53 protein-coding genes and 1 tRNA gene (2 of these 54 cut by a window edge) are annotated in these 55,596 nt (G+C 69.3%); 18 read left to right on the top strand and 36 right to left on the bottom strand.

Annotation, left to right across the window (positions count from 1 at the left end; all coding sequences use genetic code 11):
- From ACFO6Q_RS09350 to tpiA, 17 genes are all read right to left on the bottom strand, one after another.
- Positions 1-293: the beginning of an NADH-quinone oxidoreductase subunit M gene (locus ACFO6Q_RS09350; protein WP_380020389.1), read on the bottom strand. 1,213 nt of this gene lie to the left of the window's left edge; the window shows 293 of its 1,506 coding nt (coding positions 1-293); its start codon is at positions 291-293; the stop codon falls past the left edge of the window.
- Between the two features lie 20 nt (positions 294-313).
- Positions 314-2,356: an NADH-quinone oxidoreductase subunit L gene (gene nuoL / locus ACFO6Q_RS09355; protein WP_380020390.1), complete on the bottom strand. Its 2,043-nt coding sequence runs from the start codon at positions 2,354-2,356 to the stop codon at positions 314-316.
- A gap of 4 nt (positions 2,357-2,360) precedes the next feature.
- Positions 2,361-2,666 carry an NADH-quinone oxidoreductase subunit NuoK gene (gene nuoK / locus ACFO6Q_RS09360; RefSeq protein WP_291185416.1) on the bottom strand — a complete coding sequence of 102 codons (306 nt, stop codon included), beginning with the start codon at positions 2,664-2,666 and terminating at the stop codon, positions 2,361-2,363.
- A complete protein-coding gene (locus tag ACFO6Q_RS09365) occupies positions 2,663-3,292 on the bottom strand; it encodes an NADH-quinone oxidoreductase subunit J (protein ID WP_380020391.1) in 630 nt (209 codons plus the stop codon). The genes nuoK and ACFO6Q_RS09365 overlap by 4 nt, the downstream gene beginning before the upstream one ends.
- A gap of 187 nt (positions 3,293-3,479) precedes the next feature.
- On the bottom strand, positions 3,480-3,968 hold the full coding sequence (gene nuoI, locus ACFO6Q_RS09370) for an NADH-quinone oxidoreductase subunit NuoI (protein WP_380020392.1): 489 nt from the start codon (positions 3,966-3,968) through the stop codon (positions 3,480-3,482).
- 10 nt (positions 3,969-3,978) lie between these two features.
- Positions 3,979-5,028, bottom strand: coding sequence for an NADH-quinone oxidoreductase subunit NuoH (gene nuoH / locus ACFO6Q_RS09375; RefSeq protein ID WP_380020393.1), 1,050 nt, complete (start codon positions 5,026-5,028; stop codon positions 3,979-3,981).
- A 7-nt stretch (positions 5,029-5,035) separates the two neighbouring features.
- Complete coding sequence (gene nuoG / locus ACFO6Q_RS09380; RefSeq protein WP_380020394.1) at positions 5,036-7,378, bottom strand: NADH-quinone oxidoreductase subunit NuoG; 2,343 nt, start codon at positions 7,376-7,378, stop codon at positions 5,036-5,038.
- Entirely contained in the window at positions 7,375-8,688 is a 1,314-nt protein-coding gene (nuoF, locus tag ACFO6Q_RS09385) for an NADH-quinone oxidoreductase subunit NuoF (RefSeq protein WP_380020396.1), read from the bottom strand. Before nuoF ends, nuoG begins: the two co-directional genes overlap by 4 nt.
- A 12-nt stretch (positions 8,689-8,700) precedes the next feature.
- Complete coding sequence (locus ACFO6Q_RS09390; RefSeq protein ID WP_380020397.1) at positions 8,701-9,180, bottom strand: hypothetical protein; 480 nt, start codon at positions 9,178-9,180, stop codon at positions 8,701-8,703.
- Positions 9,181-9,184: 4 nt separating this feature from the next.
- Complete coding sequence (nuoE, locus tag ACFO6Q_RS09395; RefSeq protein WP_380020398.1) at positions 9,185-9,712, bottom strand: NADH-quinone oxidoreductase subunit NuoE; 528 nt, start codon at positions 9,710-9,712, stop codon at positions 9,185-9,187.
- On the bottom strand, positions 9,709-10,962 hold the full coding sequence (locus tag ACFO6Q_RS09400; protein ID WP_380020399.1) for an NADH-quinone oxidoreductase subunit D: 1,254 nt from the start codon (positions 10,960-10,962) through the stop codon (positions 9,709-9,711). The genes nuoE and ACFO6Q_RS09400 overlap by 4 nt, the downstream gene beginning before the upstream one ends.
- A gap of 5 nt (positions 10,963-10,967) precedes the next feature.
- On the bottom strand, positions 10,968-11,690 hold the full coding sequence (locus ACFO6Q_RS09405; protein WP_380020400.1) for an NADH-quinone oxidoreductase subunit C: 723 nt from the start codon (positions 11,688-11,690) through the stop codon (positions 10,968-10,970).
- Positions 11,691-11,811: 121 nt separating this feature from the next.
- Entirely contained in the window at positions 11,812-12,366 is a 555-nt protein-coding gene (locus ACFO6Q_RS09410) for a NuoB/complex I 20 kDa subunit family protein (protein ID WP_380020401.1), read from the bottom strand.
- Between the two features lie 127 nt (positions 12,367-12,493).
- On the bottom strand, positions 12,494-12,850 hold the full coding sequence (locus ACFO6Q_RS09415; protein ID WP_380020403.1) for an NADH-quinone oxidoreductase subunit A: 357 nt from the start codon (positions 12,848-12,850) through the stop codon (positions 12,494-12,496).
- 120 nt (positions 12,851-12,970) lie between these two features.
- Positions 12,971-13,055 (bottom strand) — tRNA-Leu (locus tag ACFO6Q_RS09420).
- A 5-nt stretch (positions 13,056-13,060) separates the two neighbouring features.
- Positions 13,061-13,546: a preprotein translocase subunit SecG gene (gene secG / locus ACFO6Q_RS09425; protein WP_380020404.1), complete on the bottom strand. Its 486-nt coding sequence runs from the start codon at positions 13,544-13,546 to the stop codon at positions 13,061-13,063.
- Between the two features lie 20 nt (positions 13,547-13,566).
- On the bottom strand, positions 13,567-14,316 hold the full coding sequence (gene tpiA / locus ACFO6Q_RS09430) for a triose-phosphate isomerase (RefSeq protein ID WP_380020405.1): 750 nt from the start codon (positions 14,314-14,316) through the stop codon (positions 13,567-13,569).
- 120 nt (positions 14,317-14,436) lie between these two features.
- On the opposite strand from tpiA, the gene ACFO6Q_RS09435 reads away from it, so the two are divergent.
- The 6 genes from ACFO6Q_RS09435 (at position 14,437) to ACFO6Q_RS09460 (ending at position 20,271) form a co-directional block, all read left to right on the top strand.
- Positions 14,437-15,258, top strand: a complete 822-nt coding sequence (locus ACFO6Q_RS09435; protein ID WP_380020406.1) for an SDR family NAD(P)-dependent oxidoreductase — start codon at positions 14,437-14,439, stop codon at positions 15,256-15,258.
- A gap of 52 nt (positions 15,259-15,310) precedes the next feature.
- Positions 15,311-15,514: a DUF6116 family protein gene (locus ACFO6Q_RS09440; protein WP_380020407.1), complete on the top strand. Its 204-nt coding sequence runs from the start codon at positions 15,311-15,313 to the stop codon at positions 15,512-15,514.
- Between the two features lie 2 nt (positions 15,515-15,516).
- Positions 15,517-15,909, top strand: coding sequence for a hypothetical protein (locus ACFO6Q_RS09445; protein ID WP_380020408.1), 393 nt, complete (start codon positions 15,517-15,519; stop codon positions 15,907-15,909).
- Between the two features lie 127 nt (positions 15,910-16,036).
- Positions 16,037-17,533, top strand: coding sequence for an efflux transporter outer membrane subunit (locus tag ACFO6Q_RS09450; protein ID WP_380020409.1), 1,497 nt, complete (start codon positions 16,037-16,039; stop codon positions 17,531-17,533).
- Positions 17,530-18,705 carry an HlyD family secretion protein gene (locus tag ACFO6Q_RS09455; protein ID WP_380020410.1) on the top strand — a complete coding sequence of 392 codons (1,176 nt, stop codon included), beginning with the start codon at positions 17,530-17,532 and terminating at the stop codon, positions 18,703-18,705. The genes ACFO6Q_RS09450 and ACFO6Q_RS09455 overlap by 4 nt, the downstream gene beginning before the upstream one ends.
- A gap of 12 nt (positions 18,706-18,717) precedes the next feature.
- Positions 18,718-20,271, top strand: coding sequence for a DHA2 family efflux MFS transporter permease subunit (locus ACFO6Q_RS09460; protein WP_380020411.1), 1,554 nt, complete (start codon positions 18,718-18,720; stop codon positions 20,269-20,271).
- Positions 20,272-20,305: 34 nt separating this feature from the next.
- On the opposite strand, the gene ACFO6Q_RS09465 is transcribed toward ACFO6Q_RS09460, so the two are convergent.
- Both ACFO6Q_RS09465 and ACFO6Q_RS09470 read right to left on the bottom strand, forming a co-directional pair.
- Positions 20,306-21,067: an ABC transporter permease gene (locus ACFO6Q_RS09465; RefSeq protein WP_380020412.1), complete on the bottom strand. Its 762-nt coding sequence runs from the start codon at positions 21,065-21,067 to the stop codon at positions 20,306-20,308.
- Positions 21,064-22,041, bottom strand: coding sequence for an ABC transporter ATP-binding protein (locus tag ACFO6Q_RS09470; protein ID WP_380020413.1), 978 nt, complete (start codon positions 22,039-22,041; stop codon positions 21,064-21,066). The genes ACFO6Q_RS09465 and ACFO6Q_RS09470 overlap by 4 nt, the downstream gene beginning before the upstream one ends.
- A gap of 217 nt (positions 22,042-22,258) precedes the next feature.
- Between ACFO6Q_RS09470 and ACFO6Q_RS09475 the strand changes: the two genes are divergently transcribed.
- On the top strand, positions 22,259-23,719 hold the full coding sequence (locus tag ACFO6Q_RS09475) for a DHA2 family efflux MFS transporter permease subunit (protein WP_380020414.1): 1,461 nt from the start codon (positions 22,259-22,261) through the stop codon (positions 23,717-23,719).
- 7 nt (positions 23,720-23,726) lie between these two features.
- Here ACFO6Q_RS09475 and ACFO6Q_RS09480 read toward each other — a convergent pair whose 3' ends face one another.
- From ACFO6Q_RS09480 to ACFO6Q_RS09495, 4 genes are all read right to left on the bottom strand, one after another.
- Positions 23,727-24,998: an RNA polymerase sigma factor gene (locus tag ACFO6Q_RS09480; RefSeq protein ID WP_380020415.1), complete on the bottom strand. Its 1,272-nt coding sequence runs from the start codon at positions 24,996-24,998 to the stop codon at positions 23,727-23,729.
- Between the two features lie 96 nt (positions 24,999-25,094).
- On the bottom strand, positions 25,095-26,297 hold the full coding sequence (locus tag ACFO6Q_RS09485; protein WP_380020417.1) for an acyltransferase family protein: 1,203 nt from the start codon (positions 26,295-26,297) through the stop codon (positions 25,095-25,097).
- 10 nt (positions 26,298-26,307) lie between these two features.
- Positions 26,308-26,610 (bottom strand): Mpo1-like protein, encoded by a 303-nt coding sequence (locus ACFO6Q_RS09490; RefSeq protein ID WP_380020418.1) that lies wholly within the window; start codon positions 26,608-26,610, stop codon positions 26,308-26,310.
- Positions 26,611-26,619: 9 nt separating this feature from the next.
- Positions 26,620-27,498 carry a pirin family protein gene (locus ACFO6Q_RS09495; protein ID WP_380020419.1) on the bottom strand — a complete coding sequence of 293 codons (879 nt, stop codon included), beginning with the start codon at positions 27,496-27,498 and terminating at the stop codon, positions 26,620-26,622.
- A gap of 83 nt (positions 27,499-27,581) precedes the next feature.
- Between ACFO6Q_RS09495 and ACFO6Q_RS09500 the strand changes: the two genes are divergently transcribed.
- Positions 27,582-28,541: an MBL fold metallo-hydrolase gene (locus ACFO6Q_RS09500; protein ID WP_380020420.1), complete on the top strand. Its 960-nt coding sequence runs from the start codon at positions 27,582-27,584 to the stop codon at positions 28,539-28,541.
- 38 nt (positions 28,542-28,579) lie between these two features.
- Here ACFO6Q_RS09500 and ACFO6Q_RS09505 read toward each other — a convergent pair whose 3' ends face one another.
- From ACFO6Q_RS09505 to ACFO6Q_RS09515, 3 genes are all read right to left on the bottom strand, one after another.
- Positions 28,580-28,789, bottom strand: coding sequence for a cold-shock protein (locus ACFO6Q_RS09505; RefSeq protein WP_380020421.1), 210 nt, complete (start codon positions 28,787-28,789; stop codon positions 28,580-28,582).
- 312 nt (positions 28,790-29,101) lie between these two features.
- Positions 29,102-30,208, bottom strand: coding sequence for a DUF4124 domain-containing protein (locus ACFO6Q_RS09510; protein WP_380020422.1), 1,107 nt, complete (start codon positions 30,206-30,208; stop codon positions 29,102-29,104).
- On the bottom strand, positions 30,205-30,687 hold the full coding sequence (locus ACFO6Q_RS09515) for a DUF2127 domain-containing protein (protein ID WP_380020423.1): 483 nt from the start codon (positions 30,685-30,687) through the stop codon (positions 30,205-30,207). Before ACFO6Q_RS09515 ends, ACFO6Q_RS09510 begins: the two co-directional genes overlap by 4 nt.
- Before the next feature lie 171 nt (positions 30,688-30,858).
- Between ACFO6Q_RS09515 and ACFO6Q_RS09520 the strand changes: the two genes are divergently transcribed.
- Together ACFO6Q_RS09520 and ACFO6Q_RS09525 are read left to right on the top strand one after the other, a co-directional pair.
- Complete coding sequence (locus tag ACFO6Q_RS09520; RefSeq protein ID WP_380020424.1) at positions 30,859-31,176, top strand: EF-hand domain-containing protein; 318 nt, start codon at positions 30,859-30,861, stop codon at positions 31,174-31,176.
- Between the two features lie 68 nt (positions 31,177-31,244).
- Positions 31,245-32,333, top strand: coding sequence for a phospholipase A (locus tag ACFO6Q_RS09525; protein WP_380020425.1), 1,089 nt, complete (start codon positions 31,245-31,247; stop codon positions 32,331-32,333).
- A gap of 34 nt (positions 32,334-32,367) precedes the next feature.
- Here the strand turns inward: ACFO6Q_RS09525 and ACFO6Q_RS09530 are convergent, their stop codons facing one another.
- From ACFO6Q_RS09530 to ACFO6Q_RS09550, 5 genes are all read right to left on the bottom strand, one after another.
- Positions 32,368-32,889 carry a hypothetical protein gene (locus ACFO6Q_RS09530; protein ID WP_380020426.1) on the bottom strand — a complete coding sequence of 174 codons (522 nt, stop codon included), beginning with the start codon at positions 32,887-32,889 and terminating at the stop codon, positions 32,368-32,370.
- 96 nt (positions 32,890-32,985) lie between these two features.
- On the bottom strand, positions 32,986-34,029 hold the full coding sequence (locus ACFO6Q_RS09535; protein WP_380020427.1) for an aminopeptidase: 1,044 nt from the start codon (positions 34,027-34,029) through the stop codon (positions 32,986-32,988).
- A gap of 9 nt (positions 34,030-34,038) precedes the next feature.
- Complete coding sequence (locus tag ACFO6Q_RS09540; protein WP_380020428.1) at positions 34,039-34,806, bottom strand: NAD kinase; 768 nt, start codon at positions 34,804-34,806, stop codon at positions 34,039-34,041.
- A gap of 43 nt (positions 34,807-34,849) precedes the next feature.
- Complete coding sequence (locus tag ACFO6Q_RS09545; RefSeq protein WP_380020429.1) at positions 34,850-35,533, bottom strand: hypothetical protein; 684 nt, start codon at positions 35,531-35,533, stop codon at positions 34,850-34,852.
- A gap of 79 nt (positions 35,534-35,612) precedes the next feature.
- On the bottom strand, positions 35,613-40,562 hold the full coding sequence (locus ACFO6Q_RS09550; protein WP_380020430.1) for an NAD-glutamate dehydrogenase: 4,950 nt from the start codon (positions 40,560-40,562) through the stop codon (positions 35,613-35,615).
- A gap of 512 nt (positions 40,563-41,074) precedes the next feature.
- Here ACFO6Q_RS09550 and ACFO6Q_RS09555 point away from each other — a divergent pair.
- The 6 genes from ACFO6Q_RS09555 to ACFO6Q_RS09580 all read left to right on the top strand — a co-directional run bounded on the left by ACFO6Q_RS09555 (position 41,075) and on the right by ACFO6Q_RS09580 (position 48,658).
- Complete coding sequence (locus ACFO6Q_RS09555; RefSeq protein ID WP_380020431.1) at positions 41,075-42,253, top strand: efflux RND transporter periplasmic adaptor subunit; 1,179 nt, start codon at positions 41,075-41,077, stop codon at positions 42,251-42,253.
- Between the two features lie 34 nt (positions 42,254-42,287).
- Positions 42,288-45,473: an efflux RND transporter permease subunit gene (locus ACFO6Q_RS09560; protein WP_380020432.1), complete on the top strand. Its 3,186-nt coding sequence runs from the start codon at positions 42,288-42,290 to the stop codon at positions 45,471-45,473.
- A 114-nt stretch (positions 45,474-45,587) separates the two neighbouring features.
- Entirely contained in the window at positions 45,588-45,878 is a 291-nt protein-coding gene (locus ACFO6Q_RS09565) for an ArsR/SmtB family transcription factor (protein ID WP_380020433.1), read from the top strand.
- Between the two features lie 127 nt (positions 45,879-46,005).
- Positions 46,006-46,758 carry a glucose 1-dehydrogenase gene (locus tag ACFO6Q_RS09570; protein WP_380020434.1) on the top strand — a complete coding sequence of 251 codons (753 nt, stop codon included), beginning with the start codon at positions 46,006-46,008 and terminating at the stop codon, positions 46,756-46,758.
- A gap of 57 nt (positions 46,759-46,815) precedes the next feature.
- The gene (locus tag ACFO6Q_RS09575) at positions 46,816-47,862 is read left to right on the top strand and encodes a DUF3187 family protein (RefSeq protein WP_380020436.1); all 1,047 of its coding nucleotides are present in this window, start codon (positions 46,816-46,818) and stop codon (positions 47,860-47,862) included.
- 40 nt (positions 47,863-47,902) lie between these two features.
- Positions 47,903-48,658 (top strand): class I SAM-dependent methyltransferase, encoded by a 756-nt coding sequence (locus ACFO6Q_RS09580; RefSeq protein WP_380020437.1) that lies wholly within the window; start codon positions 47,903-47,905, stop codon positions 48,656-48,658.
- 127 nt (positions 48,659-48,785) lie between these two features.
- On the opposite strand, the gene ACFO6Q_RS09585 is transcribed toward ACFO6Q_RS09580, so the two are convergent.
- Complete coding sequence (locus tag ACFO6Q_RS09585; protein ID WP_380020438.1) at positions 48,786-49,571, bottom strand: lytic transglycosylase domain-containing protein; 786 nt, start codon at positions 49,569-49,571, stop codon at positions 48,786-48,788.
- 137 nt (positions 49,572-49,708) lie between these two features.
- Between ACFO6Q_RS09585 and ACFO6Q_RS09590 the strand changes: the two genes are divergently transcribed.
- Positions 49,709-51,478: a heparinase II/III family protein gene (locus ACFO6Q_RS09590; RefSeq protein ID WP_380020439.1), complete on the top strand. Its 1,770-nt coding sequence runs from the start codon at positions 49,709-49,711 to the stop codon at positions 51,476-51,478.
- Here ACFO6Q_RS09590 and ACFO6Q_RS09595 read toward each other — a convergent pair.
- The 4 genes from ACFO6Q_RS09595 to ACFO6Q_RS09610 form a co-directional block, all read right to left on the bottom strand.
- Complete coding sequence (locus tag ACFO6Q_RS09595; RefSeq protein ID WP_380020440.1) at positions 51,438-52,412, bottom strand: hypothetical protein; 975 nt, start codon at positions 52,410-52,412, stop codon at positions 51,438-51,440. The two genes, ACFO6Q_RS09590 and ACFO6Q_RS09595, sit on opposite strands and share 41 nt — an antisense overlap.
- A gap of 410 nt (positions 52,413-52,822) precedes the next feature.
- Complete coding sequence (locus tag ACFO6Q_RS09600) at positions 52,823-53,983, bottom strand: acyl-CoA dehydrogenase family protein (protein WP_380020441.1); 1,161 nt, start codon at positions 53,981-53,983, stop codon at positions 52,823-52,825.
- Positions 53,984-54,077: 94 nt separating this feature from the next.
- On the bottom strand, positions 54,078-54,860 hold the full coding sequence (locus tag ACFO6Q_RS09605) for an SDR family oxidoreductase (protein ID WP_380020442.1): 783 nt from the start codon (positions 54,858-54,860) through the stop codon (positions 54,078-54,080).
- Complete coding sequence (locus tag ACFO6Q_RS09610) at positions 54,857-55,255, bottom strand: nuclear transport factor 2 family protein (protein WP_380020443.1); 399 nt, start codon at positions 55,253-55,255, stop codon at positions 54,857-54,859. Before ACFO6Q_RS09610 ends, ACFO6Q_RS09605 begins: the two co-directional genes overlap by 4 nt.
- Before the next feature lie 21 nt (positions 55,256-55,276).
- On the opposite strand from ACFO6Q_RS09610, the gene ACFO6Q_RS09615 reads away from it, so the two are divergent.
- Positions 55,277-55,596 carry the 5' portion of a winged helix-turn-helix transcriptional regulator gene (locus ACFO6Q_RS09615; RefSeq protein WP_380020444.1) on the top strand. Its footprint extends 34 nt past the window's final position, so only the first 320 of its 354 coding nucleotides appear in the window; the start codon lies at positions 55,277-55,279; its stop codon lies beyond the right edge, outside the window.

The raw sequence follows: 55,596 nt of genomic DNA on the forward strand, positions 1-55,596 counted from the left end.
ATCACCAGCACGCTGGTGAACGTGGTCAGCACGATCAGCGCGACCGAGATGCCGTCGACGCCGAGCGCGTAGTTGACCTTCAGCGCCGGGATCCACGGCAACAGCTCGACGAACTGCATGCCCGGCAGCGACGGCTGGTAGCCGGTCCACAGCGGGATCGACAGCACGAAGGTCGCCAGCGCGACCAGCAGCGAGAGCCAGCGCGCGACGCGCGCCTCGCGACCGAACGCGAGCACGGCGACCGCGCCGAGGATCGGCAGCCAGATCAGGAGACTCAACAGATGCGAAGACATGTCCTATGCAATCCCCTGGATCAAGGTGCGGCGTGCGCGAACCACCACAGGCCGCCGAGCAGCGCGATCAGGCCGAGGATCATCGCGAACGCGTAGTGGTAGAGGTAACCCGACTGCAGCCAGCGCACCGTCGCTGAGACGCGACCGATCACCGCCGCCGAGCCGTTGACGACGACGCCGTCGATGACGCCGACGTCGCCGCCCTTCCACAGGCCGCGGCCGAGCGCGACGCCGCCGCGCGCGAACACCGCCTGGTAGATCTCGTCGATCCAGTACTTGTTGGCGAGCACGTTGTAGAGCGGCCGCAGCGCGTTCCTGGCCTTGTCGGCGATGCCGGGGTTGAGCAGCCAGATGTAGGTGGCGACGGCGAAGCCGGCGAAGGCGATCCAGAACGGCGCCTGCGTGAAGCCGTGCAGCACCATCGCCCAGGCGCCGTGGAACTCGTGGCCGAGTTCCTTCAGCACGTCGTTGTGCTCGGTGACGCGGATCGCCGCGCCGAACCAGCCCTCGAACAGCATCGGCCCGATCGTGAACCAGCCGATCACGACGGACGGGATCGCCAGCAGCACCAGCGGCAGCGTGATGACCCACGGCGACTCGTGCGGGGCGTGCGCCAGGTGGCCCGGCTCGTGATGGCCGTGGTCGGCATGATCGTCGTGACCGTGGCCGTGGTGCGCGTCGACGACGAAGCGCTCCTTGCCGTGGAAGGTCATGTAGAGCAGGCGGAAGCTGTACAGCGCGGTGACGAACACGCCGGCCATGACGCAGAAGTAGGCGTAGCCGGCGCCCCAGCGGTGCGATTCACCGACCGCCTCGATGATCGCGTCCTTGGAGAAGAAGCCGGCGAAACCCGGCGCGCCGGCCAGCGCCAGCGAGCCCAGCCACATCGTGATCCAGGTGATCGGCATGTACTTGCGCAGGCCGCCCATGTGGCGCATGTCCTGCTCGTGGTGCATGGCGACGATGACCGAGCCGGCGCCGAGGAACAGCAGCGCCTTGAAGAACGCGTGCGTCATCAGGTGGTAGACGCCGCCGGCGTAGGCCGACACGCCGAGCGCGACGGTCATGTAGCCCAGCTGCGACAGCGTCGAGTACGCGACGACGCGCTTGATGTCGTTCTGGACGATGCCGATCAATCCGGTGAACAGCGCGGTGGTGGCGCCGATGACCAGCACGAACGACAACGCGGTCTCGGACAGCTCGAACAGCGGCGACATGCGCGCGACCATGAAGATGCCGGCGGTCACCATCGTGGCGGCGTGGATCAGCGCCGAGATCGGCGTCGGGCCTTCCATCGAGTCCGGCAGCCAGACGTGCAGCGGCACCTGCGCCGACTTGCCCATCGCGCCGATGAACAGGCAGATGCACACGATCGTCGCGACCGACCACGGATGGCCGGCGAAGATCTCGACCGTCTTCACGCCGGCCGGGCCGTTGAGCGTGTTCTGGAACACCTGCGCGTAGTCGAGCGAGCCGAACCACAGCAGCACGCCGGCGATGCCGAGCAGGAAGCCGAAGTCGCCGACGCGGTTGACCAGGAACGCCTTCATATTGGCGAAGATCGCGCTCGGCCGCTTGAACCAGAAACCGATCAGCAGGTACGAGACGAGGCCCACCGCTTCCCAGCCGAAGAACAGCTGCAGGAAGTTGTTGCTCATCACCAGCATCAGCATCGAGAACGTGAACAGCGCGATGTAGCTGAAGAAGCGCTGGAAGCCGTCGTCCTCGGCCATGTAGCCGATCGTGTAGACGTGCACCATCAGCGAGACGAAGGTGACCACCACCATCATCATCGCGGTGAGGCGGTCGACCAGGAAGCCGACGTTGGCGCTCAGGCGGCCGACCTCGAACCAGGTGTACAGGTTCTGGTTGAACACCGGCGCGCCGCCCCAGACCAGCTGGTACAGCACGTAGAACGACAGCCCGCAGGCCAGCGCGACGCCGGCGATGGTGATCGCAGCCGCGCCGGCGCGGCCGACCTGGCGGCGGAACAGGCCGGCGACCACGGCGCCGAACAGCGGCGCGAGAACGATGGTCAGCAGCAGGGTCTTCGACAGAGGCATCGGTTCAACCCTTCAGCGAATCGATTTCGGTGACGTTGATCGTCGCGCGGTTGCGGAACAGCACGACCAGGATCGCGAGCCCGATCGCGGCCTCGGCCGCGGCGACGGTCAGGATGAAGAACACGAACACCTGCCCGGACGGGTCGCCGAGGTAGCGCGAGAACGCGACGAAGTTCGTGTTCACCGCGAGCAGCATCAGCTCGATCGCCATCAGCAGCACGATCACGTTCTTGCGATTGATGAAGATGCCGGCCACGGCGATGCAGAACAGGATCGCCCCGAGCGTGAGGTAGTGCGACAGCGGAATCATGGCGCGGGAGTCTCCTGGTTCGCGGCGGCCGGCTTCTCGGCCTGCATCTTGACGATGCGGATGCGCTCGCGGGCCTCGACGCGCACCTGGCGCGAGGGGTTCTGCGCCTTGATGCCGGTGCGGTGGCGCAGGGTCAGCGGGATGGCGGCGATGATGCCGACGGTCAGGATCAGCGCGGCGACCTCGAACGGCAGCAGGAACTCGCTGAACAGCGCCGTCGCCAGCCACACCGTGTTCGACATGCCGGCGGCCGCGGCCGGATCGGCCGGCGCCTGGATGTCCATCGCGCGCACGCCGATCAGGGCGAGCATCTCGGCCAGCATGACCACCGCGACCAGCAGGCCGAACGGCAGCGCCCGCACGAAGCCCTCGCGCAGCGGATCCAGGTCGAGGTCGAGCATCATCACGACGAACAGGAACAGCACCATGACCGCGCCGACGTAGACCAGCACCAGCACGATGGCGAGGAACTCGGCATCGGCCAGCAGCCACAGGCAGGCGGTCGAGAAGAACGTCAGCACCAGACTGAGCGCGGCGTGCACCGGGCTCTTCAGCGTGACCACGGCCAGTGCGGCGCCGACGGCGACCGCGGCGAAGGCGTAGAAGCAGATCAGTTGGAAGCTCATGCCTCTGTTCCCGTTGCGAGAAAAGCCCGACGCATCGCGTCGTTCCCTTCTCCCGCTTGCGGGAGAAGGTGCCCCGGAGGGGCGGATGAGGGGAACCCTTGCAGGGTTTTCGCAGGACCGCTCCCCACCCCGCCCCTCTCCCGCAAGCGGGAGAGGGGGGAAAGCACAAGCATCGTCGACATCGCGTTCATCGGTACGCCGCATCCTGTGCACGGGCGGCCGCGATGTCCTTCTCGAAGCGGTCGCCGATCGCCAGCAGCTTCGGCTTGGTCACGATGTTCTCGCCGCGCTGCTCGAAGTGGTACTCGTGGATCGACGTCTCGACGATCGAATCGACTGGGCAGCTCTCCTCGCAGAAGCCGCAGTAGATGCACTTGAACAGGTCGATGTCGTAGCGCGTGGTGCGGCGCGTGCCGTCCTCGCGCGGCGCCGAGTCGATGGTGATCGCCAGCGCCGGGCATACCGCCTCGCACAGCTTGCAGGCGATGCAGCGTTCCTCGCCGTTCGGATAGCGGCGCAGCGCGTGCAGGCCGCGGAAGCGGTTCGACTTGGGGATGTGTTCCATCGGATAGCGCACCGTGTACTTCGGGCGCCACAGGTATTTGAACGTGAGCCAAAGGCCAGCGCGCAATTCGCTCAGCATCAGGCTCTTGAAATAGGAGGTCACTCGATTCATTGCTCTGGCCTCAGGCGCCCGTCGTGACCCAGCCGAAATACTTCAGGCAGCCGGCCACGAACACCCACACGATCGTGATCGGGATGAAGACCTTCCAGCCGAGCCGCATGATCTGGTCGTAGCGATAGCGCGGGAAGCTCGCGCGGAACCAGATGAACGCGGTCGCGAAGAAGAACGCCTTGGCCGCCAGCCACCACCAGCCGGGCGCGCCGAGGAAGCCCCACGCAGCCGGAAACGGCGACAGCCAGCCGCCGAAGAACAGGATCGGCGCCAGGAACGACACCAGGATCATGTTCGCGTATTCGGTCAGGAAGAACACCGCGAACGGCGCGCCGGAATACTCGACGTGGAAGCCGGCGACGATTTCCGACTCGCCTTCGGCGACGTCGAACGGTGCGCGGTTGGTCTCGGCCACGCCGGAGACGAAGTAGATCACCGCCATCGGCAGCAGCGGCACCACGAACCAGTCGAGGATGCCCTTCGCGCCGGCCTGCGCATTGACGATGTCGGACAGGTTCAGGCTGCCGGCGAGCACCAGCACGCTGACCAGCGAGAAGCCCATCGCGATCTCGTAGGAGATCGTCTGCGCCGCCGCGCGCATCGCACCGAGCATGGCGTAGCGCGAGTTCGAGGCCCAGCCGGCGAGGATGATGCCGTACACGCCCATCGAGGTCATCGCGAGCAGGAACAAAAGGCCCGCATTGGCGTCCGACCAGGCCACGTGCGGACCGATCGGCACCACCGCCCAGGCCGCGAAGGCCGGGATCAGCGCCCACAGCGGCGCGAGCAGGAACAGCTTCTTGTTCGCGTTGGCCGGGTAGATGACTTCCTTCAGCAGCAGCTTGAACACGTCGGCGAAGGTCTGCGCCAGGCCCAGCGGACCGACCTTGTTCGGTCCCATGCGCACGTGCATCCAGCCGATGACCTTGCGCTCCCACCACACGTACAGCGCGACCGCGATGATCAACGGCAGCATCGGGAACAGGAACAGCCCGATCGCCATCGAGAGCGTCGGGAAGGTCGTGACGAACCAGGTGTAGGCGTCGATGATCCAGTTCATGTCGTCGTCACGCCTTCACGATGTCCAGGGTGGCGCCGTACGGCGGCAGCGCGGCCGTGGCGACGTGCCCGGCCTCGATCCAGGCCGCTCCGCGCGGCACGCGCGTGGAGACCTCGACCGGCAGCACCACCGACGAGGACACCTTCGCGTTCGCGCCTGCGCCCAGGCCGAGCGCGAGCGCGTCCTCCGGGTGCAGCACCACGCCGGCCGGGCGCGACAGCGGATGCGCCTGCAGAGCCGGCGAGCGGCGCAGCACGGCGTCGGCGCGATACACGGCGGTGGTGGCGATGCGCACGAAGCGGCCGGCGGCCGGCTCCTTGCGCGGTGCCGGCGCCGCCGTGTCCGCGTGCGGCGCGGCCTCGCGCATCTGCGCGCGGACTTCGTCGATCTCGGTGAAGCCGAAGCCGTCCAGCGACAGCGCCGATCCGAGCGCGCGCAGCACCTTCCAGCCCGGACGCGCGTCGCCCGGCAGCTTGGTCGCGGCGGAGACGACCTGCGTGATGCCGTCGAGATTGGTGTAGCTGCCGTCGATCTCCGGCGGCAGGCCGATCGGCAGCACCGCGTGCGCGGTGCGCTTGACGCCCTCGCAGGCGTAGGCGCCGACGTAGACGTAGAAGTCCGCTCCGCTGCGCGCCTGGTCGAATGCGGCGGGCGCGCCGGTGTCCTGCGAACCGGCCTGGTAGACGATCAGCTGCTTGGGCGGCTTCACCAGCATGGCGGCGGCGTCGCGGCCGGACGCCTGCGGCTGCGCGCCGGCGCGCGCCAGGCCGACGGCGTTCGCGCCGTTGGGAATCTCATCGTAGGCCGAGCCGGTGGCTTTCGCGACGAAGCGTGCCGCCGCGCGCAGCCAGGCCGCGTTCGGATGCTGCACGGCGCTTTCGCCGAGGATCACCACCGAGGCGGCGGAGTCGCGCAGCTGCGCGACCCAGCCCTGCGCCGTCGCACCGGCGTCGAGGCCGCCGATCGCCTGCGCCAGCGCCGACGACTCCGGCAGGTGGCCCAGGTCGTTGCTCGCCTTGGCCAGCGCGAGCACGGCGTCGAGCATCGCCGACGGCGTCGCCACCGTCTTGCCGGCCAGCTCGAAGTTGAAGTCGAAATCGACCGGGTTGATCGCGTAGACCCTGGCCCCGCCCTTCACCGCCTTGCGCAGGCGATGGTTCAGCAGCGGAACCTCGTGACGCGGATTGCAGCCGACCAGCAGGATCGTGCGGGCCTTCTCGATCTCGGCGACCGGCATCTGGAAGGGCGCGGCGAACGGCGCGTCGGAGAAATCCTGCGTGCGCAGGCGATGGTCGATGCTGTCGCTGCCGAGACCGCGCACCAGGCGGGCCAGCAGATGGCCCTCCTCGTTCGAGGCCAGCGGCGCGACCAGCGCGCCGACGTCGCCGCGCGCGGTGCGCAGATGGTCGGCGACGAAGGCCAGGGCCTCGGCCCAGCTCGCCTCGACCAGCTCGCCGTTGCGGCGGATCATCGGCCTGGTCGCGCGGTCGGGCGCGCGCAGCGCGTCGTTGGAATAGCGGTCGCGGTCCGACAGCCAGCATTCGTTGATCGACTCGGCGTCGCGCGGCACCGCACGCAGCGCCTCGCCGCGGCGCGTGTGCAGCCACAGGTTGGAGCCCAGCGCGTCGTGGTAGCCGATCGACTCGCGTGCGATCAGCTCCCAGGCGCGCGCCTTGAAGCGGAACGGCTTGTTGGTCAGCGCGCCGACCGGGCAGACGTCGATGACGTTGCCCGACAGCTCGCTCATCAGCGGCTTGCCGACGTAGGTGCCGATCTGCAGCCGCTCGCCACGCTCCATGCCGCCCAGTTCGTAGGTGCCGGCCACCTCGGACATCACGCGCACGCAGCGCGTGCACTGGATGCAGCGCGTCATCTCGGTCTCGACCAGCGGGCCGAGGTCCTCGTCGGGGATCGTGCGCTTGCGCTCGACGAAGCGGCTGACCGAGCGGCCGTAGCCCATCGACAGGTCCTGCAGCTCGCACTCGCCGCCCTGGTCGCAGATCGGGCAGTCGAGCGGATGGTTGATCAGCAGGAACTCCATCACGTTGCGCTGCGCGGACAGGGCGCGCTGCGACTGCGTCTGGATCTTCATGCCGTCGGCGACGGGCGTGGCGCAGGCCGGCTGCGGCTTGGGCATCGGCTTGCCGCCCATCTCGACCTCGACCATGCACATGCGGCAGTTCGCGGCGATCGGCAGCTTCTCGTGGTAGCAGAAGCGCGGAATCGCGATGCCGGCCTTGTCGGCCGCGGCAATGATCATCGAGTTCTTCGGCACGACCATCGAGCGGCCGTCGATCTCGATCGTGACGTGATCCGGCGGCACGGCCGGAGCTGCGGGCTGCGCGCTCATGCGGCCACTCCCAGCTTTGTGTCCACGATCGAGCGGCCGTTCTTGATGAAGTATTCGAATTCGTCCCAGTAGTGGCGCAGGAAGCCCTGCACCGGCCACGCGGCGGCTTCGCCGAACGCGCAGATCGTATGGCCTTCGATCTGGCCGGCGGCGGCCTTGAGCATGTCGAGGTCGCCGAGCTGGGCCTTGCCTTCGACGATGCGCGTCAGCATGCGGTACATCCAGCCGGTGCCTTCGCGGCACGGCGTGCACTGGCCGCAGCTTTCCTTGAAATAGAACTGGCTGATGCGGCGGCAGGCGCGCACCATGCAGGTGGTCTCGTCCATGACGATGACCGCGCCCGAGCCGAGGCCGGAGCCGGCCTTCTGGATCGCGTCGTAGTCCATCGTCAGTTCCATCATCGTCGCCGCCGGCAGCACCGGCATCGACGAGCCGCCGGGGATCACCGCCTTCAGCTTGTGGCCGTTGCGCACGCCGCCGGCCATCTCGAGCAGGTCCTTGAACGACGTGCCCAGGCGGATCTCGTAGTTGCCCGGCTTGTTGACGTGGCCGGACACCGAGAAGATCTTCGGCCCGCCGTTGTTCGGCTTGCCCTGGTTCAAGAACCACTCGGCGCCCTTGACGAGGATCGTCGGCACCGAGGCATAGGTTTCGGTGTTGTTGATCGTCGTCGGCCGGCCGTACAGGCCGAAGTTGGCCGGGAACGGCGGCTTGAAGCGCGGCTGGCCCTTCTTGCCTTCGAGCGACTCCATCAGCGCGGTCTCTTCACCGCAGATGTAGGCGCCGGCGCCGAGCGCGTTGTGGATGTCGACGTCGATGCCGCTGCCCTGGATGTTCCTGCCGAGCAGGCCAGCCTCGTAGGCTTCCTTCAGCGCGTGCTCGATGTGCTCGAACGGCTCGTGATGGAATTCGCCGCGCAGGTAGTTGTAGGCGACGGTCGAGCCGGTCGCGTAGCAGGCGATCGCCAGCCCTTCGAGCACCGCGTGCGGGTTGAAGCGCAGGATGTCGCGATCCTTGCACGTGCCCGGCTCGGACTCGTCCGAGTTGCACAGGATGTACTTCTGCCCCGGCGCGGTGCGCGGCATGAACGACCACTTCAGGCCGGTCGGGAAGCCCGCGCCGCCGCGGCCGCGCAGGCCGCTCTTCTTGACCTCGTCGACGATCGTCGCCGGATCGGGCTTCTCGGCGAGGATCTTCTTCCACGCCTTCCAGCCGTCGGCCTTCAGATAGTTTTCCAGCGTCCACGGCTGCTCGTGGTGCAGCGTCGTGTAGACGACCTGGTGTTCCTGTGGTGCGGGACCGTAGCTCATCGTTACCTTGCCTCAGGATCCGATCGCCTGCGCGCGCGCGCATACGAGCGATTGCAGATTCTTCTGCCAACCCGTGGCCGCGGGGGCGAAGGCGTAGGCCTCGTCCGCGCGACCCTGATACTTGATTTTCCGCTTGTCGCCGGTGATCTCCGCCGACAGCACCGAACCGTTGACCGTGCGCAGCGACGCTTCGCCGGCGCAGTGGTAGTACTCGCTGGCCAGCTCGCTGTCGTAGCCCAGCGCCTTGCGGCCATCCTCGGAAAGCAGTGCACGCCGCACGGCGACGAAGTACGGCCCTCCGAGCGGATTGCCGGCGGCATCGGTCGCCTTGGCGACGTCGGCCTTGCGCACCGAATCGAGATCCACTTCCAGGCGCGCGCCGGAATCCCAGAACGCGCGGTCGCTGTCCTCGAACGTCGTCCACGCCTCCGCCTGCGCGCACGCGGGCAGCGCCAGGGCGAGAGCAAGGAACGCGCCGGCCGGACGATTCATGCCGTCACTCCAGCCCGTCGAGGATCTGATCGACCTTCTGGATCGTCAGCTTCTCGTGGTAGTGGCCGTTGACGACCATCATCGGCGCGCCGCAGCACGCGGCCAGGCATTCCTCTTCCTTCTTGAGGTAGATGCGTCCGTCCGCGCTGCTCTCGCCGAGCTTGATGCCGTACTTCTGCTCGCAGTGGCGCACGATGTCCTCGGCGCCGTTGAGCCAGCAGGAGATGTTCGTGCAGATCGCGACGTTGTTGCGCGCGACCGGCGTGGTCTCGAACATCGAGTAGAACGTGGCGACCTCGTAGCCCCAGACCTGCGGCAGGCCGAGGTACTTCGTCACCGCGGTGATCAGCTCGTCGGTCAGATGGCCGCCGTTCTGCTCCTGCGCCGCCCACAGGCCCTGGATCAGCGCCGAGCGCTTGCGGTCCGGCGGAAACTTCGCCACCCAGTGGTCGATGTGCTCGCGCGTGTGCGCGTTCAACGCGAGCAGCGGATCGACGTCCTTGACCTGCTCGAAGGTACCGGTCGCTTTCATCGGTCGACTTCTCCGAATACGACGTCGTAGGTGCCGATCATCGCGACGACGTCGGCCAGCATGTGCCCGCGCACGATGGAGTCCATCGATGACAGGTGCACGAAACTCGGCGCACGGCACTTCAGGCGGAACGGCTTGTTGGCGCCGTCGGAGACCAGGTAGATGCCGAATTCGCCCTTCGGTGCCTCGACCGCCGCGTAGGTCTCGCCCGGCGGAACCGAATAGCCTTCGGTGAACAGCTTGAAGTGATGGATCAGCGCTTCCATGTCGTCCTTCATCTCGACACGCGAAGGCGGCGCGACCTTGAAGTTGCGCACCATCACCGGCCCCGGATTCTTCCGCAGCCAGTCCACGCACTGCTTGACGATGCGGTTGGACTGGCGCATCTCCTCGACGCGCACGAGGTAACGGTCGTAGCAGTCGCCCTTGACGCCGACCGGGATGTCGAAATCGACCTCGGCGTACTTGGCGTAGGGCTGCTTCTTGCGCAGGTCCCATTCGATGCCGGAGCCGCGCAGCATCGGCCCGGACATGCCCCAGGCCATCGCGTGCTCGGGCGAGACGATGCCGATGTCGACGGTGCGCTGCTTCCAGATGCGGTTGCCGGTCAGCAGGGTTTCGTATTCGTCGACGCGGCGCGGGAAATCGGCCGTGAAGGCGTCGAGGAAGTCGAGCATCGAACCGCCGCGCCATTCGTTCAGGCGCTCCAGATCCTTGCCCTTGTGCCACTTCGACTCGCCGTACTTGGGCATCTGCTCGGGCAGGTCGCGGTAGACGCCGCCGGGGCGGTAGTAGGTCGCGTGCATGCGCGCGCCGGAGACCGCCTCGTAGCAGTCCATCAGCTCCTCGCGCTCGCGGAACGCGTACAGGAACACCGCCATCGCACCGAGGTCGAGCGCGTTCGAGCCGAGCCACATGAGGTGGTTCAGGATGCGCGTGATCTCGTCGAACATCGTGCGGATCCACTGCGCGCGTTCGGGCACCTCGACGCCGAGCAGGTTCTCGATGGCGCGCACGTAGGCGTGCTCGTTGCACATCATCGAGACGTAGTCGAGGCGGTCCATGTAGCCGATCGACTGGTTGAACGGCTTGGACTCGGCCAGCTTCTCGGTCGCGCGGTGCAGCAGGCCGACGTGCGGGTCGGCGCGGACGATCGTCTCGCCGTCCATCTCCAGCACCAGGCGCAGCACGCCGTGCGCAGCCGGATGCTGCGGGCCGAAGTTCATCGTGTAGTTCTTGATTTCCTGCATGGCGGCTATTTCCCTGCCTTGCTTTCGGCGCTCGCCTGCTCGTAGCGCGAGTCGTCGCGGATGGTGCGCGGCACCAGCACGCGCGGCTCGACCGAGGTCACCGGCTCGTACACCACGCGCTGCTTCTCGGGGTCGTAGCGCACCTCGACGTTGCCGATCAGCGGGAAGTCCTTGCGGAACGGATGGCCGACGAAACCGTAGTCGGTGAGGATGCGGCGCAGGTCCGGGTGGCCTTCGAACACGATGCCGTACAGGTCGAACGCCTCGCGCTCGAACCAGTCCACGGCCGGCCAGATATCGATCAGCGACGGCAGGCTCGGCAGCTCGTCGTCGGCGCAGTGCGCGCGCAGGCGCAGGCGCCGGTTGTGCGCGAGCGAGAGCAGGTGCACGACCACGCCGAAGCGGTGCGGGATGTGCGCCGGATGCGGGCGGTCGGCCCAGCCGAAGCGTCCCGGACCCTCGCCTTCGACGCCGCGCGAGAAGCCGGTCCACGACACGTCGGTGGTGTCCCACTCGGCGTCGCCGTAGGACAGGTAGTCGACGCCGCACAGGTCCATCGCCTGCTCGAAGCGCAGCTCGGCGTCGTCGCGCAGCATCGTCGCGGCCGCGAGCCAGTTCTCCGGCAGCACCTCGACCGTCGTCTCGCCGCGCGTGTGGGTCAGCCGGACCAGCTTCTGGCCGAGCCTGGCCTCCAGCTTCTGCGCGAATTGTGAGTTGGCTTCCGTCATCGCTCTATCACTGTTCAAGTGCCTGCACGTCCGTGTCGCGCGTTGCGTTCGGCGTCCTGCCTCACTCCCGCGGCCGGCGCCGGCGCCTTCTGGGCGTCGGCGGCGCGCGGCGGGCCCGATTTCAGCGGGCGATCGTGTTCGTGCGGCGGATCTTCTTCTGCAGCTGCAGGATGCCGTGGATCAGCGCCTCGGCCGTCGGCGGGCAGCCCGGCACGTAGATGTCGACCGGCACGATGCGATCGCAGCCGCGCACGACCGCGTACGAATAGTGGTAGTAGCCGCCGCCGTTCGCGCACGAGCCCATCGAGATGACCCATTTCGGGTCGGGCATCTGGTCGTAGACCTTGCGCAGCGCCGGAGCCATCTTGTTGACCAGAGTGCCGGCGACGATCATCACGTCGGACTGGCGCGGCGACGGACGGAAGATCACGCCGTAGCGGTCCAGGTCCAGGCGCGCGGCGCCGGCGTGCATCATCTCGACCGCGCAGCAGGCCAGGCCGAAGGTCATCGGCCACATCGAGCCGGTGCGCGCCCAGTTGATCAGGGCGTCCATGCTCGCGGTGGCGAAGCCGCGCTGGATCAGCGGATTGTCGTCGCCGGGCCGCAGGATGTCGTCGACGATGCTGACCGGCGGCGGGTTGTGCATCGACTCGCCGATGCGGGAAACCAGACTCATGCGTCAATCCTCGTGATGCCACCGGCGCAGGGATGCGCCGACGCGGAGAACGCGGCCGCGTTCGACGCGGCAAACGCGGCGCGGCAAACGCGGCGTGGCAGGATGCCCGGTCCGGCGCTTGGGAACGCTACTCCCATTCGAGAGCTCCCTTCTTCCAGACGTAGACGAAGCCGAGCACCAGCAGCGCCAGGAACATGCCCATCTCGATCAGCCCGAGCAGGCCGAGCTTGGAGAACACCGTCGCCCACGGAAAGACGAAGGCGATCTCGAGATCGAAGATGATGAACAGGATCGCGATCAGGTAGTAGCGCACGTCGAAACGCATGCGCGCGTCCTCGAACGCTTCGAAGCCGCACTCGTAGGGCGTGTACTTCTGGGCCTGCGGCCGCTTCGGGCCGAGCAGATTGCCGATCACGATCAGCGCGATGCCGACGATCGCGGTGACGACGAGGAACAACAGCACCGGGAAATACTCGGTGAGCACACACACCTCCGCGCCTGGCGGCGCATCAGCGATCGCTCCGGCCGGGCCGGGCGACGACGGTAAAGAAAGATCGGGCGAACACGCCCCGGAGAATGCCCCGGAGCGCGACCGACCGATTTATGGTGCCCAAGAGAGGACTCGAACCTCCACGACTTGCGTCGCTACCACCTCAAGGTAGTGCGTCTACCAATTCCGCCACCTGGGCACAGCTTACTTTCCGTCCTTCCCCCCATCCTTCGGCGCGTCTTTCGCCGGCGCGTCGGCGGCCGGCTTGTCGCCGGTCGCGGCGGGCTTGTCGGCGGCTTCGGCGGACGTCGGCTGCGGCTTGTCGGGCGACGCCGCTGGCGCCGCCGCCGGCTGCGGAACTTCGCCGTTCGACGAAGGTGCCGCCGGAGCCGGTTTCGCCGGAGTGGCGACGCCGGACATCACGCCGAGATCGTCCGACGAACGGATCTGAGCATCCGGACGACCGACATAGATGCCCATGCCGAGGCTGAGCAGGAAGAACAAACCGGCGAGGACCGCCGTGCTGCGCGACAGGAAGTTCGCCGAGCCGCGCGCACCGAAGACGGTTGCCGAAGCGCCACCACCGAAGCCCGACCCCGCCGCGGCGCCAGCACCGCGCTGCAGGAGGATCAGGACGATCATGCCGATGGCGATCAGCACATAGAGGATGTTTGCAACGATGGACAACATGAGTCGTAGCTCTTTGTTTTCTACGTTCGCGCGGCACGGCAGATGGCGATGAAATCCGACGCCACCAGCGAAGCCCCGCCGATCAATCCGCCATCCACGTCGGGCTGGCCGAACAGCTCGGCCGCATTGCCGGGCTTTACGCTGCCGCCGTACAAAAGCTGCAGCGAGCTGGCAATTGTAGCATCGAGCCGAACGAATTTGTCACGGATGAATGCGTGAACCGCCTGCGCCTGCTCCGGCGAGGCGGTCAGGCCGGTGCCGATCGCCCAGACCGGTTCGTAGGCGACGACCGCCTGCGCGAACGCCGCGACGCCGGCGTGCGCGACGACCGCGTCGAGCTGGCGCGCGATCACCGCCTCGGTCTGCGTCGCCTCGCGCTCGGCGCGCGTCTCGCCCACGCACAGGATCGGCACCAGGCCGGCGGCCTGCGCGGCGGCGAACTTGGCCGCGACGAGCTCGTCCGATTCCCGGTGGTACTGGCGCCGCTCCGAATGGCCGACCAGCACGTAGCGGCAGCCGACGTCCTTGAGCATGGCGCCGGCGACTTCGCCGGTGTAGGCGCCCTGCGCGTGCTCGCTGAGGTCCTGGGCACCGAAGGCGAGGCCGCCCGCGCCGTGCAGCGCGACGAGGCCGTCGAGATACGGAAACGGCGGCAGCACGGCGACGTCGACGCCGTCCGGCAGTGCCGCGGCGACCGCACCGACGAGCTCGATCGCACCCGCGCGCGAACCGTGCATCTTCCAGTTTCCGGCGACCAGCGGGCGACGCATGGCAATCCTGAGCGGCGAAAAGGCGCGCAAGGATAGCGATCGTCCGCGGCAGCGACAACCTTCCGCCGCCGGCGATGCGCCGCGATTGCGCCGCCGCCGGCATGCCGCGAAGATCGGGCGATGGAACCGGCTCATGCTCTCGTCACCGGCGCGTCCGCCGGCATCGGCGCGGCCTTCGCGCGCGAACTCGCCGCGCGCGGCCACGCCCTGATCCTGACCGCCCGGCGCTCGGAGCGGCTGGAGGCACTCGCCGCCGAACTGCGCGCCGGCCACGGCGTCGACGTGCAGTGCATCGCCTGCGACCTGGCCGACCCGGCGGCGCCGCAGTTCCTGTGCGAGGAGGCGGCCCGTCGCGGGCTCGTCGTCGACACCCTGGTCAACAACGCCGGCTACGGCGTCACCGGCACCTTCCTGTCGCGCCCGTGGGCGACGCACGCCGATTTCGTCCAGGTCATGATGACGGCGCCGACCGAGCTGTGCCATCGCCTGCTGCCGGGCATGCGCGCGCGCGGCGACGGCCGCATCGTCAACGTCGCCTCGCTCGCCGGCCTGCTGCCGGCGCCGGCCGGGCACACGCTCTACGCCGCCTCCAAGGCCTACCTGATCAAGTTCTCGCAGGCGCTCGCGCTGGAGAACCGCCCGCATGGAATCCGCGTCTGCGCGCTCTGCCCCGGCTTCACGTATTCGGAGTTCCACGACGTCAACGGCGCGCGCGAACTGGTGCAGGACATGCCGCGCTGGCTGTGGATGGACGCCGCGCCGGTCGTGCGCGAGGCGTTCGCCGCGCTCGAACGCGGCGACGTCGTGCGCGTCAGCGGCCGCGTCAACCGCGCGATCAAGGGCTTCTTCAAGCTGCTGCCCGACCGGCTCGCCCTGCGCCTGATCGACAAGCGCGGCAAGGATTTCCGTGTCGCCGACGACTCGCCCGCCCCGCCGCGTTGACGCCCGCCCGGTGCAGACGTCATCGTAGGACGCACACTGCCGGAGTGCCCCGATGCCCAATCCGCTCACTGGTCGCCTGCTGCGCTGGGCCGAAGGCCTGCGCTTTCCGCGCCTGGCCGCACTGACGGCGGGCCTGTTCGTGCTGGATCTGCTGATCCCTGACGTGATCCCGTTCGTCGACGAGATCCTGCTCGGCCTCGCCACCCTGCTGCTGACGAACCTGCGCAGCCGCAAGCGCCCCGTGACGCCGGGCTGAGCATGCGCTACCTGCTCTGCCTCGCCGGCGGCGTCCTGATCGGCGCCCTGCTCGCCCTGACCGCGGCCAGCACGCTGCAGCGGCGCAACGCCTGGCCGCGGGCGGTCATGAACGTGATGCAGCACGAGCTCGGCCAGGCGCGCGAAACGCTGCGGCTGGGCCGCTGCGCCGACGCGTCGCTGACCGTCTCGCGCTCGCATCTGGCCTTGCTCTCGGACGACCTCGAACGCGCCCTGCTCGATCCGGGCACCAAGGACCGCGTGTTCGCCAAGTACGCGCAGGACCTGCGCGACACGGTGGCCGCGTGGGACCCGCAGGCCGAGTGCGGCCGCCAGGCCGAGGCGCTGAGCGCGGTCTCGCAGGCCTGCGACGCCTGCCACCGCGACTACCGCTGAGCCTCGTCACATCGCTGAACGGCGGCTCTACGCAGCGCCGCGGCCGGTGGTCGGCAATTACAGAACTGTGTGGTATCGTTTTGTCCGGCGCACGTCGCGCCCGTCTCCCGACCTCCGAATCCGCCCGATGAACCGCGTCGCCGCCCGCCTCGCCGCACTGACTGCTGCGCTCGCTCTGGCGAGCTGTTCGATTCCGCCCAAGCCCGACGCGCCGGCGCTGCGCAACGAAGCGCCGCTCGCCGGCATCGGCGTGGCGCAGGGCGGCCAGTGGCCGGAAGCGCAATGGTGGAAGCGCTACGGCGACGACCAGCTCGATGCTCTCGAGCGCAAGGCGCTCGACGCCGCTCCGACGCTCGACGAGGCGCGCAAGCGCTTCGGCACCGCGCTGCGCTCGATCGACATCGCGCGCGCCGCCGGCGGCGCCTCGGTGCAGGCGAACGCGCAAGTGCAGCGCCTGCGCATGAGCGAGAACGGCCTGATCCCGAGCCAGTTCCTCGGCTTCACCTGGTACAACCAGGGCGATCTCAGCCTGCAGTTCCAGTACGACTTCGACTTCTGGGGCAAGACGCGCGCGGCGGTGGCCGCCGCGGTGGACGAAGCGCGCGCGGCCGAAGCCGAGCGCAGCGCCGCCGCGCTGATGCTGACCACCGCCGTCGCCGACACCTATTTCACCTGGCAGGCCGACCAGGCGCGGCTGGCCTTGGCGCGCGAATCCGTCGCCGCGCTGGAACGCAGCCGCCTGCTGACCGAGAAGCGCGCCGCGCGCGGCATCGACACGCCCGACCTGGTCCACCAGGCCGACGCCCGGCTCGCCGGCGCGCGCGAACTCGAAGCCGCCTATGCCGGCTCCGCGCCGATCCGCCTCGCCGCGCTCGCCGCCCTGCTCGGCGTCGCTCCGGCCGAGCTGCCCGCGCTCGCCGCCAGGCCGCTGCCGGCGGTCGAGACGAAGCTGCCCGACGACGTCGGCCTCGACCTGCTCGCGCGCCGGCCGGACATCGCCGCCAATCGCTGGCGCGTCGAGGCGGCGATGCGACGCGTCGAGCAGGCACGCGCCGAGTTCTATCCCGACATCAGCCTGGGCGCGATGGTCGGGCTGTCCTCGATCGATCTGGACAAGCTGTCCAACGCGAGCAGCCGCACCTTCGGCGTCGGCCCCGCCCTGCATCTGCCGCTGTTCGCGCTGAGCCGCCTGAACGCGCAGTACGGCGCTTCGCAGGCGCAGCTCAAGGCGGCGGCCGCGGCGTACGACGGCAGCGTCGTCGACGCCGCCCGCGACGTCGCCACGCAAGCGCTGAACCTGCGCCAGATCGGCGCGCGCCGGCTCGAGCGCGAACGCCAGGTCGACGCGACGCTCGAGCTGCAGCGCACGGTGACGGCGCGCGCGCAGCGCGGCCTCGTCGACGATCGCAGCCTGCTCACCGCACAAACCGACCTGCTGCAGCAGCGCGACGCCGCCGCGACCCTGGCGGCCGACGCGATCTCGGCCGAGATCGCGCTGACCAAGGCGCTCGGCGGCGGCTATCGCGTCGACGCGGCGACCCGGATTTCCGCTTCCGGCGCGGACGCGCCCGAGGCTTCCCCTTCCGCACGAGCTGTCCATTCTGCACCGGACCAATCCCGATGACCGACACCCAATCCGAGAACGAGCCGGCCGCCAAAGGCAACGGCAAGCGCCGCGCGATCCTGATCACGATCGCGCTGGTCTTCGTCGCCGCCGGCATCGGCTGGTACCTGCTGTACCTGTTCGTCTTCTCGCTGCGCGAGGTCACCGACGACGCCTACGTCGCCGGCAACCAGGTGGCGGTCTCGACGCAGCAGCCCGGCACCGTCGTCGCCGTGCTGGTCGACGACACGCAGCGGGTCGAGACCGGCCAGGCGCTGGTCAAGCTCGATCCGACCGACGCCCAGGTCAACCTCGCCAAGGCCCGGAGCGCACTCGCCAACGCCGTGCGCCAGGTGCGCCAGCAGACCGAGATGGCCGGCCAGTACGACGCCGCGATCGTCGCGCGCAGACTCGACCTCGCCCGCGCCGAAGCCGACCTCAAGCGCCGCCAGCCGCTGCTGGCGGACAAGGCGATCGCGCCGGAAGAAGTCGCCCATGCGCGCGAGGCGGTCGACACGGCCAAGGCCGCGCTCGACCTGGCCACGCGCCAGGCGGCTGCTTCGCACGCCCTGGTCGACGGCACCGACATCGGCGCGAACGCCTCGGTGCTGCAGGCCAAGGCGGCGTTCCGCGAGGCGTGGATCGCCAGCGAGCGCAACGCGATCGTTGCGCCGATCGGCGGCTACGTCGCGCAGCGCAGCGTGCAGGTCGGCGCGCGCGTGCAGCCGGGCCAGGCGCTGCTGACGATCATTCCGCTGCACGACCTGTGGGTCGACGCGAACTTCAAGGAAAGCCAGCTCGAACACATCCGAATCGGCCAGCCGGCCAAGGTCGAGAGCGACCTGTACGGCGGCAGCGTCGAGTACCACGGCACGGTGGTCGGTCTCGGCGCCGGCAGCGGCTCGGCGTTCGCCCTGCTGCCGCCGCAGAACGCGTCGGGCAACTGGATCAAGGTCGTGCAGCGCGTGCCGGTGCGCATCGCGCTGGACGAGAAGCAGCTCGAACGCAATCCGCTGCGCATCGGCCTGTCGACCGCCGTCACCGTCGATACGCACGACCGCTCCGGCAAGGTGCTCGCCGCCGCACCGGGAACGACGCCGGTGGCGCAGACCACGGTCTACGAGCGCGACCTCGCCAAGGCGGAAGCCGAGGCGGACGCGATCGTCGCCGCGAACCTGCCGACCGCGCGCTGAGGAACCGCCCGCGTGGCCGCCGAACAGGGAAAACCGGTGCTGCCGCCGCTGCACGGCACGCCGCTGGTGCTGCTGACGATCGCCGTCGCGTTCGCGACGTTCATGGAAGTGCTCGACATCACGATCGTCAACGTCTCGGTGCCGCACATCGCCGGCAGCCTCGGCGTCAGCCCGCAGGAAGGTACCTGGGCGATCAGCTCCTACTCGCTCGCCAGCGCGATCATGCAGCCGCTGTCGGGCTGGATCGCGCGCCGCTTCGGCGAAGTGCGCAGCTTCTGCGTCTCCGCGTTCCTGTTCGTCGCCATGTCGATGCTGTGCGGCCTGGCCACCAGCATGCCGATGCTGGTCGTGGCGCGGCTGCTGCAGGGCGCCGGCTCCGGCCCGATGGTCGCGCTGAGCCTGAGCCTGCTGCTCAACGCGTACCCGAACGAGAAGAAAGGACTCGCGCTCGCGCTGTGGGCGATGACGGTGGTGGTCGCGCCGATCTTCGGCCCGATCCTCGGCGGCTACCTCACCGACAACTATTCCTGGCCGTGGATCTTCTACATCAACGTGCCGGTCGGCATCCTTGCCGTGATCGTGACCTGGGCCCTGCTGCGCCACCGCGAGACGACGATCGTGAAGGCGCCGATCGACGCGATCGGCCTGATCCTGCTCGTGGTCGGCGTCGGCTGCCTGCAGTTCATGCTCGACAACGGCAACGACAAGGACTGGTTCTCCTCGACCTTCATCACCACGCTCGGCATCATCGCCGTGGTCTGCCTGACCTTCTTCGTCGCGTGGGAGCTGACCGACAAGCACCCGGTCGTCGACCTGAGCCTGTTCCGCCGGCGCAACTTCGCCATCGGCGTCACCGCGATGTCGTTCGGCATGCTCGGCTTCTTCGGCATCAACGTGGTCTACCCGCTGTGGCTGCAGACCGTGCTGAACTACACCGCGTCGTGGGCGGGACTGGCGACCGCGCCGGTCGGCATCCTCGCCTTCCTGCTGTCGCCGGTGATCGGGCGCAACATCCAGCGCCTGGAGCTGCGCTCGGTGGTCACCTTCGCGTTCGTCGTGTTCGCGCTGACCTCGTACTGGTTCGCCAGCTTCCCCGACACCGCCTCGTTCAACCAGCTGGTGTGGCCGCGCTTCATCATGGGCATGGCGATCCCGTGCTTCTTCATTCCGCTGAACCAGGTGTTCCTGTCCGGGCTGAAACCGCACGAGATCGCCTCGGCCTCAGGCCTGGCGAACTTCTGCCGCACCCTGGCGGCGAGCATCTCCACCGCGGTCACGGTGACCATCTGGCAGCACCGCGGCGACTATCACCACGCCGTGCTCGCCGAGCACCTGACCGGCGCCAGCGCGGCGACGACCGGCTACATCGACGGCCTGTCCGCGCTCGGCGGCCCGGCCGTGCGCAGCTGGTCGATCATCGAAGGCATCGTCACGCGCCAGGCGCTGACGCTCGCCGTCAATGACGTGTTCCTGCTCTGCACCTTCCTGTTCCTGGCGATGATCCCGATCGTCTGGCTGGCCAAGCCGCCGTTCGGCAACGTCGCGGCCGGGCCGGGCGGGCACTGAGGAACCCGCCCTCTCCCGCCAACGGGAGGGCGACTCAGGACTTGAGCTTGTAGCCGGTGCGGAAGATCCACCACACGATGCCCAGGCACAGCGCGAGGAAACCGAGCGTCGCGGCGAGGCTGATGCCGACGTTGACGTCGGCCTGGCCGAAGAAGCTCCAGCGGAAGCCGCTGATCAGGTACACGACCGGATTGAACAGGGCGATCTTCTGCCACACCGGCGGCAGCATGCCGATCGAGTAGAACGCGCCGCCGAGGAAGGTCAGCGGCGTGACCACCATCAGCGGGATGACCTGCAGCTTCTGGAAGTCGTCGGCCCACACGCCGATGATGAAGCCGAACAGGCTGAAGGTGACCGCCGTCAGCAGCAGGAAGCCGAGCATCCACAGCGGATGCTCGATCTCGTACGGCACGAAGATGCGCGCGGTGACGAGGATCAGCACGCCGAGCATCAGCGACTTGGTCGCCGCCGCGCCGACGTAGCCGATCAGCACCTCGACGAAGGAGACCGGCGCCGACAGCAGTTCGTAGATCGTGCCCGACCATTTGGGCAGGTAGATGCCGAACGAGGCGTTGGAGATGCTCTCGTTCAGCAGCGACAGCATGATCAGGCCGGGAATGATGAAGGCGCCGTAGCTGACGCCGTCGACGGCGCCCATGCGCGAGCCGATCGCGGCGCCGAACACGACGAAGTAGAGCGACGTCGACAGCACCGGCGAGGCGATCGACTGGGTCAGGGTGCGGAACGTGCGGGCCATCTCGAAGCGGTAGATGGCACGGATCGCATGGGTGTTCATGCGCGTTTCTCCTGGGCGTCCGAGTGCAGCAGGCCGACGAAGATGTCCTCCAGCGAACTCTCGCTCGAGTGCAGGTCCTTGAACGCGACGCCGTGCTCGCCCAGGCGCCGCAGCAGCTCGGCGATGCCGGTCTCCTCGCCCTGCGCGTCGAAGGTGTAGACCAGGGTCAGGCCGTCGGCGGACAGTTCCAGCGGCAGCGCGGCGAGGTTTCCGGGGATGCGCTCCAGCGGCGCCTGCAGGCTCAGCGCCAGCTGCTTCTTGCCGAGCTTGCGCATCAGCACGTCCTTGTCCTCGACCACGATCAGCTCGCCGCGCCGGATCACGCCGATGCGGTCGGCCATTTCCTCGGCCTCCTCGATGTAGTGCGTGGTCAGGATGATGGTGACGCCGTCGTCGCGCAGCCGCCTCACCATGCGCCACATGTCGTGGCGCAGCTCGACGTCGACGCCGGCGGTGGGCTCGTCCAGGAACAGGATCTTCGGCTCGTGCGCGAGCGCCTTGGCGATCAGCACGCGGCGCTTCATGCCGCCCGACAGCGACATGATCTTGCTGTCCTTCTTCTCCCACAGCGACAGCTCGCGCAGCACCTTCTCCAGGTGCGCAGGATCGGGCGACTTGCCGAACAGGCCGCGGCTGAAGCGCAGCGTGGCCCACACGCTCTCGAACGCGTCGGTGTGCAGCTCCTGCGGCACCAGGCCGATCTTCGAGCGCGCGGCGCGGTAGTCGCGCACGATGTCGTGACCATCGGCGAGCACGCTGCCGACGCTCGGATTGACGATGCCGCAGATGATGCTGATCAGGGTCGTCTTGCCTGCGCCGTTCGGCCCCAGCAGGGCGAAGATCTCGCCGCGGCGGATGCTCAGGGAAACGTCCTTCAGGGCCTGGAAGCCGCCGGCGTAGGTCTTGCCCAAGCCGGACACCTGCACGATCGGTTCGCCCACGCCGCTCGGCGTCGGCTCGGTGGCAGTTCGCATCAATCCTTCCTTCGGTAGCGGGGCATGCAGGTGGGGTTTTGGCATTGTAGACATGGTGCAACCATGGCCGACTTCAATCGCGGTTCCTGCGACGAACTCGCACGAGGCAGCCCCGACGCCGACCGCCGTACCGGATTCCCGATGCCGGCGGCCTGTCGATTCCGGCCGGCCCCGTTCGTCGCAAGCACCAGATGCCGCAAACTTCCAAGGATTCCACATGTCCCACGCGCCAGCCACCCAGTCCCCCGACCCCCACGGCCGCCAGCGCTGGTTCGCGCTCGGCGTGCTCTGCCTCGGCGTGCTGATGATCGTGCTCGACACCACCGTAGTGAACGTCGCCCTGCCCTCGATCAAGGCCGACCTGCGCTTCACCGACAGCGCGCTGGCCTGGGTCGTCAACGCCTACATGCTGACCTTCGGCGGCTTCCTGCTGCTCGGCGGCCGGCTCGGCGACCTGTACGGGCACCGGCGGCTGTTCCTGCTCGGCATCGTCGCGTTCACGCTGGCCTCGCTGGCCTGCGGCCTGGCCGGCTCGCAGGGCTTCCTGGTCGCCGCGCGCGCGCTGCAGGGCATCGGCGGCGCCGTCGTCAACGCGGTGGCGCTGTCGCTGATCATGGACCTGTTCACCGAGCCGGCCGACCGCGCCAGGGCGATGGGCGTGTTCGGCTTCGTCTGCGCCGGCGGCGGCAGCATCGGTGCGATGCTCGGCGGCTTCCTGACCGGTGCGCTGAGCTGGCACTGGATCTTCCTGATCAACATCCCGATCGGCCTCGCCGTCGTCGCCCTGTCGCTGCGCCTGCTGCCCGCCTCGCAGACGAGCGCGCAAGGCAAGCAGCTCGACGTCGCCGGCGCCGTCAGCGTCACCACGGCGCTGATGCTCGCGGTCTACGCGATCGTCAACGGCAACGAGGCCGGCTGGACCTCGACGCGCACGCTCGGCCTGCTCGGCGGCGCGGCCGCCCTGCTCTGCGCCTTCCTGGTGATCGAATCGCGCGCGCGCGTGCCGCTGATGCCGCTCGGCCTGTTCCGCCTGCGCAACCTCGCCACCGCCAACGTCATCGGCGTGCTGTGGGCAGCGGCGATGTTCGCCTGGTTCTTCCTCTCCGCGCTGTACATGCAGCTGGTGCTCGGCTACACGCCGATGCAGGTCGGCCTCGCCTTCCTGCCGGCCAACCTGATCATGGCGGTGTGCTCGCTCGGCGTGTCGGCCAGGCTGGTCATGCGCTTCGGCATCCGCCTGCCGCTGGCCAGCGGCCTGGTGTTCGCCGCGATCGGCCTGGCGCTGTTCGCGCGCGCGCCGGTGCACGGCGACTTCGTGCTCGACATCCTGCCGGCGATGCTGCTGCTCGGCCTGGGCGCCGGAATCGCCTTCAATCCGGTGCTGCTGGCGGCGATGAACGACGTCGCGCCGAGCGACTCCGGCCTCGCCTCCGGCATCGTCAACACCTCGTTCATGATGGGCGGCGCGCTCGGCCTGGCCGTGCTCGCCAGCCTGGCCGCCGCGCGCAGCAGCGCGCTGGCCGCGGCCGGCTCCGACGCACTGGTCGCACTGAACGACGGCTACCACGCGGCCTTCCTGGTCGGCGCCTGCTTCGCGGCGCTGGCGGCGCTGATCGGCGCGGCGCTGCTGCGTGCCTCGATGCCGTCCTCGGCGCCGGCCGGCTCGGCCGTGCACTGACCGCGCTCTAGGCGACGCGTTCGCAGCCGGCTGCGCGGTCGAGCAGCAGCTCGCGCTCGCGTGCGTTGCGCGCGAGCGCCGCGGCACGCTCGAACTCGGCGCGCGCCTCGCCGCCGCGGCCGAGTTTTTCGAGCAGGTCGCCGCGTACGCTCGGCAGCAGGTGATAGCTGGCCAGCGTCGGTTCGGCGCGGATCGCATCGACGATCGCCAGGCCCGCCTGCGGCCCGAACGCCATCGACACCGCCACGGCGCGGTTCAGCTCGACCACCGGCGACGGCATCAGCGCGGCGAGCTGCGCATACAGCGCGGCGATGCGCGGCCAGTCGGTGTCCTCGGCCGCCGGCGCGCGCGCGTGGCAGGCGGCGATCGCGGCCTGCAGCGCGTACGGTCCGTGCACGCCGCCGAGCTTCTCGGCACGCGCGAGCGCAGCCAGGCCGCGGCGGATCAGCAGGCGGTCCCAGGCACCGCGGTTCTGCTTCAGCAGCAGGATCGGCTCGCCGCCGGGGCCGATGCGCGCGCGCAGGCGCGAGGCCTGGATCTCCATCAGCGCGACCAGACCGTGCACCTCGGCCTGCTCCGGCATCAGCTCGGCGAGCACGCGCCCCAGGCGCAGCGCGTCCTCGCACAGCGCCGGCCGCGTCCAGTCGTCGCCGGCGGTCGCCGCGTAGCCTTCGTTGAAGACCAGATAGATGACTTCGAGCACCGACGACAGCCGCGCGGCGAGCTCGTCCGCGCGCGGCACCTCGAACGGCACCTGCTTGTCGGCCAACGTGCGCTTGGCGCGCACGATGCGCTGCGCGATGGTCGGCTCGGGCACCAGGAACGCGCGCGCGATCTCGTCGGTGGTCAGGCCGCCGAGCAGGCGCAGCGTGAGCGCGACGCGCGCCTCCTGCGACAGCACCGGATGGCAGGCGACGAAGATCAGGCGCAGCAGGTCGTCGCCGATGTCGTCGTCGATGGCCGCGTCGAGTTCCACGCCCCGATCCGCCTCCTGCCCGACCTCGATCTCGTAGCCGAGCTCCTCGTGCTTGCGCTGCAGCAGCTGCTGGCGGCGCAAGCGGTCGATCGCGCGATGCTTGGCGGTGGCCATCAGCCAGGCGCCGGGATTGTCCGGCACGCCGCGCTCGGGCCACTGCTCGAGCGCGGTGACCAGCGCGTCCTGCGCCAGCTCCTCGGCGAGCCCGACGTCGCGCAGCATGCGCGCGAGCACCGCGATGAGCTTGGCCGATTCCATGTGCCAAACCGCTTCGATCGTCTTGCGGATGTCGGTCGCCGTCATGGCGCCCGATCAGACCATCATCGTCACGGCCGGGCAAGGCCCGCCCGTCCCGTCCGCGGGCCTGCCGCCCGCCGTTCCTGCGGCGGGTTCCTGCGACTACGACGAACGCGAGGCGGCGGAATCGACAGAGGCGAGAGCGGCCGCGGGGACATCGGCGGTCGGCGCGGCCGTTCGCGCGCGGCCGGCGCGCTCCTGCACCGAGCGCGCGAGCCGGTGGCCGAGGCGGATGCAGGGCCGCTCGACCCAGCGGTACACCAGCGCGGCGAGCGCGACCGTCAGCGCCGCGACGACCGCGATGTACACGCCCAGGTGCTGGGTGCGCCACCAGGAACCGGCCGGCTGGCGCGACAGCAGCCACAGCAGCGACATGAACACCACCGGGTGGAACAGGTAGATCGAGTAGCTGATCCGGCCGAGCCAGTCGGTCAGGCGCGTCTGGATGCGCACGAAACGCGTGCCGACGACGAACAGCAGCATGCCCAGCGCGTAGGCGATCGTGGCGTTGCGCGCGAAGCCGGCCGCCCAGACCGCGGCGCACGGCAGCACGATCAGGTAATAGCCGAACAGCGCGATCGTTCCGGCGCGCGCGAGACGGTCACCCTGCGGCTCGTCTTCGAGAATCAGCCGGCGATACAGCGTGCCGCACAGCATGATCGACAGGTTCAGGAACCCGAATGCCGCGACCTTTCCCATCAATGGCCGGCCGAACCAATGCGCCACCAGCGCCAGCGAGTACACCGAGCCGAAGGCGGCGGCGAGCGCGAGCAGGCGCCTGGGGCGATCCAGGCTGCGCGTCAGCAGCAGGACGACGCACAGCCCGTAGAACACGACCTCGACCAGCAGGGTCCAGTAGAGGCCCTCGGCCGCGCGCATGCCGAACAGGTCCTGCAGCAGGGTCAGGTTGACGAGGAAATCCGCGACGCCGAACTCGCGCCCCCACAGCCACCAGCCGGTGGCCGCGCCGAACGGAATCGACAGCCAGTACGCCGGGAAGATGCGCAGGAAGCGCTTGATCAGGAACGAGCGCACCGGCGCCGGCTGCGCCGGGCGCATGCTGAACGGAATGACGAAACCGCTGATCAGGAAGAACGCGACCACACCGACCCGTCCGAGATCCACGCTGGAGGCGACGCCCTGCAGCCAGGCGCCGCGCAGCGGCGTCGCGCCGTCCAGGTGCAAGAAGCTGTCGCCGACGTGCAGCCACAGCACCAGGAACGCGGCGATCGCGCGCAGCGCGTCGACGTAGCGCAGACGGGTATCCGGCGCGCCGCGCGCGGCGGCGGCGCTCACCTCGGCCATGCGTCGCGCCTCAGATCGTGACGCGCCCGCGCAGCACGTCCCAGAACATCACCCAGTCGCCAGCGAGGCTGTACAGGGGATGCTTGAACGTGGCCGGCCGGTTCTTCTCGAACGCGTAATGGCCGACCCAGGCGAAGCCGTAGCCCGCCACCGGCGCCAGCAGCAGCCAGCGCGCGTCGCGCGCGGCAACGGCGACGCCGATCACCAGCAGCACCAGGCAGCTGCCGACGAAGTGCAGGCGCCGGCAGGTGCGGTTGCGGTGCTCGCCGAGGTAGAAGGGGTAGAAATCGCGGAAGCTCGCGTAGTCGGACATGATTCTTCCTCACCGCTCGGGCAGCGGAATGAACTCCGTCTCTCCCGGCACCTGGCCCAGGCGCTGGGCGAGCCAGTCGGCCTTGGCGCGCTCGATGCGCTCCTTGCTGGAGGAAACGAAGTTCCACCAGATCGTGCGTTCGCCGTCGAGCGGCGCGCCGCCGCACAGCATGACGCGCGTGCCGGCGGACCCGGCGATCGCCACGTCGCCACCGGGCGCGAGCACGCGCATGTGCGCGGCGGGCAGCGTTTCGCCGTCGAGGCGCGCCTGGCCGTCGACGAGATAGACCGCGCGCTCCTCGTGCTCGGGCGGCAGGACCAGCACGCCGTCGCGCAGGAACTCGACGTCGACGTACAGCGTCGGCGCGTACACCCGCACCGGCGAGCGCAGGCCGAACGCCTCGCCGGCGATCACGCGCAGGCGCACGCCGTCGCGCTCGGCCTGCGGCAGGGTCGCCGCCGGATGGTGGAAGAAGCCCGGCTCGACTTCCTCGTGCTCCTTCGGCAGCGCGACCCAGGTCTGGATGCCGTGCACGCGATGCCCGGCCGCACGCTCCGGCGCCGGCGTGCGTTCGGAATGCACGATGCCGCGGCCGGCGGTCATCCAGTTCACGTCGCCGGGGCGGATCACCTGCTCGCTGCCGAGGCTGTCGCGGTGCGCGATCGCGCCTTCGTACAGGTAGGTGACGGTGGCCAGGCCGATGTGCGGATGCGGGCGCACGTCGAGCCCGCGCCCCGGCGCGAGCGCGGCCGGTCCCATGTGGTCGAAGAACACGAACGGCCCGACGTGGCGGCGCAGGCGGAACGGCAGCACCCGCCGCACGTTGAAGCCGTCGCCGAGGTCGTGCAGGCGCGGTTCGATCAGCAGCGTGGCGGGTTCGGCGGACATGCGGGCATCCGGTTGGGCTCCAGGCCGCCATGATGCCATCATCCGTGCCGTACGTTCGCGAGAACGCCCTGACGAGCGACGGCATGCATCACGAACACCTCGGCGACGGCATCACCGTCGTCGACATCGGCCTGGAGCGGCCGCATTTCGGCGCCTGCTACCTGATCGAGTCGAACGGTGCCGCGGCTGTCTTCGACGCCGGCACCAACTTCAGCGTGCCGCGCGTCCTCGCCGCGCTCGCCGACCGTGGCCTGACGCGCGAGGACGTGCGCTACGTCGTCGCCAGCCACGTGCACCTGGACCACGCAGGCGGCCTCGGCGCGCTGCTGCGCGAGCTGCCGAACGCGCTGGCGCTGGCGCATCCGCGCGGCGTCCGCCATCTGGTCGACCCGTCCGCGCTGCAGGCCAGCGCCGAGCAGGTCTACGGCGCCGAGGTCGTCGCCCGCACCTACGGCACGCTCGTGCCGGTCGCGCCCGAGCGCGTCCGCGCGCTGGCCGACGGCGAGGACGTCGACCTCGCCGGCCGCCGGCTGCACTTCATCGACAGCCCGGGCCACGCGCGCCACCACGTCGCGCTGTACGACGAGGCCAGCGCGAGCTGGTTCACCGGCGACTGCTTCGGCATCAGCTACCGCGACTTCGACGGCGGCACGCAGCCGCTGATCTTCCCGACCACCAGCCCGGTCCAGTTCGAACCGGACGCGATGAAGGCCACCATCGCGCGCATGCTCGAACGCCGGCCACGCGCGATGCTGCTGACGCACTATTCGCGCATCGGCGACGTCCAGGCGCGCGCGCAGGCACTGGTCCGGCTCATCGACGCGCAGGTCGAGCTGACGCACCGCCACGCGGGCGACGACGACCCGGTCGCGGCGCTCACCGAAGCACTGCAGCGGCTGTTCCTCGACGAAGTGCGGCGCATCGGCGCGCCGGTGTCGGAAGCCCGGAGCCGGCACCTGCTCGCCATCGACGCCGAGCTCAATGCCAAGGGCATGCTGATCTGGCTGGAGCGCCAGACGCCCAAGAAAAAGGCCGCGGAATGAACCGCGGCCTCTCCGTTTCCGATTGAATTCCCGACGACTCAGGCCGGCGTCACGTCCTCGGCCTGCAGGCCCTTCTGGCCCTGCACGACGCGGAACGACACTTTCTGGCCTTCCTGCAAGGTGCGGAATCCGGTGCCGCTGATCGCGCGGAAATGCACGAACACATCCGGCCCGTTGTCACGGCTGATGAAACCGAAACCCTTGCTCTCGTTGAACCACTTGACGGTACCCACCTGACGATCCGACATAAACTCTCCGCTGATTAACCGTTTGACCGATTGAAACCATTCATCCCCACTCAGGGTATGTCGACCACTGGGTATGCAGGCTTACGGTGAAGCGATGAAGCGGATCGTCGATCGGCGCTGCATCGGGTCATGAATCGCGAGCGACCGTGCAAACACAGCGATTTCAGTCTACCCGACTCGCGGTTTTGACGGTAGATGCCGCCTAATCATCGAAACTCGCACTGGCGGACGGGATTTTGGCGCTACGGATAACCGGCTGCGCAGGTGCCGTTCGGATAATCCCCATTCGCATCTGCACTCTATAGCCGACGATTAATAGGCGCGGATATCGTCCGGCGGATTGCGCAGGAATGCGGCCCAGGCGGTGGCGAGTCCGGAAAGCCCTGCGGGATAACGCTCGTCGAGAATCCGCTCCGCCGCGACGGTGCGGCACGGATCGGCGCGCTGCCGCGCCAGCAGCTCGGTCAGCGCCGCGCGTCCGGGCGCGTCGCGCATCAGCACCGCGATCAGCGCGTACGCGCGCAGGTAGCGCCGCTCGCGCTCCGGTGCGCCGGCGTCCAGCGCGTAGAAGCCCTCCCCCTCCCGCGCCAGCAGGTCGACCAGCGCCTCGCCGCCGTCGCCCGACACGGCAGCGGCCAGGATCGCCTCGCGGCCGGCGCCGACCTCGATCTGGCCGCCCATTCCGGCCGCGCGGTAGCGGCCGAAATACTCGGCCAGCCCTTCGTTGATCGGCGTCGGCAGGCTGCCGATCGACTCGTGCACGAGCGCATGCGTGATCTCGTGCCGCAGCACGGCGAAATTCGCCTCGTCGCGTTCCTGCCGGCGCACGAAGATCGTGCGCTGGGCAGTGGAATACGCCCCGGCCGAAGCCGCCAGCGACGGGTTTCCGATCAGCCGTCCGTAGGCCTCGCCGTCGCTGACGAACACCACGCGCAGGGCGATGCCGGGCGGCGGCACTACCGCGAGCGCGTCGCGCAGCACGCGCTGCACGCCGAGCGCGTCGGCGACGGCGCGTCGCTGCAGCTCGTCCGGCAGGTTCGCGTCGAAGCCGGACGCCTGCACGCTGATCGGCGGCGGCTGGCGCAGGTCGATCAACCGGTGCTCGCGCGCGTCGCGCGGCGGCGCCTGGTCGGAGTAGTGCGTGATGCCTGCGGCGTCGACCCAGCGGTGCACGGCGCGCGCGCGCGGCGACGCCTCCTTCACCGTTCCCGCCAGGCAGGCCGCACCGGGCGGAGGCGGTGCCTCGACCGGACGCGGCGCGATCGGTGCGGGCGCCGTCTCGGCGATCTCGGTCGGGGGCGTGGCGACCGCGCCGGCCGCCGGCGCGACGGAAACCCCGGCCGGTTGCGGCGCTTCGCGTCCGCAACCGGCCGCGGCGAGCAGCGAGGCGAGGACGATGGCGCGGACCGCGGCCCTCACCGGCGCCTCGTCGTCCGCAGCAGCCGGACCAGATACGCGACGATCGCCAGGTTCACCAGCAGGACGCCGAGCTTGAAGAAGGTGAATCGCTGCAGCAGTTCCCAGATCTCCACCGGCAGCAGCAGACTGCTCTCGACCACGACCAGATACTCCGCCCAGCGTCTCCCGCGCCACAGGCCGATGCCCTGCACCAGGTACAGCGCCGCGTAGCCGGTGGCGACCACACCGAGCAGCAGGAACTGGCGCGCGTCCAGGCCGAGCAGGTGGTCGGTCAGCCGCACGGCCAGGCCGTAGCGCGTCAGCCAGTGCAGGGTTTCGAGCCAGTGCTGGATCCCGGCCGCGAAGGCCGGCTGCAGCAGGCGGAACGCGACGACCGCGAGCAGGCCGCAAGCTACCGCCTTGAACAGCTTGAACGCGGCGATCGCCGCCAGTGCCCGTGACGGGCGCGGCGGCGCGGAGTCCGGCGGCGCGATCTGCAAGAAATCACCTCTTCGGCAAGCGGCGAACGATACAACGCGGCGCCGCCCGCCGCTGCACCCGCGCTTCAGGTTGCCGCCGCTAGGATCGGTGCGACGGAGCTGGCGGCACACGAGCCGGCATGCGCTCGGGCCGCGGTTTCGCCATCCACGACGATCCGCATAGGTGATCCCATGAACACTCGTGTCCTGATCCCGATGTCGCTGCTCGTTTCCTGCGCGGCGGCTTTCGCGCAATCCGGCTCGGATGCGCGCACGACCACGTACCAGACCTCGCGCGGCGAGCTGGTCGTGCACACCGGCCAGCCCCAGCCGCACGACTTCGGACCCGCGCCGCCGTTCGCCCAACTCGACCGCCGCGGCGCCGGCTACGTCACCAGCGAGGACGCGGCCGCCTATCCGCCGCTGGCGAACGATTTCATCTACGCCGACGCCAATCGCGACGGCCGCATCTCCAAGGCCGAATACGAGCGCTGGGCGCGCGCGCGCTGAGGCGAAGTTCCCTCCGCCGGGCCGCTTGTGCGACCCTGCGCGCGCCCTGGACGCTTTCGGAGGTGCCGATGCGGATTCGCCGCCAGTCATGGATGCCGTGCGTCGCGTTCGCGCTGCTCGCACAGATGCCGCTCGCGGCCCTGGCCGCGCCGGCTGCGGAGGACGCGGCGCGCTGCGTCGATCTCGCCGACGACGCGGCGCGCCTGCGCTGCTACGACCTCGCGCTGAAGCGCCCGGCGCCCGCCCCTGCCGCCGCGCCGTCAGCCGGAGCGATCGCCGGCACGCGCAACGTGGTCTTCCCGCACGAGCCGGCCACGCGCGCGGTCGCGGCGGACGAGCATCCCGTGGTGCGCTCGCTGCTCGACAGCCGCTGGGAACTGGACGAATCGAGCAAGCAGGGCGAGTTCCACATCCGCGCCTACAAGCCGGTCTATCTGCTGCCGGTGTTCTACACCAGCGACACCAACCAGAGACCCTCCACTCCGGCCCCCGGGCGCACGGTGACCCAATCGCGCAACCTGCAGGCGATCGAAACCGTGTACCAGCTGAGCCTGAAGACCAAGCTGTGGGAGAACATCTTCGGCGACAACGGCGACCTGTGGACCGGCTACACCCAGGTCTCGCACTGGCAGCTCTACAACGACGCGCAGTCGCGGCCGTTCAGCGAGACCAACTACGAGCCCGAGGTCATGCTGACGTTCCGCACGAACTACGACGTGCTCGGCTGGAACGGCCGCCTGTTCGGCCTGGCCGTCAACCACCAGTCCAACGGCCGCGGCCTGCCGCTGTCGCGCAGCTGGAACCGCGTCATGCTGAACCTGGGCTTCGAGCGCGACGGCTGGACGCTGATGCTGCGGCCGTGGTGGCGCGTGCACGACGACAACGACGACAACCCCGACATCAGCGACTACATCGGACGCGGCGATCTGCAGCTGGTGCACGTGTGGAACGGCCACGAGTTCGCGCTGATGGCGCGCCATTCGCTGCGCGGCGGCGACCGCTCGCGCGGCGCGCTGCAGTTCGAATGGGCGTTCCCGATCGCCGGCGACCTGCGCGGCCATCTGCAGCTGTTCGACGGCTACGGCCAGAGCCTGATCGACTACAACCACCGCGCCTGGTACTTCGGGCTCGGCGTGTCGCTGCTGGAGTGGTACTGAGGCGGATACCGCGGGCGGGTGCCCGCGGTCGCGGTCAGCGTACGCTGCGCCCCGAGCTTCCGCCGCTGCTGCGGCTGGGCATGCTGCGCACCGGCGCCGAAACGCCACGCGACGGCGCGCCCATGCTGCTGCGCGACGGGGCCGACGGGATCATGCCGCGTGACGGCGCCGAAGCTCCCGGGCTGCGCGACGGCAGCGCCGACATGCCGCGCGGCGGCCGTGTCGCTCCGCTGCCGCGGTCGCCGCCGCTCGGCGGCGCCCAGTTGCCGCGGTTGCGGCCGTCGTTCCAGCCGCCGTCGTGGTCGTGGCGGTGACGCCAGTAGTAGTCGTCGCCGTAGTAGTAGCCCAGCCCCAGCGACGAACCGTAGCCGTAGTAGCCTGGCCAGTAGTCGTAGTACCCCGCCGGGCCGTAGTAGCCGCCGTCGTAGTACTCGGTGCCGTAGTAGGCATCGCCGCGCGTGTAGTAGCCGGGCTCGTAGTAGCAGCCGGCCAGCGCGAACGGCATCGCCAGCAGCATGCCCGCCTTGAGGAAACCGTTCTTCAATCCACGCTTCATGGCGCAACCCTCGACTTCGACGGCGTTTACCTTACGCCTGCTGCAGTAAATAAGTCCTGACCTGCGCCGATCAAGCAAGGATCCGGACACGATTGTTCAGCGTTCAGCCGCCAGACGCGCCAGTTCGGCGTCGCGCCCGGCCTTGGGCAGGTCCGCCAGCACGCGGGCGCGCCGGTGGAATTGCGGCCATTGCCCGCCGGCCTCGCGAAACAGGCGCGCGAAGGCGGGAATCCACGTCTCGTAGAGACCGAACGGTACCAGACTGGCGTTGTTCAGCGGCGCCTGGACCCAGGCGTCGTAACGACGGCTGCCGCCCCACTCCGCGTCGCGCCGCTGCGCGTAGCGCTGGCGGAATGCGGCGAATTCTTCCTGCTTGGCCAGGCGCAGCTCCGGTTCCGGCCGCTCCGTCGCGTACAGCGCCTTCAACCGCTCGCGCAAGTCGAGCACCAGGCGCGTGAACGCCGCGTCGCGTTCGTCCTCGTGCTCGTCCGGCGGCGGCAGCCCGCGCGCGGCGCGCCATTCGCGCAGGCCCTGCTGCTGCACGAAGCTCGCATAGGATTCGTTGAACGCGGTGTCGTCGCGCACGTAGAGCTCCTGGTGCGCGAGCTCGTGGAAGATCGTGCCGTCCAGCTCGTCGTCGCTCCAGCGCAGCATGCTCGACAGGATCGGATCGGAGAACCAGCCCAGGGTCGAATAGGCAGCCGCGCCCTCGACCGAGGTGTCCTCCCCCAGCGCCCGCAGCCGCGCCGCCTCGCGCTCGGCGCGCGCGCGCTCGAAGTAGCCCAGGTAGGCGACGCAGCCGGCGAACGGAAAGCAGTGCGTGACCGGCTCGACCGAGAATTCGGCCGTCGCGAACACGTTCCAGGTCACGTACGGACGCCCCAGCTCGACGTAGCTGGTGTAGCTGCGGTTGCGCGGCAGGCCGAGCCGGTCCGAGGCGAAGGCTCGCGCCTGCTGCGCCTGCGCCAGCCGCTCGCGCAGCCTCGCGTCGCGGTGCGGATCGGCGACCACGGCGGCGACGCGCTCGCGCTTGGCCAGCAGCGCCACTTGCCCGTGCGCCACGTGCGCGTAGTAGCGCAGGCTCGAGCAGGCGCTGGTCGCGGCGAGCAGGCAGGCGATCGCCAGTGCGCGCAGCCGCATCGCGCCGGACTAGAGCTCGAACTGCTCGTTGAGGATGCGCTCCTCCAGACCGTGCTCGGGATCGAACAGCAAGGTCATGGTCTCCTCGCGCGATTCGCGGATGTGCACCTCGACCACGTCGCGCACCTCGTTGGAGTCCGCGGTGGCGCTGACCGGCCGCTTGTACGGATCGAGGATCTCGATCGAGATCTCGCTGTGCGAGGGCAGGATCGCGCCACGCCAGCGCCGCGGACGGAACGGGCTGATCGGCGTCATCGCCAGCAGCGGCGAGCCGAACGGCAGGATCGGCCCGTGCGCGGACAGGTTGTAGGCGGTCGATCCGGCCGGCGTCGCCACCAGCACGCCGTCGCAGATCAGCTCGGGAAGCTTGACCACGCCGTTCAGCGACACGCGCACGTGCGCCGCCTGCTTGGTCTGGCGCAGCAGGGAGACTTCGTTGAAGGCGAGCGCGGTGGCGGTGCTGCCCGATTCGGAAACCGCCTCCATGACCAGCGGCCGCAGCACCGTCGCCTGGGCGCGGCGGATGCGTTCTTGCAGGTCGTCGAGATGGTGCTGGTTCATCAGAAAGCCGACCGAACCGAGCTTCATGCCGTACACCGGCAGGCGGCGCGCCCGATGGCGGTGCAGGGTGCGCAGCATGAAGCCGTCGCCGCCGAGCGCGACGATGACCTCGGCCTGATCCGGCGGGACGTCGCCGTAGCGCGCGCTCAAGGCCGCCAGCGCGGCCTGCGCTTCCTCGGTCGGGCTGGCGACGAATGCGATGCGATGCGTGTCCACGTGGCTCCCCGCTGAGTGCGCGAAGCTTAGCAGGCGTCGGCGATCAGGACGCGCGACGGCGGCGCTTCTTCGCCGGCTCGCCCGGGACGTCCTCGTGCAGTCTCGACGCGTCCCCGAACATCACCGTCAGCACGCGCCCGGGCCAGATCTCGAAATAGCTCAGCAGCAGGGCCATCGCCGGCACCAGGAACACGACCAGGGCCGACGACGCCATCATGAACATCGCCACCGCGCGCAGCACGAGCAGGTACACGTCCCAGCGCACGCGCTGCTTCAGCTCGGTTTCCGGCATCGCGTCGTAGCCGGCGTCGAACGCGTTCCACGCGTGCATCGCCGCGATCGCGGCGAAGGTCAGCAGCAGCTGCGGCGAATGCACGAGCTGCCCGAGCAGCTCGGGCGAGAGCAGCAGGTCGTGCAGCGGCATCAGCACGAGCCAGTACGGCAGGCCGAGCACGCCGACCAGCACCAGCCAGACCAGGATTCCGCCGGCCCACTGCCGCAATGCACCGTCGCCGCGCGAGCGCGTCTCGCGCAGTGCGCGCGGCACCAGCGCGGCGACGATCGCGGCCAGCGCGCTCAGGCCGTCGAACCAGTAGTTGAAGACCGCCAGCGGCGCCGACCAGCCGAAGGCGTAGACGCCGACGACGGGAACCGCGTTGCGCGCCAGCACCAGCCACGCCTCGCGGCGCGAGGCGAACTCGCGCAGATGCCGCGGGAGCGACGGCAACGCACGCCGCCGCGACGCACCCGGTTCCAATGCCCCTCCCCCGGGACCGGACCGCTTCCGGCCCGGCCCCGCACGGACCTCAGCTCTTGGCCGAGGCCTGTACCAGCTGCGCGAAGCGGCGCAGCGCCACCGAAGCGATCGGATAGTCGACCGACTGCGTGCGGATCTCGCCGAGCAGGCCGAGCGTGAACTTCAGCGTCGGATCGTCGCGCTCCAGCCACGGCGCGACCGGATCGGCGACGTCGTCCGGCGCGGCCGCCAGGATCTGCGCGGCGAGCGCGCGATGCTGCGCGGCGAGCTCGTCGCGCAGCGAACCGCGCGCCTGCGCATGCCAGCGGCTGTCGACCGGCAGGCCTTCGATCTGCCGGCGCAGGCCGTCGATGTCCAGCGCCTGGCCGAGCTCGAAGAACACCGAGGCGACGCGCTCGACCGGCTTGCCGGCCTCGCGCGCGACTTCCACGATGTCGAACGCGACGCCGAGCACCGGCAGCGCCGCGAGGCGCTTGGCCAGCGTCTCGGGCACGTCCATGCCCTGCCACTTCTCCACGTCGACCTCGTAGTCGGCGCGGCCGGTGGCGGTCAGCACGCCCGGCGTGGCGGCGCGCAGCTCGGCCACGCCGGGCGCGTAGCGCTCGACGATGCCGGCAATGTCGAGCGCGCCCGCGTGGTGGTTGAGCACCCAGCGCGTCAGGTTGCGCTGCAGGTCCCAGATCTTCAGCAGCGCGTCGATCTGCACGCTCTCGGCGACCTTGCCGTCGAGCGCCTCGATCTCCGCCCACAGGCCGCGCGCGTCGACGATCTCGCGCACGGCGGAATACGCCTTGGCAATCGCCGCCGGCGGCTGGCCGGTGTCCTCCTGCATGCGCAGCACGAAGGTCGCGTCCATGCGGTTGACCATCGAGTTGGTCACCGCGGTGGCGATGATCTCGCGCTTCAGGCGATGGCGCTGCATGTGGTCGGCGTACTTCGCCTGCAGCGGCTCGGGGAAGTAGCGCACCAGCTCCTTGGACAGGAACGCATCCTCGGGCACGTCCGAGTCGAGCAGCTGCTCGAACAGCTTAAGCTTGGAATAGGACAGCAGCACCGACAGTTCCGGCCGCGTCATACCCTGGTGGCGCGCCTTGCGCTCGGCCAGCTCCGCGTCGCTGGGCAGGAACTCGATCTGGCGGTCGAGCAGGCCTTCGGACTCGAGCACGCGGATGAAGTGCGCGTTGGAGCCCAGGCGCTGCGCCGACATGTGCTCCATGACGGTGATCGCCTGGTTCTGGCGGTAGTTGTCGGTGAGCACGAGGCGGCCGACCTCGTCGGTCATCGCCGCGAGCAGCACGTTGCGCTGCTCGAGCGTCAGCTCCTCGCGCTGCACGGCGTCGTTGAGCAGGATCTTGATGTTGACCTCGTGGTCGGAGGTGTCCACGCCGGCCGAGTTGTCGATGAAGTCGGTGTTCAGCAGCACGCCCTTGCGCGCCGCCTCGATGCGGCCCTTCTGCGTGAAGCCGAGGTTGCCGCCCTCGCCGACCACCTTGCAGCGCAGCTCGCCGCCGTTGACGCGCAGCGCGTTGTTGGCGCGGTCGCCGACGTCGGCGTTGGTCTCGGTCTCGGCCTTGACGTAGGTGCCGATACCGCCGTTCCAGAGCAGGTCGACCGGCGCCTTCAGGATCGCGCTCATCAGCGTGGCCGGCGTCAGCGGCTCGCTCGATTCGCCCAGGCCGAGCGCGACGCTGGCCTCCGGCGACAGCGCGATCGTCTTGGCGCTGCGCGGATAGATGCCGCCGCCCCTGGAGATCAGCTTGGCGTCGTAGTCGGCCCACGACGAGCGCGGCAGGTCGAACAGGCGCTCGCGCTCGGCGAACGAGGCGGCCGCGTCGGGGTTCGGGTCGATGAAGATGTGGCGGTGGTCGAAGGCGGCGATCAGGCGGATGTGCCGCGACAGCAGCATGCCGTTGCCGAACACGTCGCCGGACATGTCGCCGATGCCGACGCAGGTGAAGTCCTGGCTCTGGCTGTCGTGGCCGAGCGAGCGGAAATGGCGCTTGACCGATTCCCAGGCGCCCTTGGCGGTGATGCCCATCTTCTTGTGGTCGTAGCCGACCGAGCCGCCCGAGGCGAACGCGTCGCCGAGCCAGAAGCCGTGCTCGGCGCTGACCGCGTTGGCGATGTCGGAGAACGTCGCCGTGCCCTTGTCGGCGGCGACGACGAGGTACGGATCGTCGTTGTCGTAGCGCACGACGTTTTCCGGCGGCACCACCGCGCCATCGACGAGGTTGTCGGTGATGTCGAGCAGGCCGTTGATGAACATGCGGTAGCAGGCCACGCCCTCGGCCAGCACCGCGTCGCGCTCGCCGCTCGCCGGCGGACGCTTGACGAAGAAGCCGCCCTTCGAGCCGACCGGCACGATGACCGTGTTCTTGACCATCTGCGCCTTGACCAGGCCGAGCACCTCGGTGCGGAAGTCCTCGCGGCGGTCCGACCAGCGCAGGCCGCCGCGCGCCACCGGGCCGAAGCGCAGGTGCACGCCCTCCACGCGCGGACCGTAGACGAAGATCTCGCGGTAGGGTCTTGGCTTGGGCAGGTCCGGCACCTTGGCCGAATCGAACTTGAAGCTGATGTAGTGCGCCGGCACGCCGTCGTGCAGCTGGAAGTAGTTGGTACGCAGCGTCGCGCCGATCACGCCGAGGTAGGCGCGCAGGATGCGATCCTCGTCGAGGCTGGCGACGTATTCGAGCAGCGTCTTGATCGCCGCCACGATGGTGGAGATCTGCTGCGCGCGCGGCTCGCTGCGCGCGGCGACGAGGTCGTCGATCAGGCGCGGATGCGCCTTCAGCACGTCCTCGGCGACCAGGATCTGCAGCTCCTTGGCCAGGCGCTTGCGCGCGGCCTCGATCGCCGGCTTGCCGGCGCTCTCGCGCTTGGGATCGAAGCCGGCCTCGAACAGCTCGACCAGGAGGCCGGCGATCGCCGGATAGCGGTTCAGCGTCTCCTCCATGTAGCTCTGCGAGTACGTGACGCCGGTCTGCAGCAGGTACTTGCAGTAGCCGCGCAGCACGCTGACCTGGCGCCAGTCCAGCTGCGCGCCGAGGATCAGCTTGTTGAACGCATCGTTCTCCGCAGCGCCGCGCCAGATCTGGCCGAACGCGTTCTGGAACGCCTCGCGCACCTGGTCGAGGTCGAAATCGAAGCGCTGCGCCGGCTGCACGGCGATGTCCTGGATGTACAGGTGGCTGCCCTGCACGTCGAGCTCGTGCAGCTGCTCGGTCAGCACCTTGACGCCCATGTTCTCCAGCAGCGGGATGACTTCCGACAGCTCGATCGCACTGCCGAGGCGGAACACCTTGAACTGCAGCGTGTCCGGCCGGCGGCGCGAGCGCTGCAGGCTGAGGCGGATGTCGTCGGCGTCGCGCAGGCTGGCCGCCATCTCGACGTCGACGGCGGCGACGTGCGGCGTGACCTCCTCGATGTAGCCCACCGGCAGCGCGCGGCCGTAGCGCGTGGCGAGCTTGCGGCCCTTGTCCTCGCCGTGGCGCTGCACCAGCGCGTCGCGCAGGTCGTCGTGCCAGTTGCGCACGATGTGCGCGACCTTCGCCTCGAGTTCGGCGACGTCGTAGCTGGCCTTGTCGCCCGGCTTCGGGCGGATCACCAGGTGCAGCATCGCCAGCGGCGACTCGCCGATGGCGATGGTGGAATCGATGCGCTCGCCGTGGAAGGCGCGCTTGAGCGTCGATTCGATGCGCTCGCGCACTTCGGTGTTGAAGCGGTCGCGCGGCAGGTAGACCAGGCAGGAGAAGAATCGGCCGTACTTGTCGCGGCGCACGAACAGGCGCGTGCGCGGGCGCTCGCGCAGGGCGAGGATGCCGGTGGCGACGTCGTACAGCTCGTCCTCGCTGCACTGGAACAGCTCGTCGCGCGGCAGCAGCTCGAGCACGTGGCGCAGCGCCTTGCCCGAGTGCGAGTCGCGGCGCAGTCCGGACCGGCGCATGACCGCCTCGACCTTGCGCCGCACCAGCGGCACGTCCTGCGGACGCGCCATGTAGGCGGCGGTGGTGAACAGGCCGAGGAAGCGCTGCTCGACCACCGGCACGCCCGAGTCGTCGAAGGCGAGCACGCCGATGTAGTCCATGTAGCCGGGACGATGCACGCTGGCACGCGCGTTGGTCTTGGTCAGGATGATCGCGTCCATCGAACCGGACTGCGGCAGGTCCTTGGCGACCAGGGTGCGCAGCGAGCGCGGCGCGAGCGAGCGCTCGCCGGCGCGCAGGATGCCCAGGCCCGAGCTGTCGATCGCCTGCAGCACCTCGTCGCTGCCCGACTTCTCGACGCGGTACTCGCGATAGCCGAGGAAGGTGAAGTTGTCGTCGGCCGCCCAGCGCAGGAACTCCTGCGCCTCGGCGACGCCGGCAGCGTCGACCGGCAGCTTGCGCTGCGGCAGCTCGTCGGCGATGGCGAGCATGCGCTCGCGCATCGCCTGCCAGCCGCCGACGGCGGCGCGCACGTCCTCGAGCGCGCCGCACACGGCGCGCTTGAGGCGATCCAGCTCGGCCGGCTCGGCGACGCGGTCGACCTCGAAATGCATGATCGACTCGGCGGTGCCGCTGGCCTCGTCGCCGACGCCGAAGCTGAGCAGGTGGCCGCCCGGATCGCGCGCGACGCGGAAGATCGGGTGGATCACCGAATACACCTGCAGGCCGCAGGCGTTGATCGCCATGCCGACCGAGTCGACCAGGAACGGCGCGTCCTCGGTGACCACGTCGATCAGCGTGCGCGCGACCTCGAAGCCGTGCTCGCCCTCGACCGCGTTGGCCACGCGCACCTTGGGCGCGCCGGCGCGCCGCTCGCGTGCGAAGTCCAGCACGCCGTGCACCAGGGCGGCCCACTCGGCGGCACTGCGCTCGCCGATTTCGTCGGCCGGCACGCGGCCCAGGAACTCGCTGGTGAACGCCTGCACGTCGCGCAGTCGCGCGCCGCTGAGCTGACCGGGATACTGGGCGAGAATCGAATCGACGGGCGTGTTGGCAGCGGCGCCTTGAGCGGTCATGAATGCATCCGGAGAGGGGATGGTTGCGGGGCGCGAAGGATATGCCGCCGGCGTTGCTTATTCCACCTGAGGCATGTCGCCGACCGCGGCGCGCGACACGCTCGAACCGCTCCGGCGAAGGCATGATGACCGGCCGAAGACCGCAGCATGACGATCGCACGAGCACGGCGGACATCGCGCCGCGCTACCATCGGCCCGCGCCGCGGCCCCGGCGCCGTGCCACACCTGCATCACGCGAAATCGATACACGGACGCGACGAGTTTGCGAGAATCGGAAGCCATGCGTGACAATTCCTATACCGATCGGTATAGTCTCGCCGCCCGACGCTGCGGGCGTCGGTGCGTTCGCCGCGCCCGAACCGGATCGAACCCGTTTCGCTCCGTCCGTTCGGCCGCCGGTCACCATCGGACACGGCAATCCGCCTCCACGCCGGCTTCCCGGATCTCCGGGGCCGCGGATGGCCGCGACCCGCAGCACCCAACAGCCCCGACTACAACAGGAAGACTTCGCCATGAAGTTGCATAGCGCCCTGACCTGCGCCGGCATCGCCGCGCTCGCCGTGATCGCGACCGGCTGCGGCAAGTCCCAGCAGCAGCAACCGCAGCAGATGCCGCCCCCCGAAGTCGGCGTGATCGCGGCGAAGGCGCAGGACGTGCCGCTGACCCAGGACCTGACCGGCCGCCTGTCGGCCACGCGCAGCGCCGACGTGCGTGCGCGCGTCGCCGGCGTGCTGCAGAAGCGCGTCTACACCGAAGGCACCGACGTGAAGGAAGGCCAGCTGCTGTTCCAGATCGATCCGGCGCCGGCGCGGGCGACCCTGAACGCGCAGCTCGCCAACCTCGCCTCGGCGCAGGCCACCTACCAGAACAGCCACGTCGCCGCCGAGCGCGCGCGCTCGGTCGCCGCCAAGGGCCTGCTCTCCAAGGCGGATGTCGACAACGCGAACGCCGCCGAGCGCACCGCCGCCGCGGCGGTCAAGCAGGCGCAGGCGAACGTCGAGACGGCCAAGATCAACCTCGGCTACACCAGCGTCACGGCGCCGATCTCCGGCCGCGCCAGCCAGCAGCAGGTCACCGAAGGCGCGCTGGTCGGCCAGGGCGAGGCGACCTTGCTGACGACGGTCGAACAGATCGACCCGATCTACGTGAACTTCACCCAGGCCGTCGGCCAGCTCGACAGCCTGCGCGCCGCCGCCGCCGCCGGCAGCGTCGACCTCGCCGAGCAGAACAAGGCGAAGATCGAACTGCTGCTGCCCGACGGCACGCCGTACGCCGATCCGGGCACGCTCGACTTCTCCGACCAGGCGGTCGACGCCGCCACCGGCGCCGTGTCGCTGCGCGGCACCGTGCCCAATCCGCAGCACCGCCTGCTGCCGGGCCAGTTCGTCAACGTGCGCCTGACCATGGGCGAGCTCAAGCACGTCTGGCTCGTCTCGCAGCGCGCCGTGCAGCGCGACACCAACGGTGCCTACGTGTTCACGGTCGGTGCGGACGGCAAGGTCGAACAGAAGCGCATCAAGACCGACCGCCTGCGCGGCGACAGCTGGATCGTGACCGACGGCCTCGCCGACGGCGACCAGGTGATCGTCAGCGGACTGCAGAAGGCCAAGCCCGGCCAGCCGGCCAAGGCCACGCCGTGGTCGCCGACGCCGCCGAACGCCGCGGCGCCGGCCACCGCCGCCGCGCACTGACCGCGCACGATCCAGGCAAGCAGGAACCTTTCCCATGCCCAATTTCTTCATCGACCGTCCGGTCTTCGCCTGGGTCGTCGCGATCCTGATCACGCTCGGCGGCGCGATCTCGATCACCCAGCTCGGCATCGAGTCGTATCCGTCGATCGCCCCGCCGCAGGTCGTGGTCGCCGCCACCTACCAGGGCGCCGACGCCAACACGGTCGAAAAGACCGTCACGCAGGTCATCGAGCAGCAGCTGACCGGCATCGACAACCTCGCCTACTTCAGCTCCAGCTCCGGCTCGGACGGCTCCTCCTCGATCACGCTGACCTTCGAGCCGGGCACCGACCCCGACATCGCCCAGGTGCAGACGCAGAACAAGGTGTCGCTGGCGACGCCGCGCCTGCCGAGCGAGGTGACCCAGCAGGGCATCGTCGTGGCCAAGCAGAACCCCGACTTCCTGATGGTCGGCATGCTCAAGTCCGACGACGGCGCCTACGACTCGTACGCGCTGAACAACATGCTCGCGGCGAACGTGATTCCGCAGATCCAGCGCATCCCCGGCGTCGGCAACGTGCGCCAGTTCGGCTCCGAATACGCGATGCGCATCTGGCTCGACGCGGACAAGCTCAAGGGCTACAACCTGTCCGCCGCGCAGGTGCTCGACTCGGTGCGCGGGCAGAACATCCAGGTCGCCGCCGGCGCGCTCGGCGCCGAACCGTCCGTGCCCGGCAACGGCTTCTCGGCGACGGTGACGGCCGAGGGCCGCTTCTCGACCCCCGCCGAGTTCGAGAACATCATCCTGCGCGCCAACCCCGACGGCACCACTGTGCGCCTGAAGGACATCGCGCGCGTCGAGCTCGGCCCGTTCGGCTACGGCGTCAGCGTGACCTACAACGGCCAGGCGGTGGCCGGCTACGCCGTGCAGCTGCAGACCGGCGCCAACGCGCTGGGCGTCGGCAAGGCCGTCAAGGCCAAGATGGACGAGCTGCAGGCGAGCTTCCCGCACGGCGTGTCGTGGTTCGTGCCGTACGACACCACGCCGTTCATCACGATCTCGATCGAGGAGGTCGTGCACACGCTGATCGAGGCGGTCATCCTCGTCTTCATCGTCATGCTGGTGTTCCTGCAGAACCTGCGCATGACGATCATCGCCCTGCTGGTGATCCCGGTCGCGCTGATGGGCGGCTTCCTCGGCATGTGGATGGTCGGCTTCACCATCAACCAGCTGTCGCTGTTCGGCATGGTGCTGGTGATCGGCATCGTGGTCGACGACGCGATCGTGGTGATCGAGAACGTCGAACGCATCATGGCCGAGGAAGGCCTGTCGCCGAAGGAGGCCACGCGCAAGGCGATGAGCCAGATCTCCGGCGCGGTGGTGGCGATCGCGGTGGTGCTGATGGCGGTGTTCATCCCCAGCGCGCTGCAGTCCGGCTCGGTCGGCGCGATCTACCGCCAGTTCTGCCTGACCATCGCGCTGTCGACCGCCTTCTCGGCCTTCCTCGCGCTGATGTACACCCCGGCGCTGTGCGCCACGATGCTCAAGCCGCTGCACGAGACGAAGAAGAACGCCTTCTTCCGCTGGTTCAACAAGGCCTTCGACTGGGTGCAGAAGACCTACACCGGGCACATCTTCGGCGCGATCCGCCACGCGCCGACCTGGATGGCGCTGTTCGCCGTGGTCGCCGTGCTGTGCGGCTTCCTGTTCGTGAAGCTGCCGTCCAGCTTCGTGCCGGAGGAGGACCAGGGCTTCGCCTTCGCCGTCGTGCAGCTGCCCTCGGGCGCCAGCATCGAGCGCACGAAGAAGGTCATGGGCGACATCGGCGAGCTGGTGCGCAAGAACCCGGCGGTCGAGGGCGTGATCGCGGTGTCGGGCTTCAGCTTCATCGGCAACGGCGAGAACACCGGCATGGCGTTCATCCGCCTCAAGCCGTGGGCCGAGCGCAGCGAAACCGCGATGCAGACGATCCAGCAGCTCAACGGGGCGATCTTCATGGGCGTGCGCGACGCGCAGGCCTTCGTCGTCAACCTGCCGACGATCCGCGGCCTCGGCCAGTTCGGCGGTTTCGACATGTACCTGCAGGACCGCTCGGGCGCCGGCCACGCCGCGCTGGTCGAGGCGCAGAACATCCTGCTCGGCAAGGCCGGCGAACAGAAGGACCTGCTCACCGGCGTGCGCCCGAACAGCCTGCCCGAGACCACGCAGCTGGCGATGAAGGTCGACCGCGTGCAGGCGCAGTCGATGGGCCTGTCGCTGTCGGACGTCTACACCGCGATCCAGCTGATGCTGGCGCCGGTGTACGCCAACGACTTCTTCTACCAGGGCCGCGTGCAGCGCGTGAACATGCAGGCCGACGCGCCGTTCCGCATGAACCCGGACGCGCTCAACCGCTTCTTCGTGCCCAGCTCGACGCAGACCGAGACGGTGACGACGAGCAAGGGCACGGCGACGCTGCCGGCGATGATCCCGCTGTCGAACGTGGTCTCCACCGAGTGGAAGATGGGCGCACCGACGCTGACGCGCTACAACGGCTACTCGGCGATCGAGATCGTCGGCAATCCGGCGGCGGGGCGCAGCTCCGGCGAGGCGATGGCGGCGATGCAGAACATCATCAAGAACGACCTGCCGACCGGCTTCGGCTTCGACTGGACCGGCCAGTCGCTGCAGGAGCTGATCTCGGGCAACCAGGCGCCGATGCTGTACGCCCTGTCGATCCTGATCGTGTTCCTGTGCCTGGCCGCCCTGTACGAGAGCTGGTCGATCCCGGTGTCGGTGCTGCTGGTGGTGCCGCTGGGTGTGCTCGGCGCCGTGCTGGCGACCTGGGGCCGCGGGCTGTCCAACGACGTCTACTTCAAGATCGGCATCATCACGATCATCGGCCTGGCGGCGAAGAACGCGATCCTGATCGTCGAGTTCGCGGTCGCCGAACAGCGCTCCGGACGCGGCCTCGGCGCCGCCGTGGTCGACGCTGCGCGCCTGCGACTGCGGCCGATCCTGATGACCTCGTTCGCCTTCATCCTGGGCTGTCTGCCGCTCGCGATCTCGACCGGCGCCGGCGCCAACTCGCGTCACGCGATCGGTACCGGCGTGGTCGGCGGCATGCTGTTCGCCACCTTCCTCGGCCTGCTGTTCATCCCGATCTTCTACGTCGCGATGCGCCGCCTGCTCGGCGACAAGCTCGAATCGCGCCAGGAGACGCAGGCCCAGCTCGACGCCGGCGGTCACGGCGGCCACTGAGTCCGCAAAGCGAACACGACGAACGGCCCGGTCTTCCGGGCCGTTCTCGTTTGCGCGGTCCGCATCCGGCGCTGCGGCTTGCATCGGTCGCCGGGCGCACCCATCCTTGCGGCCATGTCCGCGTCCGCCGTCCAGCTCGACGACCGCCAGTTCGAGCGCATCGCACGCGCGCTGGCCGAGCCGCGCCGCGTCGAGATCCTCAAGCAGATCGGACGCTGCGACCAGTCGACCCCCTGCACCGCGCTGCAAGGCGCCCATCCGGTCAGCGCCGCGACCATCTCGCATCACATCAAGGAGCTGGAAACGGCCGGCCTCGTCGCGATCGCGCGCGAAGGCAAGTTCGTCCACCTGACCCTGCGCCGCGACGTGCTGGCCGCCTACCTGGCGCGGCTCGCCGAGATCTGATCCGCCGCCTTCCCCGCAGCGGAAATTTCTTTCGCCGTCACCCTTGAAAGCGTTCGTCCCCCGCCCCTTATCGCTTAGACGATTAGATAATCATCTAATTGATAATCTCCCAGACCAGGACGAACACATGAGCGACAAACTGCAAGGCAAGGTAGCGGTGGTGACGGGCGCCTCCAAGGGCATCGGCGCCGGCATCGCGAAGAAGCTGGCCGAGGCCGGCGCGGCGGTGGTGGTCAACTACGCGGCCAGCCGCGACGGCGCCGATCGCGTCGTCGGCGAAATCATCGGGGCCGGCGGCAAGGCGATCGCGGTCCAGGGCGACGTGGCGAACGCCGCCGACGTGGAGCGCCTGTTCGACGAAACGAAGAAGGCCTACGGACGCGTCGACATCCTCGTCAACAACGCCGGCGTCTACCAGTTCGCGCCGCTCGAGGACGTCACCGCCGAGCTGTTCCGCCGCCAGTTCGACATCAACGTGCTCGGCCTGCTGCAAGCCACGCGCGAGGCGGTGAAGCATTTCGGCGACGGCGGCGGCAACGTCATCAACATCAGCTCGGTCGCCAGCCAGCTCGGCCTGCCCGGCTCGTCGGTCTACGCGGCGACGAAGGGCGCGGTCGACACGATCACGCACGTGCTGTCGAAGGAACTCGCGCCGCGCAAGATCCGCGTCAACTCGATCAACCCGGGCGGCGTGGAGACCGAAGGCACGCACGCGGCCGGCATCATCGGCAGCGACTTCGAGAAGCAGATGATCGCGCAGACCCCGCTCGGCCGCCTCGGCCAGCCCGACGACATCGCCTCGATCGCGGTGTTCCTCGCCTCCGACGAATCGGCCTGGCTGACCGGCGAGAAGCTCATCGCATCCGGCGGCACGCGCTGACGCCGGGTGCAATCCGGCCATGTCAGAATCGGCGTTCGAACCACCATTCGAACGCCGATGAATCTCCTTCCGTTCTTCGCCGGCCGCCGCGCGCGGGCCGGCGTCGCGGGCGCAGCCACGCGCCGACGTCCGGCGCCGCCGCGCCTGCGCTTCGCCGCGCTGCTCGCGCTGGTCCTCGCCGCGCCGGTGCTCGCCGATGACTACGTCGCCGCGCCGTGGCAGCTGCATCGCGATGCGAACCCGTTCGTCGCCTCCGGCGGCCTGCCGTTCGCGCCGCCGGCCGTCGCGGCGGACGACCGCTGGCACGTCGAGGCGACGCTCGCGGCGAGCAACACCGAGATCGAATTCGACCGCCGCGGCGAGCGCCTGCTCTACGACATGGAGATCCACGAGGCGCGCATCGCCGTCGCACGCAGCTTCGGCGAGCACTGGATCGCGCGCGCGACGCTGGCCGGAACGCGCTTCGACGACGGCTTCCTCGATTCCTTCATCGAGGACTTCCACCGCACCTTCGGCTTCACCAACGGCGACCGCGGCCGGCTCGGCACGAACGGCCACACGATCGAGTACGCCGACCAGCGCGGCGACCGCATCGCGCTGACGCGGCCGCGCAGCGGCGTCGCACCGCTGCTGCTCGACCTCGCCTGGCGCGCGCCGGCCGACGGCCACGAGTGGCTGTACGGCGCGACCTTGAAACTGCCGACCTCGCATGCGAGCCCGCTGCTCGACGACCGCGCGGTCGACCTCAGCCTGTGGCTGGCCGCGCAGTCGACCGGCGCGACGCGCCTGCCCTGGGGCGTGCGCGTCGGCGCGACGCGACGCGGTGACGGCGACCTGCTGCCGCGGCGCGCGAACGACGCATTCGCCTTCGTCGACGCCACGCTCGGCTGGTACCTGACGCCGCGCTGGGACGTCGCCGCCCAATACCAGTGGCACGGCGCGCCGTACGACTCGGCTATTGCGATGCTCGGCGACGCTGGCAGCCTGACCCTGTCGACCGCCTGGCACGCGCGCTCGGGCTGGACGCTGCGCGCCGGCCTGGTCGAGGACGTGCCGGCTCGGCACTCGCAGGACGTCACCTTCTTCGTCGGCGTCTCGCTCTGAGCGCTACAATCGCGCGCCCCGTACCCGGACCGCCGTTGCGATGAGTGCGAACGAACAAGCCCTGCTCGACAAGATCTGGTTCTACCGTTTCCGGCTGCCGAGCGGCCGCGTCACCCGCACCTACGACGACGGCGCGCTCGACGCGATCCACGAGACGCGCCTGGCGATGCTGCAGGACGTGCTGCGCGCGCGCTTCGGCGACACCCTGGCCGGCCGCAACGCGATCGACATCGCCTGCCACCAGGGCTGGTTCGCGACCCAACTGGCGCAGGCCGGTGCGGACGACGTGCTCGCCATCGACGCGCGCGCCGAACACGTCGCCGATACCACCCTGGTGCGTGACACGCTGGGCCTTGCCAATCTGCGCGTCGCGCAGTGCGACGTGCACGCTCTGGACACCGCCGCGCTCGGCACCTTCGACGTGGTGCTGATGCTCGGCCTGATCTACCACCTCGAGAACCCGGTCGGCGCGCTGCGCCAGGCGCGCGCGCTGACGCGCCAGGTGTGCCTGGTCGAGACGCAGGTCGTGCCCGGCATGACCGGCATGGTCGACTACGGCAGCTACCGCTTCGTGCGCCCGCTGAAGGGCTCCTTCGGCATCATCGACGAGACCGAGGAAACGCACGGCCCGGAAACCAGCACCACCGGCATCTGCCTGGTGCCCAGCCTCGAAGCGCTGTTCTGGATCCTGCGCAAGGTCGGCTTCACGCGCGTCGAGCTGGTGCCGCCGCCGGAGAACGCCTACGAGCAGCTGCGCTACGGCAAGCGCGTGATGGTCGCCGCCTACGTCGACTGATCTGCGCTTGCGGGAAGAAACCCTTGAAATACGAAGGACACGAAGACCACGAAGAAAGAGCCGGACGAAAAAACGCTCTCTTCGTGTCCTTCGTGTCCTTCGTGTTTCAGGCTTCTCTGCGAACCCCCTACTCCGCCGCCTGCAGCTGCGCCGGCAGCGGCTTCAGACCCATCGCGATGCGATAGCGCGCGTACAGCGCCTGTACCTTGGCGACGTAGGCCTGCGTCTCCGCATACGGCGGCACGCCGCCGTACTGCTCGACCGCGCCGATGCCGGCGTTGTATGCCGCGGCGACCAGGGTGAGGTCGCCCTCGTAGCGCTTGCGCAGGTCGCGCAGCAGGCGTGCGCCGCCATCGATCGAAGCCTTGGCGGAAAACGGATCCTTGACGCCGTATTCGCGGCTGGTTTCCGGCATCAGCTGCATCACGCCCTGCGCGCCCTTCTCCGACAGCGCGCTCGCGTCGTAGGCGCTTTCCGCGTGCGCGATCGCGCGCAGCCAGGCCTCGTCAAGGCCGGTCGCCTTCGCCGCGGCCTTGAACTGCGGCTTGAACTCGGCCAGCCGCGGCTGGCCGACCTTGCCCAGGCCCTCGTGCGCGGGCGAGCCCGGCGGCGTCGCCGCCGTGAACGCGAGTACCGGCGCCGAACCGGGCAGGTTGCGCGTGCTGTAGACGGTCCTGCCGTCCTGCTCGCGTCGGTACAGCTTGCCGTGCACGATGCCGAGCGAACCCCACAGGTTCGGCACCAGGGCCGCCCCGTCGTCGAGCTGCTTGGCGAAGCATTCCGAGCCGGGTTCCGGCGCGGTGGCCAGGCTGACCGTGCCGTCGCGCACACACCGGTACACGGTGCGCGCGGATACTTCGCCCGCGAACAGCGCTGCCGCGAGCAGCAAGACGGCGAGTCCGGCCCGGATCATGGGGAAAAGCCTGCCACGAAGCCTCATGCGGGCGGAAGTGCGGCCGGTCGGGGTGGCCTGCAAGAGGCGGCGAATGTCGCAAATGGTCTCGTCGCCGTGTTCACCGCACGGACGGGAAACCCTTCAGGAGTCGTGAAATGCTTCGACGTATTCCGCGCTTCGCGCTCGCGACGCTGCTGGCGGTCGGCGTTCCCTGCCGCGCCGCGATCGACCTGGACCTGTCCTACGTCGACCTGCAGTCGCCGGCCTACCAGCGCTTCAAGGCCTGGGTCGACCAGGCCGTCGCCGGCGACCCCGGCTACGCGTTCTCGGCCACCGATGCGGCCACCCTGTTCCGGCTGACCGGCCAGGCGCCGTACGCCACGCTGGCCGTGCAGATGGTGGAACGGCAGGTCGCCGAGGCCGAGGCGCTGATCGCGCAGGGGCAGCGCCCGGAGATTTCCGGCGATTCCTATCTCCACGTCGGCGAGATGCTGCGTGACCTCGCGCTGACCTACGACTGGTGCGCCGCGTCGGTCACGCCGCAGCAGCGCACGCGCTGGTCCGCCTACGCGCAGCAGGCGGTGTGGAACGTCTGGCATCCGGACGAAGCGCAATGGGGCGGGCATGCGCATCCGTGGTCCGGCTGGTCGATCGACAACCCGGCCAACAACTACTACTACAGCTTCGTCGAGGCGACGATGGTGTGGGCGCTCGCCACCGGCGATGCGTCGCAGCGCGCCGCCTGGATGCAGCTGCTGCAGGACGTCAAGCTGCCCGCGCTCGAGCAGTACGCGGCGACGCTGGCCGGCGGCGGCAGCCAGGAAGGCACCGGCTACGGCCTTTCCCACCGCTCGCTGTTCTGGCTGTACCGTCTCTGGCGCGACACCACCGGCGCCGACCTCGCCAACGCCAACGCGCACCTGACCGACAGCATCGCCTGGTGGATCCATGCCACCGTGCCCACGCGCGACCGCGTCGCGCCGATCGGCGACCAGTCGCGCGTGTCCGAGCCGGTGCTGTACGACTACCACCGTCATCTCATGCTCGAAGCGCACCGCATGACGGACGACGCGACCGCGCGCGCGAACGCGTCGTGGTGGCTGCATTCGGTTTCGCAGACGCAGATGGAGAGCGGCTTCAACTTCCGCCACGACCTGCTGCCGTCGGGCTCGGACGGCGTGCCGCCGGCGGACCTCGTCTACCACGCATCCGGCACCGGCCAGCTGTTCGCGCGCACCGGCTGGGACGAGGGCGCGATGTGGCTGCAGTTCTCGGCCGGACCGTACCGCGAGAGCCACGCCCACCAGGACCAGGGTTCGTTCACGCTGTTCCAGAACGACTGGCTCGCCGTGACCGAGAACATCTGGACGCACAGCGGCATCCAGCAGGGCACCGACGTGCACAACCTGCTGCGCTTCGAACGCGACGGCGCAATCGTGCCGCAGCGCGTGGACACCGTCTCGACGATGACGGTCGTGCCGGGCGCCGGCGGCGCCGTCCACGTCGAGGCAGACCTGACGCCCGCCTACGCCGGCGATCCGGCGGTGCAGAGCTGGCAGCGCACGCTCGACTTCGCCGGCGGCAGACTCACCGTTCACGACAGCTACGCGCTCGACGCGAATACGCAGGCGGTGTTTCAGCTCAACGTGCCGATGCGCCCGGTGATCAACGGCAGCACCGCTCAGGCCGGCGCCTTGCGCCTGCGCGTGCTGTCACCGCCGGGCGCAACGCTGAGCGCGCTCGACTGGAGCACGCGCAGCGACGAGGACGAAACCTATCGGCAGGGATGGCGCATCGACGTCGCCGGCGGCGTCGGCGAATACGTGGTGGAGCTTGAAGCCGGCGACGAAGTCTTCGCCGACGGCTTCGACGGAACGGTCCGCGTCAGTCCGGACGCGGACAGGACAGCGACGGCGGGAAGATGAAGCGCTCGATGCCGACATCCAGCGCCATCTGCAGCGGCAGGTCGCCGCCGCCCGAGCGCGCCAGGTTGGAGTCAATGTTCGCGCGCACGCGGCCGTCACCCAGATCGCCGAACGTGATCGACGCCGTGCCCATGATGCCGACCATGTACGAGCCGCCGACGAACTGGCCGCCGATGCTGCTGAGGAACTCGATCTGCACGACGTCGCCGGTGCCGTCGTTCGCGTTCACGACGAGGTTCATGCGCAGGCTCTCGAAATCGCCCTCGCTCGGTGACTTCAGCACGGACACCGTGACCAGCCGGCTGCCGTCCGCGCGATCCTCGTAGATCGCGTAGTTGCCCGGCTCGTCGACGTCGTAGTCGTGCGCGCCGCCGTCGATCGTGCCGGCGAGGCTGCCGTCGCCCAGGCCCTGCGTCGAATCGGGCAGGTCGCCGACGAAGCGCGCGGCGGCGAAGGTGTTCAGCACGTACTGGTACTGCTGCAGGCTGGTATCGGTCGTGCCGCAGGCCTCGATCAGGATGAAGCCGTCCTGCTCGGCGTCGAAACGGACCAGGCCGCCGCGCGCGGTGTCGGTGCGCGGCACCGTGATGCTGGCCGGCAGCTGCAGCGGCACGTTCTGCGGCGTGAAGCGGAACACCGGCCCGACGAAGCTCATGTCGAACGGCGGCGGCGGCGGAGCGTCGAGGCGCTCGATGCCGAACGTGGTCGGCTGCGCGACGGCGTTCTCCGGCACTTCCAGCCGCGCGCCGCACAGTTCCAGCGCGCCGCCTTCGCTGCCGATGGTCGCCTGCACCGGCGCGCAGTCCGGCGCGACGATCTCGAAGCCGTCGGCGAAGACGAGGTCGCTCGGATCGACGCCGGCGTACGCCGCCGGCAAGGCCGCGGCGATCGTCAATGCGAGCGGAAGGGATACGCGACGGACGCGATTCGACATGGACTCACCCTGGATTGCGAAGAAGGAAATCGGCGCGCATGCGGAAGCGACGCGCAGCCGGAGTCTCGGCCGTCGTCGATGCGGATGTCAATACGAAAGTCCTCGCAGTTTGCGTACTGCGACGGTCGCGCGCTGTCGCACGTCCGCATCGGATTTCGCCGTGCGGCCGGCAAACGGCCGCATGAATCAGAAGTACAATTTTTCCCGAAATCCCATCTGCACCACGCCGGCGACGGCATTCGCCGGCCGCGCAGGGGCCGGGATGATGCGGGATGCGGATCGCGAACGACGAGGTGCCGTTCGCGGACGGCGTGCGCGCAGACTTTTCGCTGCGTGGCGCTCTTCTCGCTGCGAAGGGCCGCGCCAGAAGAAGCCGCGCCCCGATGCGGGCGCGGCCGGGTGACCGCGGCTCAGCGCACGCCGGTCTCGTTGCGCGCGATGACCAGGCGCTGGATCTCGCTGGTGCCTTCGTAGATCTCGGTGATCTTGGCGTCGCGGAAGTAGCGCTCCAGCGGCATCTCCTTCGAGTAGCCCATGCCGCCGTGGATCTGCACGGCCTGGTGCGTGACGAACATCGCCGCTTCCGAGGCGAACAGCTTGGCCACCGACGCCTCGGTGCTGAAGCGGCCGCCGTTCTTCGCCGTCTCGCCCTTGGCGAACGCGGCACGCAGCACCAGCAGGGTCGCCGCATCGAGACGGCACTTCATGTCGGCGATCTTGGCCTGGATCATCTGGAACGAGCCGATCGGCGAGCCGAACGCCTTGCGCTCGCGCACGTAGGCCACGCTCGCCTCGTAGGCGGCACGCGCCAGGCCGACCGCCTGCGAGGCGATGCCGATGCGGCCGGCGTCGAGCACGCCCATGGCGATGGCGAAACCCTTGCCTTCGGTACCGAGCAGATCGGCCGCCGGGCAGACGTAGTCGCTGAATTCGATCTCGCAGGTGGCGGACGCGCGGATGCCGAGCTTGGGCTCGGTCTTGCCGGCGTGGAAGCCCGAACGACTGGTGTCGATCAGGAACGCGGACACGCCCTTCGCGCCGATGCCCGGCGTGGTGATCGCGAACAGCACGATGTACCTGGCGACCGGCCCGGAAGTGATCCAGCTCTTCTTGCCGTTGATGACCCAGTCGCCGTTGGCGTTTTTCTCCGCGCGCGTGTGCATCGCCGAGGCGTCCGAGCCGGACTGCGGCTCGGTCAGCGCGTACGCGCCGATCGCTTCGCCGGTGGCGACCGCGCGCACGTACTTCTGCTTCTGCTCCTCGGTGCCGTAGGTGAGGATGCCGTTGCAGTAGAGCGAGTTGTTGACCGACATGATGGTCGAATGCGCGCAGTCCGCGGCGGCGATCTCGATCATCGCCAGCGCGTAGGCGACCGGATCCATGCCGGCGCCGCCGTACTCGACCGGAACCTCGATGCCCATCAGGCCGAGCTGGCCCATCTCGCGGATGTTGTCGAGCGGGAACTCGCCGGACTTGTCGAACTCGGCCGCGACCGGCGCGATGCGCCGGGTGGCGAAGTCGCGCGCGACGGCCTGGATCGAGAGCTGGTCTTCGGTATAGCGGAAATCCATCGTGACTCCTTCGTTCGCGCTCAATGCGCCGCGCGGCAACAGGGAAAGGGCACGATTCTAGCGGCTCCGGAGCATCGATGCGTGGCCGCGCGCGCTACGCCACCGGTACCGTGCCTCCGTCGATGACGTATTCCACGCCGGTGATCGCCGAAGCGCGAGGCGAGGCGAGAAAGGCGATCAGCTCGGCGACTTCCGCAGGTCTGGCCGGGCGGCCGAGCGGTATGCCGCCCAGAAAATCCATGAGAATCCTGCGGGCGCCGTCGAGGTCGGTTCCTTCGCGCGCCGCGATGCCTTCGAGCATGCCGGCGGCGGCCTCGGTCTCGACCCAGCCCGGCGACACGCGCACGACGCGTATGCCCTTCGGCGAAACTTCCTTCGACAGGCTCTTGCTGTACGTGGACAGCGCGGCCTTGGCGGCGGCGTAGGCGGTGGTCGAATCCGGCAACGGCAACTGCCGCTGGATCGAGGTGACGTGGACGACCACTCCCGATCCCCGCTCGATCATGCCCGGCAGCAGCGCACGGTCCAGGCGCACGGCCGCCAGCAGGTTGAGGTCGAGCTCGGCACGCCACGCCTCCTCACCGAGTGCGGCGAAGCCTCCGCCCGGGGAGGCCGAACCGCCCGCGACGTGGATGATCGCGTCGACGCCGCCGAATTCGCGCCGAACGCATTCCACGATCGCCGCGCAGCCCTCCGCCGTGGCGACGTCGGCCGCGACGAAGCGCAATCCGTCGACCGGATCGGCCGGCCGCTGCCGGGCCGCGGCGAGCACGTCGGCGCCGGCTTCGAGCAGACGCGACACGACGGCCTTGCCGATGCCGCGGGTGCCACCGGTGACGAGGGCGCGGACCGCGGAAAACTCGCCCGCGGCGTTCACGTGCGAATCTCCAGGGAGACGATCCTGCCGTCCGACACGACGAACACGTGGTCCAGATCCACGGGGCTCCCCGGGAAATCGCCCGAGATCCGCGCGCGAACCACCATCGCCGCGCCTTCCTGCCGAACCGACAACGGCTCGGCGGTGTGGCGGTATTTCGCCTTGGCTTCGCGCTTCCATGCGGCGATCGCGACGGGTCCGCGATGCGTGCGGCCTTCGTCGACGACCGTCGCGTCGGCGGCGAACAGCTCGCCGGCGCGCGCCGAAGTCTCCGGATCACCCTCGTCGAAATAGCGCGCCAGCGGCCCGGGCAGTTGAATACTCATGCGGCGTTTCCCATCTGTGCGGAAGGGCGGGAAGTGTCCCCGCAGGCGATTCCGCGCGGAAGTACGCACGAAAAAGTAAGTATCCCGACCATGACCGCGAAGACCTACACGCCTCGCACCGCCGCCGCCGGCGTCGAAGCCGCCCTCGGCCTCGTCGAGGGTCGCTGGAAGCTGCTGATCCTGTTCCACCTGTTCGACGGCAAGGTGTTGCGCTACTCGGACCTGGAAAGGGCCATCCCGGAGATTTCGCAGAAGATGCTGGCGCAGCAGCTGCGCCGGCTCGAAGCCGACGGCCTCGTCGCGCGCACGGCCTACGACGAAGTGCCCCCGCGCGTGGACTACCGGCTGACGCCGTGGGGACAGGCGCTGTGTCCGGCGCTCGATGCCTTCCTGAGCTGGACGGAACGGCG

It is taken from the genome of Dokdonella ginsengisoli (genome assembly GCF_042652785.1).
GTDB classification, from domain to species: Bacteria; Pseudomonadota; Gammaproteobacteria; order Xanthomonadales; family Rhodanobacteraceae; genus Dokdonella_A; species Dokdonella_A ginsengisoli.

Bases quoted from the DNA above. Each gene is read 5' to 3' on its own strand.
- nuoL (WP_380020390.1), bottom strand. From the start codon at position 2,356: ATGCCTCTGTCGAAGACCCTGCTGCTGACCATCGTTCTCGCGCCGCTG.
- nuoK (WP_291185416.1), bottom strand. From the start codon at position 2,666: ATGATTCCGCTGTCGCACTACCTCACGCTCGGGGCGATCCTGTTCTGC.
- ACFO6Q_RS09365 (WP_380020391.1), bottom strand. From the start codon at position 3,292: ATGAGCTTCCAACTGATCTGCTTCTACGCCTTCGCCGCGGTCGCCGTC.
- nuoI (WP_380020392.1), bottom strand. From the start codon at position 3,968: ATGAATCGAGTGACCTCCTATTTCAAGAGCCTGATGCTGAGCGAATTG.
- nuoH (WP_380020393.1), bottom strand. From the start codon at position 5,028: ATGAACTGGATCATCGACGCCTACACCTGGTTCGTCACGACCTTCCCG.
- nuoG (WP_380020394.1), bottom strand. From the start codon at position 7,378: ATGAGCGCGCAGCCCGCAGCTCCGGCCGTGCCGCCGGATCACGTCACG.
- nuoF (WP_380020396.1), bottom strand. From the start codon at position 8,688: ATGAGCTACGGTCCCGCACCACAGGAACACCAGGTCGTCTACACGACG.
- ACFO6Q_RS09390 (WP_380020397.1), bottom strand. From the start codon at position 9,180: ATGAATCGTCCGGCCGGCGCGTTCCTTGCTCTCGCCCTGGCGCTGCCC.
- nuoE (WP_380020398.1), bottom strand. From the start codon at position 9,712: ATGAAAGCGACCGGTACCTTCGAGCAGGTCAAGGACGTCGATCCGCTG.
- ACFO6Q_RS09400 (WP_380020399.1), bottom strand. From the start codon at position 10,962: ATGCAGGAAATCAAGAACTACACGATGAACTTCGGCCCGCAGCATCCG.
- ACFO6Q_RS09405 (WP_380020400.1), bottom strand. From the start codon at position 11,690: ATGACGGAAGCCAACTCACAATTCGCGCAGAAGCTGGAGGCCAGGCTC.
- ACFO6Q_RS09410 (WP_380020401.1), bottom strand. From the start codon at position 12,366: ATGAGTCTGGTTTCCCGCATCGGCGAGTCGATGCACAACCCGCCGCCG.
- secG (WP_380020404.1), bottom strand. From the start codon at position 13,546: ATGTTGTCCATCGTTGCAAACATCCTCTATGTGCTGATCGCCATCGGC.
- tpiA (WP_380020405.1), bottom strand. From the start codon at position 14,316: ATGCGTCGCCCGCTGGTCGCCGGAAACTGGAAGATGCACGGTTCGCGC.
- ACFO6Q_RS09435 (WP_380020406.1), top strand. From the start codon at position 14,437: ATGGAACCGGCTCATGCTCTCGTCACCGGCGCGTCCGCCGGCATCGGC.
- ACFO6Q_RS09440 (WP_380020407.1), top strand. From the start codon at position 15,311: ATGCCCAATCCGCTCACTGGTCGCCTGCTGCGCTGGGCCGAAGGCCTG.
- ACFO6Q_RS09445 (WP_380020408.1), top strand. From the start codon at position 15,517: ATGCGCTACCTGCTCTGCCTCGCCGGCGGCGTCCTGATCGGCGCCCTG.
- ACFO6Q_RS09450 (WP_380020409.1), top strand. From the start codon at position 16,037: ATGAACCGCGTCGCCGCCCGCCTCGCCGCACTGACTGCTGCGCTCGCT.
- ACFO6Q_RS09455 (WP_380020410.1), top strand. From the start codon at position 17,530: ATGACCGACACCCAATCCGAGAACGAGCCGGCCGCCAAAGGCAACGGC.
- ACFO6Q_RS09465 (WP_380020412.1), bottom strand. From the start codon at position 21,067: ATGAACACCCATGCGATCCGTGCCATCTACCGCTTCGAGATGGCCCGC.
- ACFO6Q_RS09470 (WP_380020413.1), bottom strand. From the start codon at position 22,041: ATGCGAACTGCCACCGAGCCGACGCCGAGCGGCGTGGGCGAACCGATC.
- ACFO6Q_RS09475 (WP_380020414.1), top strand. From the start codon at position 22,259: ATGTCCCACGCGCCAGCCACCCAGTCCCCCGACCCCCACGGCCGCCAG.
- ACFO6Q_RS09480 (WP_380020415.1), bottom strand. From the start codon at position 24,998: ATGACGGCGACCGACATCCGCAAGACGATCGAAGCGGTTTGGCACATG.
- ACFO6Q_RS09485 (WP_380020417.1), bottom strand. From the start codon at position 26,297: ATGGCCGAGGTGAGCGCCGCCGCCGCGCGCGGCGCGCCGGATACCCGT.
- ACFO6Q_RS09490 (WP_380020418.1), bottom strand. From the start codon at position 26,610: ATGTCCGACTACGCGAGCTTCCGCGATTTCTACCCCTTCTACCTCGGC.
- ACFO6Q_RS09495 (WP_380020419.1), bottom strand. From the start codon at position 27,498: ATGTCCGCCGAACCCGCCACGCTGCTGATCGAACCGCGCCTGCACGAC.
- ACFO6Q_RS09500 (WP_380020420.1), top strand. From the start codon at position 27,582: ATGCATCACGAACACCTCGGCGACGGCATCACCGTCGTCGACATCGGC.
- ACFO6Q_RS09505 (WP_380020421.1), bottom strand. From the start codon at position 28,789: ATGTCGGATCGTCAGGTGGGTACCGTCAAGTGGTTCAACGAGAGCAAG.
- ACFO6Q_RS09520 (WP_380020424.1), top strand. From the start codon at position 30,859: ATGAACACTCGTGTCCTGATCCCGATGTCGCTGCTCGTTTCCTGCGCG.
- ACFO6Q_RS09525 (WP_380020425.1), top strand. From the start codon at position 31,245: ATGCGGATTCGCCGCCAGTCATGGATGCCGTGCGTCGCGTTCGCGCTG.
- ACFO6Q_RS09530 (WP_380020426.1), bottom strand. From the start codon at position 32,889: ATGAAGCGTGGATTGAAGAACGGTTTCCTCAAGGCGGGCATGCTGCTG.
- ACFO6Q_RS09535 (WP_380020427.1), bottom strand. From the start codon at position 34,029: ATGCGGCTGCGCGCACTGGCGATCGCCTGCCTGCTCGCCGCGACCAGC.
- ACFO6Q_RS09550 (WP_380020430.1), bottom strand. From the start codon at position 40,562: ATGACCGCTCAAGGCGCCGCTGCCAACACGCCCGTCGATTCGATTCTC.
- ACFO6Q_RS09555 (WP_380020431.1), top strand. From the start codon at position 41,075: ATGAAGTTGCATAGCGCCCTGACCTGCGCCGGCATCGCCGCGCTCGCC.
- ACFO6Q_RS09560 (WP_380020432.1), top strand. From the start codon at position 42,288: ATGCCCAATTTCTTCATCGACCGTCCGGTCTTCGCCTGGGTCGTCGCG.
- ACFO6Q_RS09565 (WP_380020433.1), top strand. From the start codon at position 45,588: ATGTCCGCGTCCGCCGTCCAGCTCGACGACCGCCAGTTCGAGCGCATC.
- ACFO6Q_RS09570 (WP_380020434.1), top strand. From the start codon at position 46,006: ATGAGCGACAAACTGCAAGGCAAGGTAGCGGTGGTGACGGGCGCCTCC.
- ACFO6Q_RS09575 (WP_380020436.1), top strand. From the start codon at position 46,816: ATGAATCTCCTTCCGTTCTTCGCCGGCCGCCGCGCGCGGGCCGGCGTC.
- ACFO6Q_RS09580 (WP_380020437.1), top strand. From the start codon at position 47,903: ATGAGTGCGAACGAACAAGCCCTGCTCGACAAGATCTGGTTCTACCGT.
- ACFO6Q_RS09585 (WP_380020438.1), bottom strand. From the start codon at position 49,571: ATGATCCGGGCCGGACTCGCCGTCTTGCTGCTCGCGGCAGCGCTGTTC.
- ACFO6Q_RS09590 (WP_380020439.1), top strand. From the start codon at position 49,709: ATGCTTCGACGTATTCCGCGCTTCGCGCTCGCGACGCTGCTGGCGGTC.
- ACFO6Q_RS09595 (WP_380020440.1), bottom strand. From the start codon at position 52,412: ATGTCGAATCGCGTCCGTCGCGTATCCCTTCCGCTCGCATTGACGATC.
- ACFO6Q_RS09600 (WP_380020441.1), bottom strand. From the start codon at position 53,983: ATGGATTTCCGCTATACCGAAGACCAGCTCTCGATCCAGGCCGTCGCG.